The following is a 43967-nucleotide window of genomic DNA, read 5'->3' as shown; positions in this document are numbered from 1 at the left end:
ACGACAACCTCTGCCCCGGCATGACCCCTCATCCTGACGAGAATCCACCCCGTTGCAACAACCACTTGAGCCCAAGCGCTCGGATACCGCCACATCGGCGACCTGGAGTCGATCATGACCATCACCCTCGACATGGGGTGATGGACTCCGGGCAGCCGCGCCAACAAAAAGTGCATAAGGCCTGAATTCGCCATCGGGCGCGCGCGGGACGTGCGGCGACGGGCGACGGGCACCGACCCCGCCCTCCCCAGTCCAGTCCGACCCCGCCCAGCCCGGCCGAGTGCCTGATCGACTCCAGGTCGCCGATGTGGCGGTGTCCCGGCGCTCGGATACCGCCATGTCGGCGACCTGGAGTCGATCATGACCACCGCCCTCGACATGGGGTGAAGGTCGCCCGGCAGCTGCGGCAGCAAAAGGGGCATAAGGCGTAAATCCTCCCGCCCAACGCGTGCGGGACGTACGGGCGGCGGCCACCCACGGGCTGGGGGCGACCGTTCCCGGCGGAGGGATCAAGCCTGACCGCCCGGAGCCGGGGACGGTCGCCCCCAGCCCCAACCGCAACCACCAACGAAAGCCGACACACCAAGCCGACACACCAGGCCTACACACCAAGCCGACACAGAGGCCGAGACACCAAGCCGAGACAAGTCCGTTGCGACCCGGAGCGCGGCCGGTTCAACCGTCTGAGCCCGGGTAGCAGTCTCCCGAGACGGTGGCGAGAGAGGACGAGGGACATGAAGGCGCTGACCTGGCAGGGCAAGCGGGACGTACGGGTCGAGGACGTGCCGGATCCCCGGATCGAGGAGCCGACCGACGCGATCGTGAAGATCACGTCGACCGCGATCTGTGGCTCCGATCTGCACCTGTACGAGGTGCTCGGGCCGTACCTGAAGCCCGGTGACGTCCTGGGCCACGAACCGATGGGCATCGTCGAGGAGGTGGGGCCGGAGGTGACCGGGCTCAAGCCGGGCGACCGGGTGGTGGTGCCGTTCAACATCTCCTGCGGTAGTTGCTGGATGTGCCGGCGCGAGCTCTATGCGCAGTGCGAGACGACCCAGGTCAGCGGCGAGGGCAAGGGCGCGGCCCTGTTCGGCTACACCTCGCTGTACGGCTCGGTGCCGGGCGGGCAGGCCGAGTACCTGCGTGTCCCGCAGGCCCATTTCGGCCCGATCGTCATCCCGCAGACGGGCGCCGATGAGCGCTACCTCTACCTTTCCGACATCCTGCCCACCGCCTGGCAGGCGGTGACGTATGCGGACACCCCGCCCGGCGGCACCCTGGCCGTGTTCGGGTTGGGTCCGGTCGGGCAGTTCTGCGCCCGGATTGGCCGCCATCTCGGCGCCGGCCGGGTGATCGGGCTGGACCTGGTGCCCGAGCGTCTGGAGTTGGCTCGCCGGCATGGCATCGAGGTGCTCGACGTCCGCGAACTGTCCGACGTGCCGGGCGCGTTGATCGATCTGGTCGACGGGCGTGGCCCGGATGCGGTGATCGACGCGGTCGGGATGGAGGCGCACGGTTCGCCGGTGGGCAAGCTGGCCCACGCGGCCGTCGGGCTGCTGCCGGACAAGGTGGCCCAGGCGATGACCGACCGGGTCGGCGTGGACCGGCTCTCCGTCCTGCATGCCGCGGTCAAGGCGGTTCGCCGCGGTGGCACGGTGTCGGTCTCCGGCGTGTACGGCGGCGAGGCGGACCCGATGCCGCTGATGGAGATGTTCGACCGGGGCATTCAGCTGCGGATGGGGCAGTGCCACGTGCGCCGGTGGACCAACGAGATCCTGCCGCTGCTCGCTGGCGACGACGACCCGCTGGGCGTGGAGGACCTGCGTACCCACCGGTTGCCGCTGGCCCGGGCGCCGCAGGCGTACGAGATGTTCCAGAAGAAGGAGGACGGCTGCATCAAGGTCGTGCTCGAACCGTGAGTCGGGTGGTGGTGGTCGTCGGCGCGACCAGTGGGGTCGGCCGGGCGACAGCCCGGGCGTTCGCCGAGCGCTGCGACCGCCTCGCCCTCGCGGCCCGCGCCCCCACGACCCTGGCCGAGGTACGCGCGGAGTGCGCCGACGTCGACGTGCTGACCGTGCCGACCGACGTCACCGAGGCAGGTGCGGTGATGGCCTATGGGCGCTTCGACGAGTTGCCCGGGCAGGTCTTCGACCAGGTGGTACGGACTGACCTGCTCGGCACCGCCAACTCGGTGCGGGTGTCCAGCACCGGTCACCAGCCCGCAACGGGTGGCCCAAACCATCGTGAACTGTGCGGACCGGCCCCGCCGTGACGTTTCCGTGGGCCGGCTCAACGTGGTGCTGCGAGCCGGCTTCACCGTGCTGCCGGGGGTCTACGACGTCCTGGTTGGGCCGCTGATGCGGGCGGCCGGACTGAGTGGGCAGTCAGTCGCCGCACTGCGCCGGCGGCTCGGCTGACCTGTTCGGAACTGTTCGGGACGGTTCGGGGGCATCGTGCATCGATCAACTCGCCTAGGGTGGTGGGCCGGCAAGCGCTTCGGTGCTCCACGACGGGAGAGACAGTTGACTATCCGGCTGAACCGCAGGACCGCACTCGGGCTGGGCACGGTGGCCACCGCCGGCACAGTGCTCGGTGCCGCTGGCCCGGCGAGCGCCGTCGAGGGCACCGAGTCCGCCCCGACCACCCCTGCCCGGGCCGCCCGGCGGGTCACCACCGTCTTCAACAAGCACAGCGCCGAGGCCGGCGGCAACTGGCAGGCGTACGTCAGCGTGGCCGACCCGGCCGGCGCGCCGGTGGTCGCGGTGGAGGCCGACGCGGACCGGCGGATCGAGGCGTACAGCGTCAACAAGATCGCCGTCGCCACGGCGGTGCTCGACAAGGTCGACCGGGGGCTGCTCACCCTGGACCAGCGGGTCGAGGTGACCGCGGAGATCGTGGTGCCCGGCGGTGACGGCATCTTCAGCCTGGACGGCGCGTACCCGAGCAGTGTGACCCTCGGGCATGTGCTGGCCACCTTCCTGACGGTCTCCGACGACACGTCGGTGCGGCTGTGCGGCCTGGTCTGCCCGGCCGCCGAGATCAACTCCATCCTGGTCTCCAAGGGCTTCCCGAACACCCAGGTCCAGCTGGTCGCTAACCCGAACCGGTACTTCCTCGGCACCAGCACTCCCCGGGAGACGCACGACCTGCTGCGCGCCCTGGTCGGCGGCACCCTGCTCTCCCCCGCCTCGACGACGTACATGCTGGGCCTGCTGCGTTCCCCGGTGGCGTTCACCGACGGCATCCGGCGCACCATGTCCTCCGACGAGCGGGCGCGGATCGCCACGAAGGCCGGCTGGTATGGCGACGCCCGGCACGAGGCTGGTGTGATCTTCGACCGGTCCGGCGCGGCGGTGCTCACCTACGCGCTCTTCGCCGACGGGCAGGCCAACCCGGAGGACTTCGGCGCCACCCACCCGGCGGTCCAGGCCCGGGCGGCCATGGGCCCCCAGTTCCTGGCCGCGGTGGACCGCATCGCGGGCGCGGGCACGACGTTCCGGATCACCTCCCGGCGTCCCAGCAACGGCGGCTAGGGCACGCCTTGAACCCGTCCCCGGGTCGGTCGCCGCTGCTGGCGACCGACCCGGCGTGGCGACCGCCCAAGCACGGGTCGGCTCGGGTGACTACCGTGTAGGGCGGACACGTCGGAGGGACGGCAATGGCGCGAGCGCGGAGCACGGACGTCGAACGGTCGCTCGGGCGGCGGATGCGGGGCGCGGCCGGGTTGGCTGCGCTGGCGGGCCTGGCCTGGGTTGCCCGGGATGTCCCGGCGGCGCTCGGTGGCCGGCTCAGCGGGGCCCGAGCCGAACGGGCGGCCCGTTCGCCCCAGTTCCGCGAGGGCACCTTCCACAACCAGGCCGGCACCCGCACGATGGTCGCCGACCCGGGTCGCAACCTGCTCCGCGAGCTGATCTTCGGCAAGCAGAAGCGGCGCCCGACCGCACCCGTGCCGCTGCTGCGCCCGAGCGCATCCGTGCTGCCAGAGCACGCCGGCGCGCCGGAGGCCGCCGACGAGCTCAACATCGTCTGGTACGGCCACGCCTCGACGCTCATCGAGATCGAGGGCCGGCGGGTGCTACTCGACCCGGTGTGGAGCGAGCGGTGCTCCCCCTCGGGTCTGGTCGGCCCTCGCCGGCTGCACGAGCCGCCGGTACGCCTGGACGAGCTGCCCCCGCTGGACGCCATCCTGATCTCACACGACCACTACGACCACCTGGACATGCCAACCGTGCGGGCGCTGCTCGCCGGGCAGTCCGCCCCGTTCCTGGTGCCACTGGGCGTGGGTGCGCACCTGGACCGCTGGGGCGTGCCGGCCGACCGGATCATCGAACTGGACTGGTCCGAGTCGCACCAGGTCGCCGGGCTGGAGATCACCGCCACCGCCGCACAGCACTTCTCCGGCCGGGGGCTGCGCCGCGACGGCACGCTCTGGAGCTCCTGGGTGGTGGCGGGGGCCCGCCGCAAGGTCTTCTACACCGGCGACTCCGGCTACTTCGACGGGTACGCGACGATCGGCGCCGAGCACGGGCCGTTCGACGTGACGCTGATGCAGATCGGCGCGTACGACCGGGCCTGGCCGACGATCCACATGTTCCCCGAGGAGGCGGTCAGCGCCCACCTCGACCTGCGGGGCGGGCTGTTCGTCCCGGTGCACTGGGCGACGTTCAACCTGGCCCTGCACGACTGGTCCGAGCCGGTCAACCGGTTGTGGGCCGAGGCGAAGGCCCGCGACGTGCGGCTCGCCGTGCCCCGTCCCGGCGAGCGGGTGGTGGTCGACGAGCCCCCCGCCGTCGACGGCTGGTGGCAGGCCGTCGCCTGAATCAGGCCACAGCAGGCCCGCCTGAGTCAGGCCACAGCAGGCCCGCCTGAGCCAGGCCAGAGCAGGCCCGCCTGAGTCAGGCCACAGCAGGCCCGCCTGAATCAGCTCAGAGCACGAAGGCGTCGGTCCAGAGGGCTCCGGAGCGGCCGGAGAGCGCGTCCAGCATGGCCACCGCCTGACCGTCGGTGAGCTGCGCGACGAAATCCACGATGGCCCGCCCCCGGGCCCGACCGATCCGGTCCGGGGTACGCGGATGCAGCTCCGCCTCGGCCAACTCGACCAGGTCGTGCAACCGGCGGGGCAACCGGGATTCCTCCTCCGGGTCGAGCAGCCACTCCCAGAGCGCCTCGACCAGGGTGCCCAGCAGCCGGGCCTGACCACGCTGGTGCAGGGCGAGGTCCGGCCGGGCCAGCACGAACCGGTGGTGGACGAACTTCAACACCTGCACCTCGTGCCACTGCGCACAGCCCAGCAGCACGTACCCGGAGCGCACCGACGGCTGGTCGGTCACCGCGATCGCCTCGACGAAGCGGGTGGACCAGCGGGCGGAGAACCGGGCCACGTACTGCTCGGCCTCGATCGAGCCGTCGAACGGCATCGCCAGCAGCCCGTCGACCAACTCCTCGCGGACGTGCTCGACGGCGGCGGCGAAGGCGTCGTCGTCGGCGATCCAGGCGTCCTTGCGGTGCAGTTGCCGACGCAGGCGCTCGATGGCGGCCCCGGGTCGTCGGGCCGCGGTGGCCAACGCCGCGTCGGTGATCGCCCGCAGTTGCCCGCTCTCGCGCTGCCAGGCCATCAGCTCGGCGGAGACCGACCCCTGTTGGAGCACACCGACCCGGTAGAAGTCCTCCACGTCGTGGATGGCGTACGCGATGTCGTCGGCGGTGTCCATCACGGACGCCTCCACGGTCTGCTGCCAGTCCGGAATTCGATCCGCGAACGGCTCCCGCGCCTGCCGCAGGTCGTCCAGCTCGGTGCGGTAGGCGCCGAACTTCGACGAGCCGCTCTCCGGGTCGTCCGGTGGCGGGGTGGCTCCGCGCGGCGGCGGGTCCATCGTGCGTGGGTGCGGGTCGGGGTGGTCCAGCCGGGTCCACGGGTACTTCAGCATCGCCGCGCGGACCGCCGCGGTCAGGTCCAACCCGGTGGTGGCGGCGCCGCGGATCTCGGTGCTGGTGACGATCCGGTACGACTGGGCGTTGCCCTCGAAGCCGTCGGCGAGGCCGAGGCGCTGGCGGGCCAGCCGGTCCAGCACCCGCTCCCCCAGGTGCCCGAAGGGTGGGTGGCCGAGGTCGTGGGCGAGCGCGGCGGCCTCCACCACGTCGGGATCGCAGCCGCCAAGCTTGTTCAACAGGTCGCGCGACTGCTCGTCGGCCGTCAGACGCTCGGCGATCGACCGGCCGACCTGGGCGACCTTCAGGCTGTGGGTGAGCCGGTTGTGCACCAGCAGGCCGGAACCGACGGGGCTGATCACCTGGGTGACACCGCCGAGGCGGGCGAAGAACGGCGAGCCCACGATCCGGTCCCGGTCGGCGCGGAACGGGTCGGCGGCGAGGTCGCCGAGCGCGCGGGCGCTGCCGCCGAAGAGCCGGCGGGCGCGTGGCTCCGCAGGTGTTTCCATGATCGCCACGCTAGCGCAGGCTCGGCGGGGCCGTCCCGGGGTCGACCCGGCCGGGCGCGGCGACAGCGGCCGGGGCCGCCCGGCACAATGCAGGGCTGTACCCGCTCTGTGAAGGCGGATCGAGTCGAAGGCGGATCGAGATCGTGACCCAGTCTGTTCATCAGCGGATCGCCGACGAGCTCGGCGTGGCCGAGCGTCAGGTGCGGGCGGCCGTCGAGCTGCTCGACGGCGGCGCCACCGTGCCGTTCATCGCCCGTTATCGCAAGGAGGCCACCGGCCTGCTCGACGACACCCAGCTGCGCACCCTGGAGGAGCGGCTGCGCTACCTGCGCGAGCTGGACGAGCGGCGAGCCGCGGTGCTGGAGTCGATCCGCGGCCAGGGCAAGTTGGACGAGGCTCTGGAAGCACAGATCATGGCCGCCGACTCGAAGTCCCGGCTGGAGGACATCTACCTGCCGTACAAGCCGAAGCGGCGGACTCGTGCGCAGATCGCACGCGAGGCCGGGTTGGCGCCGTTGGCCGAGACGCTGCTGGCCGACCCGAGCCAGGACCCGCGGGCCACCGCCGCCAGCTTCGTGGACGCCGAGAAGGGCGTCGCCGACGCTGCCGCCGCGCTGGAAGGCGCGCGGGCGATCCTGATCGAGACCTTCGCCGAGGACGCCGACCTGATCGGCACGCTGCGCGAGCAGATGTGGTCGCGGGGCCGGCTGGTTTCCCGGGTACGCGATGGTCAGGAGACCGCCGGCGCCAAGTTCGCCGACTACTTCGACTTCTCCGAGCCGTACCCGAAGCTGCCCTCGCACCGGATCCTGGCCATGTTCCGGGGCGAGAAGGAGGGCATGCTCGACCTGACCATGGAGTCCGAGGAGGCTGGCGAGGCCGACGCCGTACCGACCGGTCCTACCCGGTACGAGGCAGCCATCGCCGGCCGGTTCGGGGTGTCCGACGCGGGCCGCCCGGCCGACCGGTGGCTGGTTGACACGGTCCGCTGGGCGTGGCGTACCCGGATTCTCATTCACCTCGGCGCGGACCTGCGGATGCGGTTGTGGCAGGCAGCCGAGGAGGAGGCGGTACGCGTCTTCGCCACCAACCTGCGTGACCTGCTGCTGGCCGCGCCGGCCGGCACCCGGGCGACGATGGGGCTGGACCCGGGCCTGCGGACCGGCGTGAAGGTGGCCGTGGTGGACGCCACCGGCAAGGTGCTCGCCACCGACACCATCTACCCGCACGAGCCTCGCCGGCAGTGGGACGCGTCGGTCGAGACCCTGGCCCGGTTGGCCGGAGCCCACGGGGTGGAGCTGATCGCGATCGGCAACGGCACCGCCTCGCGGGAGACCGACAAGCTGGCCGGTGACCTGATCGCGCGACACCCGCAGCTCAATCTGACAAAGGTGATGGTCTCCGAGGCCGGGGCGTCGGTCTACTCCGCCTCCGCGTACGCCTCGCAGGAACTGCCCGGGATGGACGTGTCGCTGCGCGGCGCGGTCTCCATCGCCCGGCGGCTCCAGGACCCGCTCGCCGAGCTGGTCAAGATCGACCCGCGGTCGATCGGGGTCGGGCAGTACCAGCACGACCTGTCCGAGGTGAAACTGTCCCGGTCGCTGGACGCGGTGGTGGAGGACTGCGTCAACGCGGTCGGGGTCGACGTCAACACCGCCTCCGCGCCGCTGCTGACCCGGGTTTCCGGGATCGGCGCCGGGCTGGCCGAGAACATCGTGTTGCACCGGGACGCCAACGGGCCGTTCCGGTCGCGTACCGAGTTGAAGAAGGTGGCGCGGCTCGGGCCGAAGGCATTCGAGCAGTGCGCCGGCTTCCTGCGCATCCCCGACGGCGACGACCCGTTGGACTCCTCCAGCGTGCACCCCGAGGCGTACCCGGTGGTGCGCCGGATCCTCTCCAGCACCGGGCAGGATCTGCGCTCGGTGATCGGTAAGAGCGGGATCCTGCGCGGGCTGCGGGCCACCGACTTCGTCGACGACCGGTTCGGCCTGCCCACCGTCACCGACATCCTCGCCGAGTTGGAGAAGCCGGGCCGTGATCCTCGCCCGGAGTTCCGCACGGCCACCTTCGTCGAGGGGGTGGAGAAGATCAGTGACCTGGTTCAGGGCATGGTGCTCGAGGGCGTGGTCACGAACGTGGCCGCGTTCGGCGCGTTCGTCGATGTCGGGGTGCACCAGGACGGCCTGGTGCACGTCTCGGCGATGTCCCGCACCTTCGTGAAGGACCCCCGCGAGGTGGTCAAGTCCGGTGACGTGGTCAAGGTCCGGGTGCTCGACGTGGACGTACCGCGAAAGCGCATCTCACTGACCTTGCGCCTGGAGGACGAGCCGGTCCCCGCCGGTGGTGGTGGTCGGACGAGCCAGGAGGGGCGCGGCGGCCCGGCGCAGCGCGGACCGCAGGGCGGACGCGGCGGGCAGGATGGTGGCGGCGGGTCCGGCGGTCGCAGCGCCGGCCAGGGCAGGTCCGGAGGCCAGGGCAGGTCCGGAGGCCAGGGCAGGTCCGGAGGGCAAGGTGGGTCCGGCGGTCGCGGCGGCAGCCAGGGTGGGTCCGGCGGTCACGGTGGCCAGGGCGGACGGGGCGGGCAGCAGCGGCAGGGCGCTCCGGCGCCGGCCAACGACGCGATGGCGGAGGCCCTGCGCCGCGCCGGATTGGCCTGATCCGTCAGGTGGCGTGAGGCGGCGCCCAGGATGCCCCATGAGGGGCGGTCATCCTCGGCGCCGCCGGGCCCCGGTTGCGCGATGACCGACTCGTCGGGCTCTTCAGTGGGGCGCTGTAGAGCTGCCCCACGAGTGGGGCAAGGCCGACCACCGAAACACCCTCAGCCACCGCACCCCAGCCAGCCACCCCACTTAACGGCCCGGGCAGGCAGCCCGGGCAGGCGGCAGCGAGACGGTCGAGCACTGGTGTAGATCTTGGACAGTTTCCGTTTCGCGCGGACGGAAACTGTCCAAGATCTGGAGTCGTCAGCCGTTCACGGCGGGCCTGGCCCATAGTTGAGGCAGCTCGACAGGGGGCGTTCTGGTCGAGTGCCACCGGGCGCACGGCCCCGTGTCGGGCTGCGGCGGGACGTCGGCGACGGGCGGGAGAATCGGCTCGCGTGCCGGTGGGGCTCTAGGTAATGATCTCGCGGTGAAGATGCATGCCGGTCAGGTCGACATCACCGTGGACGTGGTCGCCACGTTGGTGGCCGAGCAGTTTCCCCAGTGGCGGGCGTTGCCGGTCCGCCCGCTCGCCTCAACCGGCACGGTGAACGCCCTGTTCCGGGTCGGCACGGAGATCGTGCTGCGGTTTCCGCTGCTACCGACCACCGATCCCGAGCTACGCGCCGAGCTGCGACAGGAGCAGGCGTACGCCGGGCTGCTCGCCGCGCACCTGCCGGTAGCGGTGCCCGAGCCGCTCGGCCTCGGCGAGCCGGGTGAGGGGTACGCGGGACCGTGGACGGCGTACCGCTTCATCCCCGGGCAGCCCGCCCAGCTCGACCGGATCGGCGACCTGGACACGTTCGCCCGCGATCTTGCCAGCGTCGTGACCGCCCTGCGCGGCATCGACACCGGCGGTCGGGCCTGGCCGGGGTCCGGCCGGGGTGGCCCGCTGGCCGCCGAGGACGCCGGAGTCCGCTCGGCACTCGCCCTCAGTGACGGGTTGACCGACACCGCCCGGCTGGCCAAGGTGTGGGACCGCTGCCGGGACACCCCCGGGCACGATGCCGCCGCCGTGTGGGTCCACGCCGACCTGATGCCGGGCAACCTGCTGGTCCGCGACGGCCGGCTGGCCGCGGTCATCGACCTGGAGACGGTCAACGTGGGCGATCCGGCGGTGGACCTGATGCCGGCGTGGAACATGCTGGACGCCGGGGCGCGGGAGACGTACCGGCAGGCGCTGGGCCTGGACGACGCGACGTGGGAGCGGGGGCGCGGCTGGGCCCTGATGCAGGCGATCAATGCGCTGCCGTACTACATCGAGACGAACCCGGTGATGGCCGGCATCGCCCAGCACACCCTCCGGGCCGTACTCGAGTAAGCCAGCTCGCGTACCGTCGGCGTGGTGAGTGAGCGGGACGGCCGGGAGTGGCGGGATCAGCAGCGACAGGCGGTGCGGGCACACGCCGACGCGGACGCCCGGCAGCGGGCTGCCGAGCAGGCGCAGGCGGCGGAGCTGGTGGCCTGGTTCGTGGCCGAGGCGACCCGGCGCGGGCTGCGGACAACCCGGCTGGTCGCGCGGGGCTACAACGGGCGCGGACGCTACCGCACCCGGCTGAACGGATGGTACGTCGACCGGGCCGAGACGCGGGCAGTGGACGTGGACGGCCGGTTCCATCTGCTGACCGTGCCGGGCGGCCTTCGGGCCCGACTGTTCGGCGCGGAGCCGCAGGCAAGCCCCGCACCGCTGATCGTCGGGGCGGGTGGCCGCGACGGCGAGTCCATCCCGTTGCGCACCCTGCTCACCCGGCTGCTGGACGACGGGCCCGGCGCGCCAGGTTCCACCACCAGGCCTGCTGCACCAGGAGCGTGAGCAGCCCGGCGAGGACGATCGCACACAGGTTGATCACGAGCTGGAGTGCCGACCCACCCGCCTCGTCCCACACCCCGTAAGCAGCGGCCACGGCCACGTTCGCCGCGGCCGGCACCGTGGTCACCGAGATGAGCACCCCGACCAGGCTGCCCGACTTCTTCGATGTCAGGGAGAGCATGCCGGCAACCCCGGCGAGCAGGCCGACCACCCAGGACAGCGCGTCCGGCCGCCAGATGAAGTCGGTGAGCGGTCGCTTGGCGAGCAGCATCTCCTCGGTCACCAGGCCGGCGGCGGTCAGCGCCCAGGTGCTCAGCACGGTCGCCACCATGGCCGCCAGGAAGCCGACGGTAAGGGCCTGCACGGACCTGCCGATCACGTCGACCCGGCGGCGCAGCAGCGCCACGCAGAGCGCGGCGAGCGGGCCGAACTCCGGTCCGACCACCATCGCCCCGACGATGAGGATCGGCTGGTCCAGCAACACACCAATGCCGGCGATCATGGTGGCCACCACGATCAACACCAGGTAGGTGCCGGACAGTTCGGTCTGTTCGCCGGTCTTGGCCGCGATCTCGTCCCAGACCACCGCGTCGGCGCCACTGCCGGGGGCCTTCTCCGCGGCCCGGTCGGCCGACGAGGAGATGGTCAGCTCGACGTCCTCGGCGGCGATACCGCCGCGCGCCTCCACGCCGAGCTGCTGCAGGCCCCGCAGAACGCCGTCTGCACTCTCGCGGACCACGTCACAGAGGATCAGGTCGCCCTGCGGCTGCCGGGCCGCACCGGGCAGCACGGCCAGGTGGGTCACCCCCGCATCAGCGGTCAGCAGGTCGACGACCTCCGAGGACCGGTCCACCGGGGCGATCACCCTCAGGTGCAGCACTCGTTCTCCCTGTAGTAGGTGACACGCAGGTACGGCGGCAGCACTCTAGCCGGTTGGTCGCGCGAGGCCACCCGTGGAGTGGCCGAAGCACTGAAAAGAGGGCTTAAGTCCCGACAAAGGCGAACCCGCTGTCACTCTGCTTCGTTGAGCCTCCCGGAGGCAGGTGGAGGTGATACCGCCGACGACGGGAGAGCGATGAGCAGTCGAGCGAGGATCTCCGGCTTGGCCGACACCCACTCACCGCCCGATGAAGACTGCCCTGACGTCTATTTCACGCGAGGCTATGGATCTGCGGTCGCCAAGGCGGAGAGTGCCACCTGGCGCATGACGCACTGCAACGACGACGTCCTCGTTCCCTTCCTCGAGCGGCGTATCGACGAGCAGTGGTCCGACGGGATCAGCCCGTACGGTTACGCCGGCATCCATATCGGCCCGTCGCGCAGCCGGCACGACATGGAACGACTCTGGCCGCAGATGATCGATTGCTGGCGCGAAGCCGGCCTCATATCCCTGTTTCTTCGATTCTCACCCCTCGACACACGCTCAACAGGGTTCGCCAGAACGCTGCCGGGGTTGAACTTTTCCTGGCAGGGCGAGAATGTCATCGTGCCTGTCGACCAAGGCCCTGATGCCGTCTGGAAACAGTTGGCGGGCCGGGCTCGAACCGCCATCCGGAAGGCCGAGCGGAGTGGCTTGACCGCAGAGGTCCGCTACGCCGATCCCACCGATCTGGAACCCCACAGCAGCTTTCGCCGGTTGTACGAGCAGACAATGACGCGACTCGGGAGCAGCGCCAGATACTTCTTTCCCAATTCCTACTACCACGCCCTACTCGACGGTCTTGACAAGAATTTGCTGATCGCCGAGGTGCGAGACGAGGCCGGGGTCGAGGTCGCGTCGGCGCTGGTGCTGCGCCACGCTGAATTGTCCCATTATCACCTGGCCGGGTCCGCTCCCGAGGCCGGCCGGCTCGGCGCAAACAATCTCCTGGTCTGGTCGATCCTCCGCTGGTCCGCCGAGAACGGCTGCCGGCGGGTGCACCTCGGTGGCGGCATCAGCGCCCGCGACGACGACAACCTGCTGATGTTCAAGCGCTCGTTCGGCGGCGACAGGGCACCCTTCTGGACAGCCTCCCTCGTGATCAACGACGACGCGTACGAGTTGCTCGTGGAAGCCGCGGCAACGCGAAGCAGTCGGCCCGTGTCGACACTGCGCGCCGCTGATTGGTTTCCAGCCTATCGCTTGACCTGAACCCCGATATCACACGCACGAAAGCAACGACGACGGCTGAGGCGAGGGCAGTTCGATGATGGCGCAACGCCGGGTGAAACGGTTGCTGGACATAGTGCTCGCCCTACTGATCCTGATCGTGTCCTTACCAGTCCTCGTGGTGGCGGTGCTGCTGGTCCGGATTCAACTGGGTGCGCCGATTCTGTTCCGGCAGGAACGCACCGGCCAGGGGCAGTTACCCGTCCGGATCTTCAAGATCCGTACGATGTCCGACGAACGTGACGCTGCTGGCAATCTACTGCCGGACGGGCTTCGGTGTGGCCTGGTCGGTCGCATGTTGCGTCGCCTGAGCATCGATGAGTTGCCCCAGTTGGTGAATGTCCTCAGGGGAGATCTCAGCCTGATCGGCCCACGACCACTGCTCCCTCGTTACGACGCCTGGTACACCGAACGGGAACGGCGACGCTTCGACATGCGTCCCGGCATAACGGGGCTCGCCCAGATCCATGGGCGCAACAGCGTCGTCTGGGACAAACGTCTGGCACTCGACGTGCAGTACGTCGAACAGTGGAGCCTCTGGATGGATCTGCGGATACTCGTCGCGACGGTCACCATGGTCGTCTCTGGGCGGGGCGTCGCGGTCGATCCCAGTGCGGAGATGCTCGATCTGGACAAGGAACGGAAATTGAAGTGCATCTCGACCTGACCACCGTCGAGGTCGACACGCTCGACGACCCCGACGATCCGACCCTCATCGAGGCGACGGATCTGCTGGCGTCCTCTGTGCCCGAGGCATGCCTCGGGCTGGTCGCCTACCACGCGGGCGGCTATGTCTCGTACCTGGCCGCAGCGCTGACGCCTCCGGCGGACGCTCGCACGTTGATCCTGCGCGCCGTGCGCGGTCCAGCCGGCCTGCGGGCCGTGGCCGATTGGCGGCTGCTGCCCGGGCACCTGCTCCTCAACGGGATCGCGGTGCACGAGGAGGAACGCGGGCGGGGCATGGGTAGCCGCCTGCTCCGCGACGGACACGACCTTGCCGTACGGCTGGGCTGCCGGGCGCTGCTGCTCGACGTCTCCCTCGACAACCCCGCAGCCCACCGGCTGTACCGACGACACGGCTTCACGGAGTTGGTTCGCTCCAGTTGGCGAGAGGTTGTCGGCGTGCGGGCTGCGGCGCCGACCTCCATCCGGTTGGTGAACTGGCCGGCGTTCGCCGCGCACCACGCCGTGTACGGCTTCGGTGACCTCACCGTCCGCACCGCAGCGGGGGAAGAGATCGACCTGAGGGTGGTCGGTACGGCGGTCCGCGTGCCGGCCGCCCCGAACGGGGCTGCCCTCGCCGCCGCCATCGGCCCGCTAGTCGGGGTCGACCGCTGCTTTTCCGCAGCGCCCCTCGCCGACGGGCACCCGGCGGATGCCGGGCCGGAACTGGCGCGTTTCGTCAGGATGCGGTGCGAGCTCGCAGCGAGCGACACGCCAAATGTCGGCGTATTGCCGACAGAATCCCTCCTTATTGATAAAGAAGACGAAACTCTCCGCAGGTCGGATCGTTGATTGCTGCGTAGGCGACCGACGTGCTGCGAGGAGTCCTTCATGCCCATGCGTGCGCCCATCTACCTGTCCCCTCCCGACGTGGGACCGGCCGAGGAGGCTGCGGTCCTGCGTGCGCTGCGCAGCGGTTGGGCGACGCCGTTCGGTCCGGAGGTGGACGCCTTCGAGGAGGAGGTCGCCCAGCGGGTCGGGGTGCCGTACGCCTTGGCACTCAATTCGGGTACTGCCGCCCTGCACCTCGGCCTGCTGTCCTGCGGCGTGGGGCGGGGACAGATCGTGCTGGTGCCCACCGTGACCTTCGTGGCGACCGCCAACGCCGTGCTCTACACCGGCGCTACTCCGGTCTTCGTCGACTGCGACCCGGCCAGCGGCAATGTGGACGTCGGCCTGCTGGGTGAGGTCATCGCCGATCTGCGCCGGGCTGGACGGCCGATCGGGGCGGTGATGCCGGTCGACATGTTCGGCTCCTGCGTCGACTACGACCCCCTGCTGGATCTCTGCCGGGAGGCAGAGCTGCGCATCGTCGAGGATTCGGCGGAGGCCCTGGGCTCGACGTACCGGGGACGCTGCGCCGGCTCGTTCGGAGACGCCGGGGTGCTCTCCTTCAGCCACAACAAGATGATCACCACCTCGGGCGGCGGGATGCTGCTCTCCCACGACGAGCAACTGATCACCCAGGCTCGGCACCGCGCCAACCAGGCTCGCATCCCGGCCCAGCACCATGAGCACGACGCAATGGGCTTCAACTACCGGCTGAGCAACGTCCTGGCCGCGATGGGCCGGGCCCAACTGGCTCGGCTCGACGAGATGACCGCCCGCCGGCGCCGGCTGCGGGAGCACTACTCGAAGCTGTTCGCCTCGGTCGACGGCGTCCAGGTGCTGGCCGAGGGCGATCCGGGCACCAACTGCTGGCTCACCGTCATCGTGGTGGACCCGAAGCTCAGCGGCTGGCAGGCCGCGGACCTGGCCCGTCATCTCGCGCAGGTCGACATCGAGACGCGGCCGGCCTGGAAGCCGATGCACCGGCAGCCCCTGTTCGCCACCGCTGAGGCGCGGCTCACCGGCGCTGCGGACCGGCTCTTCGCCCAGGGACTGACCCTGCCCAGCGGGTCGTCGCTCGACGACAAACAGATCGACCGGATCACCGCCGAGGTTCAAGGCTTCCTGCACCAACACTCGTGAGCGCAGGAGGAAACGCGATGGGTGACCTCGATCAAGGCGATCAGGTGCCAGCAGGTTCGGCATCTGACCCCGCTCGACGACCCAAGGGTCCGGGCTTGAAGGGCGACCGGCCCGACCGGGTCACACTGGTGAGCCAGTGGTTCCCTCCGGAGCCCGCAGCCCTCGCTGAACGTCTGACCACGTCGCTGCGCCACCAGGGCTTCGACGCCGATGTGCTCACCGGCGTGCCGAACTACCCGAGAGGCATCGTGTACGAGGGCTACTCGGCGCGACGACGCAGCCTCGAAGTGCAGGACGGGATGCGTGTACTCCGCACGCCGCTCTATCCGAGCCACGACCGGTCGGCACTCGGCCGGGCCGCGAACTACGCGAGTTGGGCAGCATCCTCGTCGCTGCTCGGCGCCAGCGTGCTGCGAAAAGCGGACGTCGCTCTGGTGTATTCCTCGCCGGTCACCGCCACCGCCGCCGCCATGATGGCGAAACTGCGATGGCGGACGCCGTACGTGACGATGGTGATCGACCTGTGGCCGGACAACGTATTCGCGACCGGGTTCCTCACCGAGGGACCGACCCGGCGTATCGCGGAGGCGGTGTTGAACCGCTTCACCGACCGGACCTACCGGTGGGCCGACCATGTGACGGTTCCTACGCCGGGGCTACGGGACATCGTCATCGAGCGGGGAGTGCCGGCCGAGAAGGTTTCACTTGTCTACATCTGGGCCGACGAGAAGATCATGCAGCCGACCGAGCCCGAACCCGGTCTGCGGAAACGCCTGGGTCTGACGGACGACGACTTCCTTCTGATGTACGGGGGCAACCTCGGCGCGGCACAGCGACTCGACGTCGTGGTCGACGCCATGGCGCGGCTGCGGGACACACCGGACGTTCATCTTGTCCTGGTCGGCGACGGTGTGGAGAAGGACAGGTTGGTCAACCAGGTGACGCGCGACCGGCTGGGCACCGTCCACTTCCTCGATCCGGTCCCTCCGGATCGCATGGCTGCCCGCATGGCCGTCGCCGACCTCAACCTGATCTCGCTGGCGGACGAGCCGCTGTTCCGGATCACCCTGCCCAGCAAGACCCAGTCCATCCTCGCCTGCGGTCAGCCCATGCTCGCCTGCGCGCCCGGTGACGTGGGGCGCATCGCGCAGGAGGCCCAGGCCGGCTTCGCCGCGCCGCCGGGCAACGCCGAGGCCCTGGCCGCGGTCATCAGGTCTGCCCGGGCCACGCCACGGCACCGACTTCGGGCGATGGGCGAGGCGGGACGCCAGTACTACCTGACCCATATGAGTGAGGCGAGCAATGCCCCGGTCCTCGCCGACCTGCTCGCCACGGCTGCCCGGCGGGGCAGGACCGCGCGTGGCAACAGGAGGCGGTGAAGGTCCGGGGCGAACGGTGACCGGTGCGGGCGAAACGCTGCCCGGCTCGCCCCGGTGGTCGCCACCGTTCGGCGGGGCACCGACGCCGAGGCGCCGACGCCCACGCCAGATCAGGTCGTCGACCCGGCACTCGTTGGTCGCCTCCTCCACGAATCTGCTGAACGGGCTGCTGAACGCGGCCCTGCTCGCGTTGAGCGCACGCCACGGCCAGACGGACGAGATCGGGGCGTACGTCGCTGTCACGGCGGCCCTGTCCCTGGTGTCCATCGTCGTAGCCGGTGGCTCTCCCCTGCTCTACATCAGCGGGGATGCCGAGCAACGCCGGGCGGTACGTAGCCAATGGGTGTTTGTGACATTGCCGTGCATGGTGCTCGGCACCGTCGTCATCGGATCCCTGTACAGCCGATCCGGCTACGAGTGGCCGACCATGCTGGCGATCGCCTTGGTGACCATCGGCAACCACCAGGCCGACTTTCAGCTCGGGGATCTGACGCGCGATCTGCGGTTCGTCAGCACCGCGGTGGCCGTCTGCGGGTGCAAGGTCCCGGCTCTGGTGATGGTCGCCCTCGGGGAGCCACTCAGCAGCGCGTTGCTGACCGCGGCGGTCATCCAGTTCGTGGCCGCCGAAGCGTTCCTCGGCAGGCGATCCTGGCTGCGCCCCCGATTGCTGGTCGAGTTGTCACCACGGCGCGCCTTCTCGGCGTTCCGGATGAACCGTCACCTGTTCACGTACAGCATTGCCGAATACTGGGGTGGCCGGATGACGACGGTCCTGCTGTCGCTGCTGGTCACACCATCGGTGATGGGCGCGTTCGGTGCGGTGTTCAGCGTGTATCAGGCGCAGACCAGCGTGCTGACCGCCGCGCTGCGGGTGTCGTTGGTCGGACGGGTGCGGCGCCGGCAAGGCATCGACAACGCCAACAGCGGTCGGCAGGGAGAACTGGTCGCCATCGCCGGTGCGGTGACGATGACCGTGGTGAGCGTCGTTGCCGCCCCGTGGATCGTCGGCGATCTGCTCCGGCTCCCTGCACACGGACCGGCGGTGTGGCTGATACTCCTGGCGGTCGCACTTCCCTGCATGACGATTGTCCGGGCGGTGACGCTGAATCAGATCGGCGACGCGAGCTACCGGCAGGCGACCCGGATCATGGTGCTGAACGCCGTTCTGATCACCCCGCTGGCTCTCGCGGCGGTGCCGCTGGCGGGTCCGACCGGAGCGGCCACCGCTACCCTCGCCGCCGAGGTGCTCACCGGTGCGGTGCTCGGCCTGGCCCTCGTACGCCGGCAGGGCCGGCTGTCCGCGTGGTTCTTCGGGCCGGCCAGCGGATCGACGGCCGCTGTGCCTGCGGTTTCGGCGCCTCAGCAGATGATCAGCGCGTCCCCGCCGGGTGGGATCCGCCGCTGACCCCGTGACGACGGCCGGCCGGGTTCGGTCGTGGCGACCGAACCCGGCACGGTGTGTACGGACAAGCGTTGTCGGCCGGCGGGTCAGCGCCGGATGCCGGCCCAGTCGTGGTGCCGGCGCACGGTGGAGAGGATGAAGTCGACAACCCGACGTGAGGTGTCGGGGACCTGGTAGTCGGCCGGGCAGGGAACACCATCGGCGGCGACCTGGTCGACCACTACCCGGATCGCCTCCAGCACGCCGTCCGGGTCCAGCCCGGTCATCACGATGCCGCCGGCGTCCAGCGCCTCCGGGCGTTCGATCGACTCCCGCAGGGTCACCGCCGGGAACCCGAGGATTGCCGATTCCTCGCTGATGGTGCCGCTGTCGGAGAGGGTGCACCGGGCCCGACTCTGCAGTCGCACGTAGTCGAGCAGCCCGAAAGGCTCGTGGAAGGCGATGCCGTCGAGCGCGAGCGCGCCTTCGGCCAGCGCCTCCAGTCGCTTGCGCGTGCGGGGGTGGGTCGACACCAGCACCGGCAGCTCCCAGGTGTCCCGGACCGCCCGCAGGCAGTCCAGCAGCCGGTGCAGCCGGTCTGGCCGGTCGACGGTCTCCTCCCGGTGGGCGCTCACCACGAAATAGTCCCCGGGGGTGAGCCCGAGCTGGTCGAGGATCGTCGATCGCTCGACGCCTTCCCGGTAGTGCTCCAGGACCTCCCGCATGGGGGAGCCGGTGTGCAGGATCCGACGCGGGTGCAACCCTTCGGCCAGCAGGTTGCGTCGGGCGTGCTCGGTGTAGACCAGGTTGAAGTCGGCGACGTGGTCGACCATCCGCCGGTTGGTCTCCTCCGGCACGTTGAGGTCGAAGCAGCGGTTGCCTGCCTCCATGTGGTAGACCGGCACCCGCATGCGGCGGGCCATCAGCGCCGCGATGCAGCTGTTGGTGTCACCGAGCACCAGCAGGGCGTCGGGGCGCACCTCCTCGATCGCCTGCTCCATCCCGATCAGCACTCCACCGAGCACCCGGCCGAGTGAGGAGGTGTCCACGTGGAGGAAGCGGTCTGGTTGGCGCAGCCGCAGCTCGGTGAAGAAGACGTCCGATAGCGACCGATCCCAGTTCTGGCCGGTGTGGACGAGCACGTGGTCCACGGTCCGGTCGAGCCGGTCCAGGACCCGGGCCAGCCGGATGATCTCCGGCCGGGTGCCGACCACCGTCATTACCCTGGTCATACCACTCCCTCCGTCACGCCAACCCCTCCGTCACGCCAGCACCGCCGGGACCGCCTCCGCCGCCTCCACCCGCTCCGGATAGGTGTCGGGGCGGGCCGGGTCGAACAGCTCGTTGACCCAGAAGAGCGTGAAAAGTTCGTCCGATCCAGTGTTGACGATCTTGTGCGCCCACATGGTCGGCATGTCCACCACCACGGGTTCATCCCCGCTGACCTGGAACCGCACCACGGTGTCCTCGCTGACCCGCCGCAGGCTGATCTCGGCGCTGCCGCGCAGCACCACGAACCGCTCCACCTTCGCCAGGTGGAAATGCTCACCTCGGGTGATGCCGGGACGGGTGGTGGAACAGAACGTCTGCCCGGCCGTCCCATGCGCTCGTACCGCCTCGACCAGCTCACCGCGTGAATCGGCGTGCCGGGGCAGCGGTAGCGGGTAGTGCGCCGGAAAGCACTGCGACCGGTAGGTGTTGAACAACCGCACGTCGTGTCGGTCGACCAGGTGCGGGATCTCCCCGTTGCGGTAGATGTCGGCGAAAGCGGCCAACCGGTTGGCGAGTTCGCGTACGCCGATCCGCAGCATCGGCATCGACGGGTCCCAGGAGCCGTCCGCCGGGATCCCGAGCAGCCGGGCCGCGGCGTCGGTGACATGCACCAATTCCATCTGCCGGTCCTCGTGCACCTGCGGAGTACGCCCCTCGGCGAGCAGCCGGCAGAACGTGGCCACCACAGAGTTGTAGTGCGGCCGGCCGTGCTCGCCGTACAGGTTCGGCAGGAGTACGTCGATCAGGTCGGGCCGGGCCGCCGCGAGGGTGGCCGCGGCGACGGCCTTCGCATCGCCGTACGGCGTGCAGTTGCCGGCCTGCACCGAGTTGGCGAAGACGACCGCGCCCGGCGGTGTGACGCATCGGCGCAGCCCACGGGCCAACGCGGCGGCGAGGTCGACGTTGGCGGTGGCCACCTCGACGGGATCGCCCCGGTTGACCCCGGCCAGGTGCAACACGCGGTCGACGCCGTCCAGCCGGGCGGCGAGCGCCGCCTCGTCGAACAGGTCCCGGCGGCTGATCACCACCGGCTCGGGCCACCCGAGCGCCCGGGCCAGGACGCGCACATGCCAGCCGAGGAAACCTCCGGCGCCGGTGACCGCGATCCTCAGCACGACAGCGCCGGATCGCGCAGGGCCAGCTCGGCCCGGATCTCGGGCAGCGTCTGCAGCAGCTGCACGATCTGCGGTACGTCCAGCCGCCGCGCGTTTGCGGAGTTGAACTCCTCAGCCGGCGTCTCGCCCAGCTCCCCCTCGGAGACGTAGAGGGCGTAGTTGAGATCCCTGGCGTCGACCGGCACCCGGTAGAACTCGCCGAAGTCCTCCGCCTGCGCCAGCTCTTCGCGGCTGGCGAGGGTCTCGTGGTGTTTCTCGCCGTGCCGTACACCGATGGATTCGATCTTCGACGGCGCGTCGAAGAGTTCGCACACCGCCGCCGCGAGGTCCCCGACGGTGCTCGCCGCGGCCTTGCGGATGAAGATGTCCCCGGGCCGGGCGTGCTGGAACGCGTGCTCGACAAGGTCGACGGAGTCGGACAGGGACATGAGGAACCGGGTCATCGTCGCGTCGGTCACCGTCGGGGCGCGGCCGGCCTTGATCTGCTCCACGAAGAGTGGGATGACCGAGCCACGGGAGTACATGACGTTGCCGTACCGGACGCAGGAGACGACGGTACGGCTGCGCGGGTTGTTACGGGCGTACGCCTGGGCCACCTTCTCCATCAACGCCTTGCTCATCCCCATCGCGTTGATGGGGTGCACGGCCTTGTCCGTGCTGAGCACCACGACCGAGCCGACCCCGTTGCGCTCGGCCGCCTCGATGACGTTGCCGCTGCCCAGGATGTTGGTGCGCACCGCCTCCAGTGGAAAGAACTCGCAGGAGGGCACCTGCTTGAGGGCGGCGGCGTGGAAGACGTAGTCGACGTCGCGGGTGGCACGAAGCACCGAGTCGGCGTCCCGGGTGTCGCCGACCAGGTAGCGCACCCGGTCGTCCCCGAGTTGCCGCCGCATGGCGTCCTGTTTGGCCTCGTCCCGGCTCAGCACCCGGACCTCGCCGACATCGCCGTCGAGTAGGCGACGGGTCATCGTCCGACCAAAGGATCCGGTACCGCCGGTGATCAAGACCCGGCAACCGGCAGGCACAGCGCTCACAACCACTCCGATCGTTCATGATCAAGAAAAAGTCCGGCACGGGGGTGGCCGGACACACTCGTTCGGGTCAACGAGCTATCGATCGAGGGGTCGTGGCAAAGAATGCATTCCGGACAAAGAGTCCGCTGGTCAACGGTCCGATCGGCCAGCGATGACGCGAGACTCGTTGTCACGGCCGGCGACGGACCGCTGCGTCGTCACCCCGTGCTCGGCGGACCCGTCGGCGAGCCCGGCCAGGAAGTCGTGCATCCGTTGGCCCTGCACGGCACGGTTGCGGGTCTGGACGACGAAGTCGCGCCCCGCCGCTCCGAGGGCCGCGGCCTCGCCCGCGGGCATGTGGAGAACCCGCTCGATCGCCGCACGCAGCCCGGCGGCCGTATCTGTCGCGGCGTAGACGAGGTACGGCCGGTAGTCGTCTGGGATCCCCGGCAAACTCGTCGACACCACCGGCACGCCGTTCGCGAGGTACTCGATGATCTTTGATGGGAACGAGTAGGGGACGAAGTACTGGTCGATGGGGCGGGGGTTGACCAGCACCGCCGCTCCGGCCAGCCGTCGACCGAGCCGGGACCGGTCGAGCAGTTGCGGTGGGGCGATCCGGGGGTCGGCGGACGCCTGCTCGCCCAGCCACGGTTCGAGCTCACCGCGGCCGAAGATGGACAGCCGCAGGTCGGGGTCGGACAGCCCACGGAACGCCTCCACCAGACGGTCCACACCGTACGAGCGGCTCAGCCCGCCGGCATAGGTGACCTCCCGTGTTCCGCTGCCAGCCGGTGGTCGAGGGCCGGCCATCGGTGGTGGGGTGCAGATGCCCTCCATGATGAGACGGGGACGCCCCGGGGCGAAGTCCTCGGCGAGCGGGAGCGTCAGGGCGATCACCCCCGAGCAGCGCTTAAGGGCCGCCCGGACCAGCGCCACGTCGAGCGCGCGCAGCAGCCGCACCGCACGCCCCTCGTCCGGCCGCCCCACTCCTGGCGGGTCGGTGAGGATCGGCACCACCGGAATTCGGCGCAGGCGGGCCAGCGCCAACCCACACCAGAGGAACGGCGTGTGCACGCCGTGGATCAGGAGGACGTCGACCGGATCACGTCTGGTCGATCGGCGGCCGTGCCACCAGGCGGAGAGCAACCGGCTGAGGTGCTTGATCCCCAGGACGTTCAGGAAGCCGAGTTGCTGGCCGTCGACCCCGTCGTGGTGGAAACGGCTGGCGCGAAAGCGGATCCGACGGTTGCGCGGGTAGTTCGACACTGGCGCGGCGGAGAGCAGCCGTACGGTGCAGCCGGCGTCGCGTAGGCCGTTGACCACGGCCCAGGCGAAGGTGTGGGTCTGCGTGGCATGCGTGGTGTCGCCGGCCATCACCCGCTTCAGCACGTCTTCGGGCAGGGTGAAGCCGAGCAGCGCGACCCGCAGGGTCCGTTCGTCGGACATGGCGTCACTCCCCCGGGGCTCGGCGGTACGTCCTGCACGACCGCCTCGCAGCAATAACCCTGGGCGGCGGGCGATGGTTATGCAGGCGAAGCCGTTAGGCCAATCAGGGATGTGCGCCTTTTCCATTTTGATGTGATGCGTGGCCTTATGGTGGTTTGACGGCGGGCTTGAGGAAGGCGACGAATGTTGGACAGGACGACGACCGTGGCGACGCTCGCGACTATCCCGGGACGGCTGAGGTGACTGCGGTCCTGCCCGATCAGAACGGACGCCACGCTCTCACGCCATCGATGGCTGGGGCCCGGGCCGCGACCGGCCGGGCCACCGTCCGCCACCCGGGCGGGGCGGATCCCGCGCGCGGGGATCGCACCCTGTTGGCCCGGCACATGCCCGGGCTCGTGGTCGTCTGCGCGATCGCCTTCGGCAGTCAATGGGCCACCAGCGCCACGAACCGCTACGGCGCCGTCGCGGCCGTGGCCGCCATCCTGGTGAGTGGCCGGTCTCCTCGGCTCCTCCCACCCGACCTGCTGGCCGCCGCCACCGGGCTGTGGGTCTGCGTCACGCTGTTCTGGGCGGCGGACTTCGACGCCGCGGCCCGCATGGGCTATCTGTACGCGACGGCCTGCGCCATCTTCATCGCCGTCCGCCATGTCGTCCGCACCCGTTTGGCGCTCTTCGCGGTTGGCTACGCCTTCCTGGCCGGCTGCGTCGCCACCACCGTCAAGCTGATCGACAACCCCATCCCCAACTCGCTGAAGGCTCGCGACTCGGTGCTGGACTTCTCGATCCGGTACGGCATCGAGGGAGTCAACTACAACTACACGGCGTACAGTCTCGCGGCTGGCGTCGCACTCGCCGGCGTGCTGTTGCTGCTGCGTCCCTCGACGAAGATCGAGATGCTCGGCATCGCCGCTGCGGCGGCCGTCCTTTTCTGGGGAGTAATCCTCACCGGGACGCGGGGTGCGCTGATCGCGATCGTGGTCGGTCTCGCCTACCTGCTGTTGAGCACAGTGGCGGCGCGGCCGGCGCGGGCGTTGGCTGTCGTCGTGGTGCCCATCGTCCTCATCGGGGTGCCGCTCGGTCTCTACCGGGTGCTCGGCTCCGAGATGCTCTGGCTCGATGGCTACTTCGCGGGCCGGGCCACCGGGGACCTGTCCGGGCGGCTGTACATCTGGCCGTACGCGTTGTCGTCCTGGGGCGAGTCACCACTGCTCGGCATCGGCCCCGGCATGTTGACCGCAACCGGCGATCTGCAGGTGGGAGCGCACAATCTCCTGTTGAGCGTGGGCAACGACCTGGGGCTGATCGGAGTTCTCCTCTACGCCGGCGTGCTCACGTTCGCGCTGGTCGGGCCCTTCCGGCATTCCTCTCCCACCTGCTTCCGCGTGGCGGGCGTCTTCCTGGTCAGCCAGACGCCGATCTGGCTGACCGGCCACTGGGAGGTCTCGCCTGTGTGTTTCGTGGCCCTCGCGCTCGTGTCCGTCGCACCTATGGCGATACCGCCCGCGGTGTCCGAGAGCGGCCAGAAACCGACGCCGCACGGTGCCCCGCCGGCCCCCCGGGTCGGAGCCTGGCGACAGGCGGTCGGGCGCCCCTGAGCACCGGCGGGATCAGCTGAGCGTTTTCGACGCTCGGCGACCTACTGACCCGCGAGCACGCGACCGGACATCCAGGCCACGGTCTGCTCGAGACCGGTGCGCAGCGGCACCGGCCGCACCGAGGGAAACAGCTCCCGCAGCCGGGTGCAGTCGGCCTGCGAGTCCCGCACGTCGCCGGCGCGTGGCGGTTCGTGCACCACCGGCAACGAGCGACCCAGAATGCTCTCCATCTCGGCGATCAGGTCGAGCAGCGAGATCCGCGCGCCGAAGGCCAGGTTGACCACGTCGGTGGTGGACACCCGTCGGACGATGGCGTCGACGATCACCGAGGTGACGCTGCCGACGAAGGTGAAGTCGCGGGTCTGCCGGCCGTCGCCGTGCACCCGCAGCGGCTCACCGGCGAGCGCCGCGGTGATGAACCGGGGCAACACCGCGGCGTACGCGTGGTGTGCCGCCTGCCGAGGGCCGAAGACGTTGAAGAAGCGGAACGGCAACACGCCCATGTCGTAGCAGGAGGCGTAGGCGACCGCGTACGCCTCGGCGGCCAGCTTGGACACCGCGTACGGGGAGACCGGCATGGGCCGCAACCCCTCTTGCCGGGGCAGCACCGGGTTGGCGCCGTAGACCGACGAGGACGACGAGAGAATCACCTGCTGTACGCCGTGCCGGCGGGCCGCCTCCAGCACCATCAGTGTCCCGGTGGCGTTGGCGTGGTGGGTGGGCAGCGGCCGGTCGATGGAGCGCGGCACCGAGCCGAGGGCGCCCAGGTGCACCACGCTGGCCGCACCGACGAACGCCTCGTCCAGCAGGTCCGGGTCGAGCATGGTGCCCTGGTGCAGTTGGACCGGCTGGTCGTGCACATTGTCCAACAGGCCGGTGGACAGGTCGTCGACGACCACGATCTCGCTCACCTGTGGGGTCTGGTCCAGCGCCCGCACCAGGTTGGCGCCGATGAAGCCGGCACCCCCGGTCACCACTACCTTCAACGTGTCTCCCCGGTCGGCTCGGCCCCCGCGCGGGCGGGAGGCGCGACGCCAACCCGACGGCTCAGTGGCAGCGACCGCGGCGGCCACCAGTGAGACAACGAGCGCTCGTCGCTCAAGTCACGAAAGAATTGCCCGTCGCGTAGCCGCGACATCGGCTCCATGGCTGGGGCGCCGGGTGCCGTCACTCCTGGATGATCCGCTGGTAGACCCGGTCGAGGGCGCCGAGCATGACGTCGAGGCTGTAGCCCTCAGCTACCACCTTGCGACCCAACTCGCCCACATGGTGCCGCTCGGCGGGGTCGTCGAGCAGTGGCGACAGCGCCCCGGCCAGGGCGTCCGGGTTACCCGCCGGCACCAGCCGTCCGCCGCCCGAGCGCAGCACCTCGACGTTGCCGCCCACCGCCGACGCGACGACCGGCAGCCCGTGCGCCATCGCCTCCAGCAGCGCGTTGGAGAGGTTCTCGTGCAGGGTCGGGAAGACGAAGACGTCCGCCGCCGCGAGCAGGTCGGGCACGTCGAGCCGGTTGCCGAGCAGCCGCACCTCGACCCCGTCGACCCCGGTTAGGACGGCCTCGATCGCGTCCCGGTCGGGGCCGTCACCGGCGACCAGCAGCACCCGGCGAGCGGCGAACTGCTGCTGCCGGCGGTCGGTGGACGGTGGCAACCGGCGCAGTGCGTCGGCGAGGACGCCGTACCCCTTCTCCCAGGTCAGCCGTGACACCGCGATCATGGCCACGTCAACGGGACGCAGGCCCAGTTCGGCGCGGACCCGCTCCCGGGACGCGCGGGGGTGCGCCGGCAGCGGCACACCGTTGGGGATCACCCCGACGAACTTCCCGCCCAGGCCGCCGAGGAAGCCCCGGCCGGCGGCGTACTCGCAGACGGTGCCGACGTGGCTGGCCAGCCGCAACGTCACGGGCTCGGCACCGTGCACCAACAGCCGGCGCCGCCAGGGCCGGCCGGAATCATGCAGGTCGCGTACCGTGCCGTGCACGGTTACCAGGACCCGCGGGCAGCCGGCGAGGCGGGCGGCGAGCACCCCGTGCAGGCCTTCGTTCTGCAACCCCCGGACGTGCACCAGGGCGGGTCGGACCCGCCGAAGCAGACGCACCCACTCCCGCAGCAGCGGCACGTTCAGGCTGCCGTTACCCGCGCTCTGGTGCATCCGGACGAATTCGTACCGGTCGGCGAGGGGCGAGGCGAGCACCCGCTGCACGGCGGTCAACGGGCCATTGGCCCCGGGAGTGCCGGCCGAGTGCTGCACCACCACCGGCCGAGTCACGGCGCGACTCCGACCGACGTCGGGCGGCGAGGGCTGTCGCCCACGGTCAAACGCTGCATCAACCCTCATTCCAACGGCGGCTCAGCGACGCCCCGATCCGGCTGCACTGACCGCACCACGGTTGGTAACTGCGGTCCCAGCGACGAAGTGACGCGACGTCGCTGGGTGGCCCGATCACGTGCCCACGACGGGCGCGACCTGGGCGTGCCGGCCGGACCCCGGCGCTGCCGCGGCCAACGCACGGCGGTAGCCGAAGACGGCGGCCGGCAGCACCGTCAACGCGTATGTCCCGGCCGATGCCATCGCCACGCCGGGCAGACCCACCCGCGCGGCCAGCACGATCTTCAGGGGTACGGCCAGCAGCAGGCAGGCCGCCCAACCGACGAACTGGGGCCGGAGCAGACCGATGCTGTTCTGCACCATGAACAACGGGGCCGCGACGGCCAGCAGCACCGACCAGACGGCGAGCGCGGCGAGCAGGGTACGTGGCACCGGCACAAGGTCGGTCGAGCGCACCCAGAGTCGCAGCACGTCGTCACCGAAGAGCACGAGCGCCGCCCCCGGCAGGGCGACCACGGCGGCGGACAGGTAGACCATCCGGGGTGTCGTGCGCTGCACCCAGGCCAGGTCACCGCGCGCCAACGCCTCGCCGTTGGCCGGCCACAACGGCAGGTTCACCAACGTGATGAAGAGCGTCAGCAGGGCGAACATTCGCAGGACCACCGCGTACGTCGCCGCGGCCGGAAGCCCGAGAACCCGGCTGATCAGGAAGCCGTCGAGGTTGAGCACCACCGAGGAGAGCACCGAGAGCAGGAAGAACCGGGCGCCCAGCCGGAGCAGCCCTCGGGCCACCACCGCCCGCACGCACCGGAGGCGGGGCCGCAACTGCCGGTCCTGCCAAGTGAAGTAGCACAGGGCGTTGGCGAGGTTGACCGCCGGCACCGCGAGCACCGCCCCGGCGATGACCAGCAACGGGTCGGCCCCACCGGTGACCACCGCGTAGACCAGGGCAACCGAGACCAGACTGCCGCCGGCCTGCCAGAGGTTGCTCTGGGCCACCTGCTGCTGGGCGTACTGAACGCGCTGGATCAGAGCGAGGGGGATGTTGATCAGAAACGCGCCGAAGCAGAGCAGCACCACCGGGCGGGCGTCGCGGGCGACCGCCGGATCCGTCGCGTTCAGCAGCGCCGGCCAGGGCACCAGCCGCAGGGTCATCGCCAGGAGGCCGAGCAACAGTACGGACACCGCGCCGAGCAGTGCGTAAGCGCTGGAAACCTCCCGGGCAGCCGCCTCCCGTTCGCCGGTGCCCCGCAGCCTGGCCAGTCGGGTCAGCAGCCCGTTGCCGAGCCCGAAGTCCGCGAAGAGCGCCATGCCGGTGAGGGAGGTGACCGCCATCCAGAGGCCGAACCGCTCGGCTCCCAGGCTGTGGAACGCCAGCGGCGTGATCAGCAGTGGGGCGGCCAACCCGACCATCTTGCCGGCCAGCGAGGACACGATCCCGCCGGCCAGCACCCGGCTCCGGGATTTCTCCGCCCGGTGCCCAACGGCCGAGGATGATCGTCGCCGGGCCGGATCGACACGGTTGGACCGCCGCGCACCGGCGGCCTCCCGGTGCCGCCCAGCGGCCGATGTCGACTTGGCCTCTTCGACAGCCCCGTGACGGGCGGGCATCAGACCCGCCGGGGCGCTGGCCGGAAGAGCCTTGCCGGCCCGTCGATCGCTCGGCGCGGTCGGCAAACGGCGGCACACACCTGCCCAGTAATCGGTGGTCGCATGCCGGTGCCGCCTCCATGCCCCGTCGACAGGTCATTCCTACAACGACGGTCACCTGCGGCAGTGACGAAAAGTGGCTGATTCGTCACTCGATGCACCGCGACACGACGCATGGACAGCGCGTGACTACAAAGGACAACCTAGACTAAACGCTCAAACCGTCAGGAACCCATTCCCAGGGAGCAGCTCGTGGGTCAGCCCACCACCATCGCGCACCTCATCCCGGCCCTCCAGCCCACCGCGACGCCGCAGGTGCTGGCGCTGGCCGCGTACCGGTTTCCGCACGGTGACGCACTCTCCAACCGCCTGCTGCAACTGGCCCGGTCCGCCACTCCCCCGGGCGGGGTGACCCTGGTGGTCAACGACTGGCCCGACGACGGGTCGCGCCCCTCCGTCGCTCCGGATCTGCCAGCGGACGTACGACTGATAACCCTGCCCCGCCGCCGCATCGGCGGTGGGCTCCTCGGCCGCTGGCTGCACCGACGCATCCGGCCGCTGCGGGTGCTCGCCGCGCTGCGCCGCGCGGGCATCCGCCCGAGTGGGTTGGCTGGCGTGTACCTGCCGCTGGGACTGTGGGACCTGCTCACCTGGGCGGTGCTGCGCGCGGCGGTGCGCTGCCCGGTGACCGTGGACGTGCTCGAACGGCACGACCGGGCGCAGTTCCCCCGGGGCTGGCGCACGCCGTACTTCGTCCGGCACCGGTGGGCGTTCTCGCTGGTCGGCCGGCTCGCCGACCGGGTCATCGCCATCTCCGAGGTGTTGGAGCGGCACTTCGTCGGCAAGGGTCGACCGACGCTTGTGGTGCCGCCACAGGTGGATTGCGCCGGCTACGACGATCCCGCCCCGCCCTCGCTCGACGACGGGCTCCGGCTGCTCTACGCGGGCTCGGCCGGCGCCAAGGACCAGCTGGCCGTGGTGCTGGAGGCCATCCGCAGCCTCGCGCCCGCCGACCGGGCCCGGGTGCGCCTGGTGATCGCCGGGATCAGCCGAGAACAGGCCGGCAGCCTCTCCGACCTGGTCGAGGCCCGCTCCGCCGACCTCGACGACCAGGTGTCCTTCCTCGGCTGGGTGCCGCGCGAGCGGGTGCTCGCCGAGCTGGGCCGGGCGCACTTCTCGGTGCTGGTCCGCCCGCCGGTCGGGTACGCCCAGGCGGGCTTCCCGTCCAAGGTGCCGGAGAGTCTGGCCGCCGGCTGCCCCGTGCTGCTCAACCACACGAGTGATCTCCACCGGTACATCGTGGATGGCCGCGAGGGCATCGTGCTCGACGGTTCCGGTGCGGACGACGTCCGGCGGGGGCTGGAACGGGCGCTACTGCTCGATGACCCGGGCTGGTGGGCGATGAGCCGGGCGGCCCGCGAGCGGGCGCACTGCTTCGACTACCGGGCCTGGAGGCCGGTGGTCAGCGACTTCGTCACCGGCGCCGGCCGTGGCTCGGGCACCGGCAGCTCAGCCAGGCCGGCCAGTTCGGCGGGGGTCAGTCGGCGCTCCGGCGGGTAGAGCTGCCGCTCATGGTCCCCGATGGTCTCCAGCGGCCACCGCAGTCGGATCACCCGGGCCGGGTTGCCGGCTGCCACCGCGTACGGGGGCACCGACCGGGTGACGACCGCGCCCGCGCCGATCACCGCACCTCGGCCAATGGTCACGCCGTGCAGGATCACCGCCCGGGTGCCCACCCAGACGTCGTCACCGATGATCACTCCTCGGTCGTGGGTCTCGTCGTCGGGATCCTTGCCGACCGCGATCATCGGAACGCCGACCTGGTCGATGCGGTGGTTACCCCCCCGGACGGTCACCTCGGGACCGAACATGACGTTGTCGCCGATCCGGATCCGCGCCCGAGCCGCCATCAGGACCGGTCGATAGCCGAGGTCCACGTTGTGCCCGACCTCGATCGTCTCGTAGGTGTAGACACCGTCCGGGTCGAAGGTGAAGTTGTCCCCCCGCGCGGCGAACCGGCCGGCCAGGGCGAGGCCCCGGACGGCCCGACGGGCTCGGGCGCCGGTGCACAGGAGACGGTCCAACGCCACGACCACCGGGCCGAGGAGAGCACCGGGCCGCCCGGCAGCCACGCGCATCAGAAGCCGGCCCTACCGGCACCGGCCTGCTCGGGCACCCCGTAGATCTGGCGGATCACCGCGGCCTTCTCGGCCGCCGGCAGGTGCCCGCACCCCAGCGACCGGGCGCGCATCCGGTCGAGATATTCGTCGACGCTGCGGATCACCCGGGCCGGAACGCCGGCCGCGACGCTGTTGTCCGGGATGTCCCGGGTCACCACCGAGCCAGCGCCGATGATGCAGCGGTTGCCGATCGTCACTCCGGGCAGAATGGTCGTCCGTACGCCGAGGTAGACGTCGTCCCCGATGTGGATCGGCGCGGTCCACTCCAGATCGGGCACCTCCTTGCGGAGGATCAGCGTGCCGCCGTCGTGGGTGATGAACTGGACCCCGGCGGTGATGTAGACGTTGTCGCCGAGGGAGACGAGCCACGGCTCGGAGCCGAACATCGCCCGGTCGATGCCGTAGAACCGGACTCGACCCCGCAGATCGACGCCGAGGGACCGGGCGAATCCCTCCGGGTCCCGAGCGGCTGCCCGCCGGTCCCGCAGGGCTTTTGCCACACCGCGCACCATGCTGAGCAACGCTGACCCCCGGTTCTCGCTGTGGGTGGGACTGAACGCGCGGTCCGAAGTGTAATTCGGCCTACTCGCCAGCATTGCCGCAATCGCCGAAATGCAGGACAGAAGATGGCAACCGACACGACACGAACGCTGCATACGTTTGCATTTGTGCGGCTGTAGTCTGATTAGCGCATGTTTTACTGGCCGGCGTCCAGTTCATCGGACCGCCCGCACCGCACCGCCGGCCAAGAGCCTCTGCCAGCAGAGAGACCGACATGACCAGAATTCTGATCCTGACCGACTACCGCGGCACGTTCTACTCCACGGCCCGCACCAAGCTCGGCCTGTGCACGATGGACCTCGACAAGATCACCGCGTACTTCACCGACGCCGGCCTCGAACCGGAGGTCGTCCGGTTCGCCGACCTGGACCTGAGCGACGGCCTGCACGGGGTGCCGGTGCTCTACACCTCGTCCGAGGATCGCGGGCTGCACTACAAGAGCTGGATCGAGGATCTGGTGCTCGCGCTGGAAACCGCTGGCGTGCGAATCATCCCGGGCTACCGATACCTGCGCGCGCACCACAACAAGGTGATGATGGAGGCGCTGCGCGCCCAACTCTTCCCGCAAGACGCCCGCCGCCTCGGCACCCGCACCTTCGGCACCTACGAGGAACTCGCCACGACGGAGCTGGACGGCCCCTGGCCGAAAGTGGTCAAATCGGCGTACGGCGCCGGCTCCCAGTTCGTGGCCCGCGCCGCCGACCGACAGGAACTGCTACGCACCGCCCGCGCCCTCAGCCAGACCCAGGACCGCACCGAGGCCGTCCGCGAGCGCGGCCGACGACTGCTGCGCCGCGACCACCATGCCCACTCGCTGCACCGACAGAAGTTCCTGGTGCAGGCGTTGATCCCTGGGTTGAGCGGTGACTTCAAGGTGCTCCGGATGGGCGAGCGCTACTACACCCTCTACCGCCGTAACCGTCCCGGTGACTTCCGGGCCAGCGGCAGCGGCGACTTCGACTTCTCGGACATGGCGGGCGTCGACCGCGACGCGTTGCTCGACTACGCGGAGCAGGTCTCGGACGTCCTCGGCACGCCGCTCACCTCGCTGGACATCGGCTACGACGGTGACCGCTTCCACCTGCTCGAGTTCCAGTGCCTGCATTTCGGCACGGTGACCGCAGAAAATTCGACCGGCTACCACATCCGAGAGAACGGCCAGTGGCGATACGTCGAGGAGGAGTGCGACATCGAGGCGGTGTTCTGCGAGTCGATCGTCGGACACCTGCGGCGTACCGGGCCAGCACTGCCCCGACCATCACACCAGGCAGCGACGCCGACACGGGCAGCAACCTTGCGCCCGTCGAACTATTGACTTCGATCACCCCACGCCGAAGGCTCGCGCCTACAGGTCCTTCACCCAAGGAGGCGCGATGAGACCGAGACGACTGGCGATCGCCAGCGTGGTCACCCTGCTCGGCGCACTGGCGTTGACCCCGCCGGCCAGCGCGAAGCCACCGTCCGACCCTGGCACGCGCGACGGCCTGGAGGTGTACGTCGGCACGGTCGATGCGAAACAGCGGGATCAACTGCGCGCGGCGGGGGTCGACCTCGGCCACGACGCGAAGACGGACTCGGCCGGCCGCACCACGGTCGAGACGGTGCTCAGCCGCCGGCAGGCCAAGCGGTTGACCGACAAGGGCGTCCCTCTGTCGGTCAAGAAGGTGCACGGCAAAGACGCGTCGCAGGCGCTGCGGGAGCAGGCCGCAGCCGGCTGGACCTCGTTCCGCCCCTACGGTGAGCCGGGCGGCCTCCGGGACGAGCTGAACGCCACCGCGGCCCGTTTTCCCAAGCTGACCAAGGTGGAGACTGTCGGCCGCAGCCAACAGGGCCAGCCGATTCTCGCCCTGAAGGTCACCAAGAACGCGCGTACCGTCGCGGACGGTAAGCGACCGGCGGTGCTCTACGCCGGTGCGCAGCACGCCCGCGAGTGGATCACGCCGGAGATGACCCGCCGGCTGATGCATCACGTGCTGAACAACTACGGCACCGACCGGGAGATCACCCGTCTTCTGGACACGACCGAGCTGTGGTTCCTGCCGGTCGCCAACCCGGACGGCTACGACCACACGTTCACCCCCGGCAACCGGCTGTGGCGCAAGAACCTGCGCGACAACAACGGCGACGGGCAGATCAGCTCGGGCGACGGCGTCGACCTCAACCGCAACTTCAGCTACAAGTGGGGGTACGACAACGAGGGCTCGTCACCCGAACCGAACAGCGAGACCTACCGTGGCCCCGGCCCCAACTCGGAGCCGGAGACCGTAGCCCTGGACCGGCTCTTCAAGCGGGTCGGGTTCGAGTTCTTCGTCAACTACCACTCGGCGGCCGAGCTGCTGCTCTACGGCGTCGGCTGGCAGGTGAGCACCCCCACCCCGGACGACATGATCTACAAGGCGATGGCCGGTGACGACGCGCACTCCGCGGTCCCGGGCTACGACCCGGACATCTCCGCCGAGCTGTACACCACAAACGGTGACACCGACAGCCACGCCACCGTCAAGTACGGCACGTTGGGCTTCACCCCGGAGATGTCCACCTGCGAGGCGGCCTCGGCGGTCGACCCGGACGACGAGTGGCGCCCGGAGGACTGCGTCAGTGGCTTCATCTTCCCCGACGACGAGGCCCTCATCGCCGGCGAGGTGAGCAAGAACCTGCCGTTCGCGCTGGCCGTGGCGAAGTCGGCGGCGCACCCGGACGAACCGGTGTCGGTGGTCGGCCGGAGCACCCCGGACTTCGAGGTGGATACGTTCGACACCTCGTACGGGCGCACCCAGCAGGTCGCCTCGATCACCCGTCGTTCGCTGAAGAACGTCCGGATGCACTACACGGTCAACGGCGGGCGGCCGAAGACTGTCGCGGTCCGCGAGTGGCGCGGCGGCGAGCGGTACGGCGACACCCACGACGATTACTACGCCGAACTGCGCGGCACGGTCACCGGCGCGAAGCCGGGTGACCGAGTCGAGGTCTGGTTCACCGGGAACAAACCGCGTGCCGGGGTGGTGGCTAGCGTTCACTTCACCTACCGGGTGCACAGCGACATCGGCGGTGACGTGCTGGTCCTCGCCATGGAGGACGTCACCGGCCTCAGCCCGGCGCAGACCGGCACCACCGCGAAGTACGCCGACGAGGTCGCCGCGTCGCTGAGCGCCGCCGGGCGCAGCAGCGACGTGTACGACTTCGACACGATGGGCCGCAAGGCGCCACATCCGCTCGGCGTGCTGTCGCACTACAAGGCGGTGGTCTGGGAAACCGGCGACGACGTGATCCTGCGGTCCCCCGGCCAGGTGGCCGGCACCACGGCCAAGGCGGCGCTGGACACCGAGCTGGCCGTCCGGGACTACCTCAACGAGGGCGGCAAGCTCCTGGTCAGCGGCCAGTACGCGCTGTTCGCCCAGGGCGCCAACGGGTCGTACGTCTATCACCCGGACGCGCCACCGGAGTGCACCGACGCGGAGGCCCTCACTTGCCTGCCGTTGTTGAACGACTTCCAGCAGTACTGGCTGGGCGCGTACAGCTACGTCAGCGACGGCGGAACCAGCCCGGACGGGGAGCCGTACCCGGTCGCCGGGACCGACGCCCCGTTCGCCGGCTTCACCGGGCAACTCAACGCACCAGGGTCGGCGGAGAATCAGGCGCACACCGCGTCGTTCCTGACCACGTCGGGCTTCCTCCCGCCGGACGAGTTCCCGCAGTTCGCCAGTTCCGCGCCAGCGGGCTGGACCCGGCCGGGCGGTGCGCCGTTCGACCCGCGTACGGGTGAGTGGTATCTGCACAGCGGACAGGCCGACGAGTCGTACAAGCGGCTCTCCCGCACGGTGGACCTCACCGGGGCGAGCAGTGGTGAGTTGCGCTTCTTCACCTCGTACGAGATCGAGCAGGACTGGGACTTCCTCTTCGTCGAGGCGCACGAGGTGGGCGGCGACAACTGGACGACCCTGCCGGACACCAACGGCAAGACCAGCACGGTCACCGGGGAGAGCTGCGCCAGCAGCTGGGACGAGCTGCACCCGTTCCTCACGCACTACCAGGGTGCGGACTGCTCCCCCATCGGGAGCACCGGCAGCTGGAACGCGGCGACCGGGACTTCGAACGGCTGGAAGGAGTTCGCGGTCGACCTGTCCGGCTACGCCGGCAAGCAGGTCGAGGTGTCCATCACGTACGCCTCGGACTGGTCCACGCAGGGCCTCGGCGTCTTCGTGGACGACGCCCGCGTGCTGGTCGACGGTTCGACCGTGGCGGAGACCTCGTTCGAGTCGGACGACCTGGGCGGTTGGACAGTGGCCGGGCCACCGGCCGGGTCCGGTGGCAACGCCAACGACTGGTCGCGTAGCCAGCAGGCGTTCGAGGAAGGCTCGGTGGTGGTAACCGGGGACACGGTCTACCTGGGCTTCGGGCTGGAGGGTCTGCCCCCGGCGGCCCGCAATGACCTGGTAGCACGCTCGCTGACCCACCTCGGGGTGGGTGGCCGGGTCCGGCCCTAGCGTCCCGCACGGTAGGTACCCCGGACCGCGGTCCGGGGTACCTACCCGGATCAGTCGGTGGAGTTGGCGGTGACCTGGGGCAGGATCAGGGTCGGGCCATCGATCGACGGCGGCGTCCGCATCGCGGGCACCGGGCCGGCGGCCGCCATCGCCGGAGCTGCCGGTGCCGGTGCCGGTGCCTCTGCCGTGGCGGACGGGGTCGGATGCGGGCTGGACGGCGTGTCACTCGGCGACTTACGCAGGTACGCCGAGTTCCGGGCCGCGACGAAGCGGCGCTTCAACCAGCCGGAGACCGGCTTCTCGACGAACCGGTTCACGAGCCACGAGGCGACCAGGAGGATCACCACCACGGTGAGCCCGGTCAGCCAGGCCGGGAGCGCCGGGTGCAGGTAGTGGATCATCACCCAGCCGATGTACTCGTGCAGCAGGTAGAGCGGGTAGGTCAGGGCGCCGGCGGTGGTCAGCCAGCGCCAGCTGACCGTGAAACGACGGGTCGCCACCACGGCCATGACCAGATAGAAGAACGTGACAATCGCCGCCTCGACCATGCTGATCTGCGTCGGCGACAGCACGGTCCGGGACGGGGCGTAGGGGCTGACGGTGCCGATCATCTGGAGCGCGACGAGCCAGGACGCGCCCACCAGTCCCCAGAGGTAGATGTCAGAGCCGTGGCGGTAGATCAGGAACAGAGCCATGCCGCCGACGAAACAGGCCGCGCTGCGGGGCACCAGGAGGTCGGTGAGCATCGGGATGGAGTGGTACGCGAACAGGCTGGCGATCAGCCACCCCGCGGCGAAGAGCAGCACCCGCCGCGGGGTGTACCCGCGAACCAGCACGAAGAGACCGAAGAGGAGGTAGAAGCGCAGCTCGTGGGCGAGAGTCCAGTAGACGGAGTCGACCGCGTCCACACCCATGAGGTCGTTGAACATGGTGAGGTTGGTCAGCACGTCGCCCGGGCGCTTCGGCTCACGGACCACCGGCCACAGGGCGAGCACCGCGGAGGTGGCGAGCACCCCGAACCAGTACGCGGGATAGAGCCGGATGATCCGGGCGGCCGCGAACTGACCCAGGCCGCGCCCCTCCGCGCTCATGCAGATCACGAAACCGCTGATCAGGAAGAACAGGTAGACCCCGAGCCACCCGAACTGGGTGTAGATGCTGAGCGTCGGCAAGGCCGCGCCGTCCGGCCCTCCCCAGGCATCACCGAAGACCGTGAGATGGAAGCCCACGACGAGCAGGGCCGCGACCAGTCGCAAGCCATCGAGCACGTACAGGCGTGAGGGCGCGACCCCGGGCGGCGTTTTCACAGGACTCCTCGGCGAAAGGGGGCCCCGGCCCCGCGCCGGCCCCCGATGTGCCGTGCACATTAACGGTCGGCGAAGGCAAGCTAGCAGTCCGGTGGACAGGGCGGCAACACCCTCCGAACCCGGCCGGTCGGGCCGCCTCGGCCGGCGGCCTGCCCCGTACGCCAGACGCATCCGACGCCGATGTGGTGAGCTGTACGGGTGTCGGGGCTGGGTCTTGTGCTGCACCCCACCCGGGATGTCACCGAGGTGGTCGGGATCATCGAACGGTGGGCGACGCGCCACCACAAGACGCTGATGGTGCGTGCGGAGGACCAGCACCGCGTGCCGTCCTGCGTGGAACCGGTGCCGGAGCACGAGGTAGCCACCCGCTCCAACGCGTTGATCAGCATTGGCGGCGACGGCACCATGCTGGGTGCGCTGCGCTCCGCCGTCCTGGACCCGAAGCCGGTGCTCGGCGTACACCTGGGTCGTCTGGGTTTTCTCGTCGAAATTGAGCCACCGGAGCTGCCCGAGGCACTGAGCCGGTTGTTGTCGAAGGAGTTCACCGTCGAGTCGCACGCCTGCCTCGCCTGTGACGTCTGCGGAGACGACATCGTGGCGTTCAACGACATTGCGCTGGTCCGCCAGCCCGGGTCCGGTTTCGTCAACGCCACCCTCGCGGTCGACGGCCAGCAGTACGGCTACTACCGCTGCGACGCCGTGGTGGTGAGCACCCCGATCGGCTCGACGGCCTACAGCTACGCCGCCGGAGGCCCGCTGGTCTCCCCCGCTGCGGACTCGGTGGTGATCACTCCGTCGGCGCCGATGGCCGGCATCTCCCGGTCGGTGGTGCTCTCGCCGGACGAGAAGATCCGGCTGGAGTTGGAGCCCGATTCATCAGCGGTCGTGGTGGAGATGGACGGGTTGGTGTTTCGCGACGCGGCGACCGAGGGTGCCGTGGACATCAGCTACCGCCGCAATGCGGGCCTGGTGGTCCGCTTCGACCCGCTGCGTTACCAGGAGCGCAACCAGTTGAAGATGAGCCTGCTCGACCTGCCGTTCCTACCCGAACAGCTCCGCGAACTACTCCCCAAAGAACTAATACGCCGAACCCAACAAGAACTACCCCCACCCTGCTAACCCCCCCACCCCACCCCACCCCCTTCCCCGGTTGATCAAGAGGTTTGCGTCATCCTGCGCGACGTTCGTGACGCAAACCTCTTGATCAACTTGGCCTGGGGGGTTGGGGTGGGGTGGGGGTGGGTGGGGTGGGGTTAGGGGGTTAGGGCTTGGTCTACCAGGTTTTTGGCTTCTTCTTGGATCTGTTTTAAGTGGTCGGGGCCTTGGAAGGACTCGGCGTAGATCTTGTAGACGTCCTCGGTGCCGGAGGGTCTCGCGGCGAACCAGCCGGACTTCGTGCTGACCTTGAGGCCGCCGATCGGGGCGTTGTTGCCGGGCGCGGTGGTCAGCGTCGCGGTGATCGGCTCACCAGCAAGCTCGGTGGCGGTGACCTGCTCCGGGGAGAGTTTGGCGAGCACGGCCTTCTGCTCCCGGCTGGCCGGGGCGTCGATCCGGGCGTACGCGGGTGCGCCGAACTTCTCGGCCAGCTCCGCCCAGTGTTCGCTCGGGGTGCGACCGGTGGTGGCCAGAATCTCGGCGGCGAGCAGGCAAAGCAGCAGGCCGTCCTTGTCGGTGGTCCAGGTGGAACCGTCGCGGCGGAGGAATGACGCTCCCGCGCTCTCCTCGCCACCGAAGCCGACGGCCCCGTCCAGCAGGCCGGGCACGAACCACTTGAAGCCGACCGGCACCTCCAACAGTGGCCGGCCCAGGTCGGCGGCGACCCGGTCGATCATCGACGAGGAGACCAGGGTCTTGCCCACCGCAGCGGACGGACCCCATTCGGTACGGGTGCGGAACAGGTGACCGATCGCCACCGCCAGGTAGTGGTTGGGGTTCATCAGGCCGGCATCCGGGGTGACGATGCCGTGGCGGTCGGCGTCCGCGTCGTTGCCGGTGGAGATCTGGAAATCGGCGCGGGCGGCGATCAGCGACGCCATCGCGTTGGGCGAGGAGCAGTCCATCCGGATCTTGCCGTCGCCGTCCAGCGTCATGAACCGCCAGGTCGGGTCGACCGTCGGGTTGACCACCGTCAGGTCCAGTCGGTGCCGCTCGGCGATCTCACCCCAGTACGCCACGCTCGCCCCGCCCAGCGGGTCCGCGCCGATCCGAATCCCGGCAGCGCGGATCGCGTCGATGTCGATCGCGGCCGGCAGGTCGTCGACGTAGTGGGCGAGGAAGTCGTACTCCCCGGTGGTGTCGGCGGCCCGAGCCCGCGCGTAGGTGATCCGGCGGACCTCCTTGAGCCCGGCGGCGAGGATGGCGTTGGCCCGGTCCTGGATCCACCGGGTCACGTCGGTGTCGGCGGGCCCGCCGTTTGTGGGGTTGTACTTGAAACCGCCGTCGTCGGGTGGGTTGTGCGACGGGGTGATGACGATGCCGTCGGCGAGCCCGCTGGTGCGCCCCCGGTTGTGGGTGAGGATCGCGTGCGACAGCGCCGGAGTCGGGGTGTAGCCGTCGCGGCTGTCCACCAGCACGGTGACGCCGTTGGCGGCGAGCACCTCCAGGGCGTCCACCGCGGCCGGCGCGGACAGCGCGTGGGTGTCCCGGGCGAGGAAGAGGGGCCCGTCCAGCCCCTGCTCCCGCCGGTAGTCGCAGAGCGCCTGGGTGACCGCCAGGATGTGGTCGGAGTTGAACGCGTTGCGCAGGCTGGAGCCACGGTGGCCGGAGGTGCCGAAGGAAACCTGCTGCGCCGGGTCCGCTGGGTCCGGATGCTCGGCGTAGTAGGCGGTCACCAGGCGCGGCACGTCGACCAGGTCGGCGGGCTCGGCAGGCTGGCCGGCACGGGGGTGGGTCACTGCGGGATCCTCCTCGGGGAGTGCGGATCGGTCACGGCTCGACCTTCTGGCCCTTACCGATCACCACGATGCCATTGTCGGAGACGGTGTAACGCTGCCGGTCCTTCTCCAGGTCGACGCCGATTTCGGTGCCCTCCGGGACGAACACGTTCTTGTCCAGGATGGCCCGCCGGATGACCGCGTGCCGGCCGATCTCCACACCCTCCATCAGCACCGAACCGTCGACGTGCGCCCAGGAGTGCACTCGGACCTTCGGCGAGATGATCGAGTTTTCCACCAGCGACCCGGAGATCACCGATCCCGGGGAGACCATCGAGCCGACCGCCCGGCCGACCCGCTCGCCCCACTGGTGTACGAACTTCGCCGGCGGCCACGGAGGCTGTTCGGTGTAGATCGGCCAGTCGAAGTTGTAGAGGTTGAACACGGGGTGCACGTTGATCAGATCCATGTGCGCGTCGTAGAACGAGTCGAGCGTCCCCACGTCGCGCCAGTAGCCGCGGTCACGGTCGTCGCTGCCCGGCACCTCGTTGTCGCGGAAGTCGTAGACGTTGGCCTCGCCCCGCTCGACGAACATCGGGATGATGCTGCCGCCCATGTCGTGCTTGCTGGTCTTGTCTTCGGCGTCGCGTTCGACGGCCTCGCAGAGCGCCCGGGTGGTGAAGACGTAGTTACCCATCGAGGCGTAGATCTCGTTCGGCGCGTCCGGAAGGCCGACGGCGTCGGTGGGCTTCTCGCGGAACGCGCGGATGCGCTTGCCGTCCTCGCCGACCTCGATGACGCCGAACTGGTCGGCCATGGACAGCGGCTGGCGGATGCCGGCAACGGTGACCCCAGCGCCGGAGGCGATGTGGTCGTCCACCATCTGCCGCGGGTCCATCCGGTAGATGTGGTCGGCACCGAAGACGATCACGTAGTCAGGCTGCTCGTCGTTGATCAGGTTGAAGCTCTGGTAGATGGCGTCGGCGGAGCCAGCGAACCACCAGGGGCCGCGACGCTGCTGGGCGGGGACCGGGGTGACGTAGTTGCCGAGCAGCGTGGACATCCGCCAGGTCTTGGTGATGTGCCGGTCGAGCGAGTGGGACTTGTACTGGGTCAACACGACGATCTTGAGAAAGCCCGCGTTGGCCAGGTTGGAGAGGACGAAATCGACCATGCGGTACATCCCGCCGAACGGGACGGCCGGCTTGGCCCGATCTGTGGTGAGTGGCATCAGGCGCTTGCCCTCACCACCCGCCAGGACGATCGCGAGCACCTTGGCAGCCATGCCCCGACGCTATCCACCCGCGTCCGACTTCACCACTCGTACGGGGACTCTTCTGCACTAGGGTGCGAGGTCATGACGGAACCCACCCCTCTGCGCGTCGACCTTCTCACTCGTGAGTACCCGCCGGAGGTCTACGGCGGCGCCGGGGTGCACGTCGAGTACCTGGCCCGGGAGTTGCGCCGCCACACCGACGTGAGGGTGCACTGCTTCGGTCTGCCGCGCAGCGAGCCGGGCGTCACCGCGTACACCGAGCCACCCGGCCTGACCGGCGCGAACGCCGCGCTGCGCACGATGGGCGTGGATCTGGAGATGGCCGCCGGCGCGGCCGGCACCGACGTGGTGCACAGCCACACCTGGTACGCGAACCTCGCCGGCCACACCGCGAAGCTGCTGCACGGGGTGCCGCACGTGGTGACCGCGCACAGCCTGGAGCCGCTGCGGCCGTGGAAGGCCGAGCAGCTCGGCGGCGGTTACGCGCTCTCCTCCTGGATCGAGCGCACCGCGATGGAGGCCGCCGACGCGGTGATCGCGGTCAGCGGGGGGATGCGCAACGACGTGCTCACCGCCTACCCGCAGATCGACCCGTCCCGGGTCCGGGTGGTCTACAACGGCATCGACACCATTCAGTACGCCCCGGACGGCGGCACCGACGTGCTGGACCGGCTCGGCATCGACCCGACCCGGCCCAGCGTCGTGTACGTGGGAAGGATCACTCGACAGAAGGGCCTGCCCTACCTGCTGCGGGCCGCCCGGGAGCTGCCGGCGGACACCCAGCTCGTGCTGCTCGCCGGCGCCCCCGACACCGCGGAGATCGCCGCCGAGGTCGAGGAGTTGGTTGCCGAGCTGAGGGCCAACCGGTCCGGCGTGGTGTGGGTGGCCGAGATGCTGCCCAAGCCCGAGGTGATCCAGGTGCTCACCCACGCCACCGTCTTCGTCTGCCCGTCCGTGTACGAGCCGATGGGCATCGTCAACCTGGAGGCGATGGCCTGCGAGACCGCGGTGGTGGCGACCGCGACCGGCGGCATCCCCGAGGTGGTGGCCGACGGCGAGACGGGTCTGCTGGTGCCCATCGAGCAGGCCACCGACGGGTCCGGCCGACCGCTGGCCCCGGAGAAGTTCGTCGCCGACCTGGCGGCGGCGGTGAACACGCTGCTGGCCGACCCGGCGCGCACCGCGCGGTTCGGCCAGGCCGGTCGGAGGCGCGCCGTGGAGCACTTCTCCTGGGACGCCATCGCCCGGCAGACGCTCGACGTGTACCGCTCGGTCGGCGCGGGCTCCGGCGCGGGCCTCGGCGGCTGAGGGAGACGGGGGATATGCGGTACGACGAACTCGAAGCGGCGATCCTCCAGTTGGTCGTCGCGGCTGGCGAGGACCAACTGCGCGTCTTCGGCCTCGAAACAGTCACCCGGCTGGTCCGGGCGGAGCTGCTCGAGACCGTCGCGGACGACGAACTGAACGAGGACGGGTGGGCGGCGCTGGCCAGCGCCCGCGAGAACGTCCCGACGGCCGACGCGACCCAGCTACGCGCAGAGCTGGAGCGGATCGAGGCGGGCATCCTCGCCGACGGCGACCTGGATCAGGGGCTCCTGATCGTCATCACCGCGCTTGAGCACTGGACCACCTACCTGGAGGAGAACGCGCGCGGGGAGCTGTACGAGCTCGCCATCCGCTCGGTCGAGGAGGTCGACTTCCAGGTTTCGGCCGATCTCGACGACGTCCTCGGCACCCCGGAGATGGCCGCCGAGTACGAGCGAATCAGGCGCCTGCTCACCGCGTAGCCCGCAATCGGCCCAACCGCGCGCTCAGGCCGACCCGCCCAGCCCGCCGGCGAACAGCGCGACGATCGTGTCCAGCACCTCGTCGTCGGTGTACCCGGCCCGGCCCGACTCGGGCAGCGCATACCCCATCATCGCCAGTGTCGCGCCCATCACCGCCGCTACCACCTCCGGCGGGCCGGGCAACGGGCGGCCCGTCTCGCGTGAGTGTTCGAGGTGCTCGCGCAGCATGCGGGTGTCCTCGGCGAGCCGTCGCCACCGCTGGCCGTCTCCGTTGCCGCCGGCCACCGACGCTTCGAACAACGCCGCCGTGACCTCCCGGTTGCCCCGGATCAGCCGCCAGGCCAGGGCGAGGTGCTGGTGCAGCTGGTCACGGTCGGTCAGGTCGTGCGGCGGGTGCGGCTCGTCGGTTGCCATCGCCTCGTGCGCGGCGTCGTGCATGTCTGCGGCCAGCGCGTCGAGCAACTGCTCCTTCGACTCGAAGTGCTCGTAGAACGAGCCGGTCGCGCGGCCGGCCGCTGCGGTGAT

Annotated in this window: 35 protein-coding genes and 1 pseudogene (1 of these 36 cut by a window edge); 21 read left to right on the top strand and 15 right to left on the bottom strand. The window is 70.0% G+C overall.

The genetic code is table 11. The annotated features are described in order from the left end of the window. The first annotated feature begins 734 nt into the window (after window positions 1–734). The 5 genes from ACLQ28_RS29625 to ACLQ28_RS29605 all read left to right on the top strand — a co-directional run bounded on the left by ACLQ28_RS29625 (window position 735) and on the right by ACLQ28_RS29605 (window position 4819). Complete coding sequence (locus ACLQ28_RS29625; protein ID WP_425689542.1) at window positions 735–1919, top strand: zinc-dependent alcohol dehydrogenase; 1185 nt, start codon at window positions 735–737, stop codon at window positions 1917–1919. Next, entirely contained in the window at window positions 1916–2272 is a 357-nt protein-coding gene (locus ACLQ28_RS29620) for an SDR family NAD(P)-dependent oxidoreductase (protein WP_425689541.1), read from the top strand. The genes ACLQ28_RS29625 and ACLQ28_RS29620 overlap by 4 nt, the downstream gene beginning before the upstream one ends. After that, on the top strand, window positions 2229–2417 hold the full coding sequence (locus tag ACLQ28_RS29615) for a hypothetical protein (protein ID WP_425689554.1): 189 nt from the start codon (window positions 2229–2231) through the stop codon (window positions 2415–2417). Before ACLQ28_RS29620 ends, ACLQ28_RS29615 begins: the two co-directional genes overlap by 44 nt. Before the next feature lie 105 nt (window positions 2418–2522). Continuing rightward, window positions 2523–3533 (top strand): serine hydrolase, encoded by a 1011-nt coding sequence (locus ACLQ28_RS29610; protein WP_425689540.1) that lies wholly within the window; start codon window positions 2523–2525, stop codon window positions 3531–3533. Window positions 3534–3658: 125 nt separating this feature from the next. After that, the gene (locus tag ACLQ28_RS29605; RefSeq protein WP_425689539.1) at window positions 3659–4819 is read left to right on the top strand and encodes an MBL fold metallo-hydrolase; all 1161 of its coding nucleotides are present in this window, start codon (window positions 3659–3661) and stop codon (window positions 4817–4819) included. A gap of 106 nt (window positions 4820–4925) precedes the next feature. Here the strand turns inward: ACLQ28_RS29605 and ACLQ28_RS29600 are convergent, their stop codons facing one another. Then, complete coding sequence (locus ACLQ28_RS29600) at window positions 4926–6437, bottom strand: deoxyguanosinetriphosphate triphosphohydrolase family protein (protein ID WP_425689538.1); 1512 nt, start codon at window positions 6435–6437, stop codon at window positions 4926–4928. Window positions 6438–6532: 95 nt separating this feature from the next. Between ACLQ28_RS29600 and ACLQ28_RS29595 the strand changes: the two genes are divergently transcribed. From ACLQ28_RS29595 to ACLQ28_RS29585, 3 genes are all read left to right on the top strand, one after another. Continuing rightward, complete coding sequence (locus ACLQ28_RS29595) at window positions 6533–9094, top strand: Tex family protein (protein WP_425689553.1); 2562 nt, start codon at window positions 6533–6535, stop codon at window positions 9092–9094. A gap of 478 nt (window positions 9095–9572) precedes the next feature. After that, window positions 9573–10457, top strand: coding sequence for an aminoglycoside phosphotransferase family protein (locus tag ACLQ28_RS29590; protein WP_425689552.1), 885 nt, complete (start codon window positions 9573–9575; stop codon window positions 10455–10457). Window positions 10458–10481: 24 nt separating this feature from the next. Further along, window positions 10482–10949: a hypothetical protein gene (locus ACLQ28_RS29585; RefSeq protein ID WP_425689537.1), complete on the top strand. Its 468-nt coding sequence runs from the start codon at window positions 10482–10484 to the stop codon at window positions 10947–10949. Here the strand turns inward: ACLQ28_RS29585 and ACLQ28_RS29580 are convergent. Then, the gene (locus ACLQ28_RS29580; RefSeq protein WP_425689536.1) at window positions 10879–11826 is read right to left on the bottom strand and encodes a DUF389 domain-containing protein; all 948 of its coding nucleotides are present in this window, start codon (window positions 11824–11826) and stop codon (window positions 10879–10881) included. The two genes, ACLQ28_RS29585 and ACLQ28_RS29580, sit on opposite strands and share 71 nt — an antisense overlap. A 222-nt stretch (window positions 11827–12048) precedes the next feature. Between ACLQ28_RS29580 and ACLQ28_RS29575 the strand changes: the two genes are divergently transcribed. From ACLQ28_RS29575 to ACLQ28_RS29550, 6 genes are all read left to right on the top strand, one after another. Further along, a complete protein-coding gene (locus ACLQ28_RS29575) occupies window positions 12049–13077 on the top strand; it encodes a lipid II:glycine glycyltransferase FemX (RefSeq protein ID WP_425689535.1) in 1029 nt (342 codons plus the stop codon). A 58-nt stretch (window positions 13078–13135) separates the two neighbouring features. Further along, on the top strand, window positions 13136–13762 hold the full coding sequence (locus ACLQ28_RS29570; RefSeq protein ID WP_425689534.1) for a sugar transferase: 627 nt from the start codon (window positions 13136–13138) through the stop codon (window positions 13760–13762). Continuing rightward, the gene (locus ACLQ28_RS29565) at window positions 13747–14610 is read left to right on the top strand and encodes a GNAT family N-acetyltransferase (protein WP_425689533.1); all 864 of its coding nucleotides are present in this window, start codon (window positions 13747–13749) and stop codon (window positions 14608–14610) included. Before ACLQ28_RS29570 ends, ACLQ28_RS29565 begins: the two co-directional genes overlap by 16 nt. 39 nt (window positions 14611–14649) lie before the next feature. Beyond that, window positions 14650–15789 carry a DegT/DnrJ/EryC1/StrS family aminotransferase gene (locus ACLQ28_RS29560; RefSeq protein ID WP_425689532.1) on the top strand — a complete coding sequence of 380 codons (1140 nt, stop codon included), beginning with the start codon at window positions 14650–14652 and terminating at the stop codon, window positions 15787–15789. A 95-nt stretch (window positions 15790–15884) separates the two neighbouring features. Next, window positions 15885–17168, top strand: a complete 1284-nt coding sequence (locus ACLQ28_RS29555) for a glycosyltransferase family 4 protein (protein WP_425689531.1) — start codon at window positions 15885–15887, stop codon at window positions 17166–17168. 16 nt (window positions 17169–17184) lie between these two features. Continuing rightward, window positions 17185–18573, top strand: a complete 1389-nt coding sequence (locus ACLQ28_RS29550) for a hypothetical protein (protein ID WP_425689530.1) — start codon at window positions 17185–17187, stop codon at window positions 18571–18573. Window positions 18574–18656: 83 nt separating this feature from the next. On the opposite strand, the gene wecB is transcribed toward ACLQ28_RS29550, so the two are convergent. From wecB to ACLQ28_RS29530, 4 genes are all read right to left on the bottom strand, one after another. Then, on the bottom strand, window positions 18657–19781 hold the full coding sequence (gene wecB, locus ACLQ28_RS29545; RefSeq protein WP_425689529.1) for a non-hydrolyzing UDP-N-acetylglucosamine 2-epimerase: 1125 nt from the start codon (window positions 19779–19781) through the stop codon (window positions 18657–18659). Between the two features lie 30 nt (window positions 19782–19811). Beyond that, complete coding sequence (locus ACLQ28_RS29540; RefSeq protein WP_425689528.1) at window positions 19812–20936, bottom strand: NAD-dependent epimerase/dehydratase family protein; 1125 nt, start codon at window positions 20934–20936, stop codon at window positions 19812–19814. Beyond that, on the bottom strand, window positions 20930–21961 hold the full coding sequence (locus ACLQ28_RS29535) for a polysaccharide biosynthesis protein (protein ID WP_425689551.1): 1032 nt from the start codon (window positions 21959–21961) through the stop codon (window positions 20930–20932). Before ACLQ28_RS29535 ends, ACLQ28_RS29540 begins: the two co-directional genes overlap by 7 nt. A gap of 138 nt (window positions 21962–22099) precedes the next feature. Then, entirely contained in the window at window positions 22100–23398 is a 1299-nt protein-coding gene (locus ACLQ28_RS29530; RefSeq protein ID WP_425689527.1) for a glycosyltransferase, read from the bottom strand. Window positions 23399–23688: 290 nt separating this feature from the next. On the opposite strand from ACLQ28_RS29530, the gene ACLQ28_RS29525 reads away from it, so the two are divergent. After that, on the top strand, window positions 23689–24996 hold the full coding sequence (locus ACLQ28_RS29525) for an O-antigen ligase family protein (RefSeq protein WP_425689526.1): 1308 nt from the start codon (window positions 23689–23691) through the stop codon (window positions 24994–24996). A 41-nt stretch (window positions 24997–25037) separates the two neighbouring features. On the opposite strand, the gene ACLQ28_RS29520 is transcribed toward ACLQ28_RS29525, so the two are convergent. The 3 genes from ACLQ28_RS29520 to ACLQ28_RS29510 all read right to left on the bottom strand — a co-directional run bounded on the left by ACLQ28_RS29520 (window position 25038) and on the right by ACLQ28_RS29510 (window position 28776). Then, on the bottom strand, window positions 25038–25973 hold the full coding sequence (locus ACLQ28_RS29520) for an NAD-dependent epimerase/dehydratase family protein (protein WP_425689550.1): 936 nt from the start codon (window positions 25971–25973) through the stop codon (window positions 25038–25040). A gap of 190 nt (window positions 25974–26163) precedes the next feature. Beyond that, window positions 26164–27264: a glycosyltransferase family 4 protein gene (locus ACLQ28_RS29515; protein WP_425689525.1), complete on the bottom strand. Its 1101-nt coding sequence runs from the start codon at window positions 27262–27264 to the stop codon at window positions 26164–26166. A 174-nt stretch (window positions 27265–27438) separates the two neighbouring features. Beyond that, window positions 27439–28776 (bottom strand): lipopolysaccharide biosynthesis protein, encoded by a 1338-nt coding sequence (locus ACLQ28_RS29510; RefSeq protein ID WP_425689524.1) that lies wholly within the window; start codon window positions 28774–28776, stop codon window positions 27439–27441. A gap of 450 nt (window positions 28777–29226) precedes the next feature. Between ACLQ28_RS29510 and ACLQ28_RS29505 the strand changes: the two are divergent. Next, window positions 29227–30393, top strand: a pseudogene (locus tag ACLQ28_RS29505) (glycosyltransferase); the annotation flags it as partial. Window positions 30394–30413: 20 nt separating this feature from the next. Here ACLQ28_RS29505 and ACLQ28_RS29500 read toward each other — a convergent pair. Next, entirely contained in the window at window positions 30414–31112 is a 699-nt protein-coding gene (locus tag ACLQ28_RS29500) for an acyltransferase (protein ID WP_425689523.1), read from the bottom strand. Next, on the bottom strand, window positions 31112–31654 hold the full coding sequence (locus tag ACLQ28_RS29495) for a DapH/DapD/GlmU-related protein (protein ID WP_425689522.1): 543 nt from the start codon (window positions 31652–31654) through the stop codon (window positions 31112–31114). The genes ACLQ28_RS29500 and ACLQ28_RS29495 overlap by 1 nt, the downstream gene beginning before the upstream one ends. Before the next feature lie 275 nt (window positions 31655–31929). Between ACLQ28_RS29495 and ACLQ28_RS29490 the strand changes: the two genes are divergently transcribed. After that, on the top strand, window positions 31930–33030 hold the full coding sequence (locus ACLQ28_RS29490) for a hypothetical protein (RefSeq protein ID WP_425689521.1): 1101 nt from the start codon (window positions 31930–31932) through the stop codon (window positions 33028–33030). A 58-nt stretch (window positions 33031–33088) separates the two neighbouring features. Next, window positions 33089–36199, top strand: a complete 3111-nt coding sequence (locus ACLQ28_RS29485) for a M14 family zinc carboxypeptidase (RefSeq protein ID WP_425689520.1) — start codon at window positions 33089–33091, stop codon at window positions 36197–36199. Between the two features lie 50 nt (window positions 36200–36249). Here ACLQ28_RS29485 and ACLQ28_RS29480 read toward each other — a convergent pair whose 3' ends face one another. Then, entirely contained in the window at window positions 36250–37506 is a 1257-nt protein-coding gene (locus ACLQ28_RS29480; RefSeq protein WP_425689519.1) for an acyltransferase family protein, read from the bottom strand. Between the two features lie 207 nt (window positions 37507–37713). Between ACLQ28_RS29480 and ACLQ28_RS29475 the strand changes: the two genes are divergently transcribed. Continuing rightward, a complete protein-coding gene (locus tag ACLQ28_RS29475) occupies window positions 37714–38625 on the top strand; it encodes an NAD(+)/NADH kinase (protein WP_425689549.1) in 912 nt (303 codons plus the stop codon). A gap of 134 nt (window positions 38626–38759) precedes the next feature. On the opposite strand, the gene pgm is transcribed toward ACLQ28_RS29475, so the two are convergent. Together pgm and glgC are read right to left on the bottom strand one after the other, a co-directional pair. Next, a complete protein-coding gene (gene pgm / locus ACLQ28_RS29470; RefSeq protein ID WP_425689518.1) occupies window positions 38760–40400 on the bottom strand; it encodes a phosphoglucomutase (alpha-D-glucose-1,6-bisphosphate-dependent) in 1641 nt (546 codons plus the stop codon). Between the two features lie 31 nt (window positions 40401–40431). Then, window positions 40432–41664, bottom strand: a complete 1233-nt coding sequence (gene glgC, locus ACLQ28_RS29465; RefSeq protein WP_425689517.1) for a glucose-1-phosphate adenylyltransferase — start codon at window positions 41662–41664, stop codon at window positions 40432–40434. Between the two features lie 72 nt (window positions 41665–41736). On the opposite strand from glgC, the gene glgA reads away from it, so the two are divergent. Together glgA and ACLQ28_RS29455 are read left to right on the top strand one after the other, a co-directional pair. Further along, window positions 41737–42963 (top strand): glycogen synthase, encoded by a 1227-nt coding sequence (glgA, locus tag ACLQ28_RS29460; protein WP_425689516.1) that lies wholly within the window; start codon window positions 41737–41739, stop codon window positions 42961–42963. Window positions 42964–42977: 14 nt separating this feature from the next. Continuing rightward, window positions 42978–43442, top strand: coding sequence for a hypothetical protein (locus ACLQ28_RS29455; protein ID WP_425689515.1), 465 nt, complete (start codon window positions 42978–42980; stop codon window positions 43440–43442). A 24-nt stretch (window positions 43443–43466) separates the two neighbouring features. Here ACLQ28_RS29455 and ACLQ28_RS29450 read toward each other — a convergent pair whose 3' ends face one another. Continuing rightward, window positions 43467–43967, bottom strand: the 3' portion of a protein-coding gene (locus ACLQ28_RS29450) for a TetR/AcrR family transcriptional regulator (protein WP_425689514.1). 105 nt of this gene lie beyond the right edge of the window; the window shows 501 of its 606 coding nt (coding positions 106–606); its start codon lies beyond the right edge, outside the window — the gene reads right to left on this strand; its stop codon occupies window positions 43467–43469.

Source organism: Micromonospora sp. DT201, from assembly GCF_049841575.1.
In the GTDB taxonomy this organism is placed as follows: domain Bacteria; phylum Actinomycetota; class Actinomycetes; order Mycobacteriales; family Micromonosporaceae; genus Micromonospora.
The sequence above is the reverse complement of the archived record's forward strand: the minus strand, read 5'-3'. Positions and strand labels throughout refer to the sequence as shown.

Bases quoted from the DNA above. Each gene is read 5' to 3' on its own strand.
- ACLQ28_RS29455 (WP_425689515.1), top strand. From the start codon at position 42,978: ATGCGGTACGACGAACTCGAAGCGGCGATCCTCCAGTTGGTCGTCGCG.
- ACLQ28_RS29530 (WP_425689527.1), bottom strand. From the start codon at position 23,398: ATGTCCGACGAACGGACCCTGCGGGTCGCGCTGCTCGGCTTCACCCTG.
- ACLQ28_RS29625 (WP_425689542.1), top strand. From the start codon at position 735: ATGAAGGCGCTGACCTGGCAGGGCAAGCGGGACGTACGGGTCGAGGAC.
- ACLQ28_RS29600 (WP_425689538.1), bottom strand. From the start codon at position 6,437: ATGGAAACACCTGCGGAGCCACGCGCCCGCCGGCTCTTCGGCGGCAGC.
- ACLQ28_RS29500 (WP_425689523.1), bottom strand. From the start codon at position 31,112: ATGCGCGTGGCTGCCGGGCGGCCCGGTGCTCTCCTCGGCCCGGTGGTC.
- ACLQ28_RS29590 (WP_425689552.1), top strand. From the start codon at position 9,573: ATGCATGCCGGTCAGGTCGACATCACCGTGGACGTGGTCGCCACGTTG.
- ACLQ28_RS29490 (WP_425689521.1), top strand. From the start codon at position 31,930: ATGACCAGAATTCTGATCCTGACCGACTACCGCGGCACGTTCTACTCC.
- ACLQ28_RS29525 (WP_425689526.1), top strand. From the start codon at position 23,689: ATGGCTGGGGCCCGGGCCGCGACCGGCCGGGCCACCGTCCGCCACCCG.
- glgA (WP_425689516.1), top strand. From the start codon at position 41,737: ATGACGGAACCCACCCCTCTGCGCGTCGACCTTCTCACTCGTGAGTAC.
- ACLQ28_RS29605 (WP_425689539.1), top strand. From the start codon at position 3,659: ATGGCGCGAGCGCGGAGCACGGACGTCGAACGGTCGCTCGGGCGGCGG.
- glgC (WP_425689517.1), bottom strand. From the start codon at position 41,664: ATGGCTGCCAAGGTGCTCGCGATCGTCCTGGCGGGTGGTGAGGGCAAG.
- wecB (WP_425689529.1), bottom strand. From the start codon at position 19,781: ATGACCAGGGTAATGACGGTGGTCGGCACCCGGCCGGAGATCATCCGG.
- ACLQ28_RS29485 (WP_425689520.1), top strand. From the start codon at position 33,089: ATGAGACCGAGACGACTGGCGATCGCCAGCGTGGTCACCCTGCTCGGC.
- ACLQ28_RS29570 (WP_425689534.1), top strand. From the start codon at position 13,136: ATGGCGCAACGCCGGGTGAAACGGTTGCTGGACATAGTGCTCGCCCTA.
- ACLQ28_RS29560 (WP_425689532.1), top strand. From the start codon at position 14,650: ATGCCCATGCGTGCGCCCATCTACCTGTCCCCTCCCGACGTGGGACCG.